The organism is Collinsella aerofaciens (assembly GCF_039752775.1).
Classification (GTDB): Bacteria; Actinomycetota; Coriobacteriia; order Coriobacteriales; family Coriobacteriaceae; genus Collinsella; species Collinsella aerofaciens_R.
Map to the genome: position 1 here is coordinate 1 of NZ_JBDMGT010000001.1, position 57,188 is coordinate 57,188.

A 57,188-nucleotide genomic window follows, 5' to 3' on the forward strand; every position below is an offset into this window, starting at 1 on the left:
AAGGCCTGGCGTTAGCATGTCGCGATTCAATCTCGAAAACAGCATTGCCCAGTTGACAAAACTATAGGAACACCCCCATTAGCTGCAATTCCAAGCTAGTTAGCACTTTTGGACTCAGATCGTCATACTGAACAAGAATTTGAGTTGAGTTTTCAGGGACAGATGCGCCATCGGCACACCAAAAACAGTCACCAATATCGATAAAAGGGATGCTCGAGCGCGTGAGGGCCCGTGCAAAAGTGCTTCCGCCCGTTCCACGCTCCGCAACCACGATACAGTAAAGGCCCGCGTCTGCATGCTCGATCGAGACTTCCCCTGCCGGAAACGCCTTCCGCACAAGCGCCGCCAGGCCATCGCGCGCCTCGCGAGCGCGCACGCGCACGCGGTTCACATGTCGCTCGTAATCACCCGATTCCAGCAAACGAGCCAAAGCGACCTGGTCAACAGAGCTAACCGACGAGGCGTAAAAACCAAGGTTGCGCCTAAACCGCTCCATTAGCTCATCGGGCAACACCATGTACGCTAGACGCAACGCCGATGACAGGCTCTTCGAAAACGTGTTGGTGTAAATAACCGACTGGGCGGCATCGATCGATGCGAGCGCAGGAATCGGCTTGCCAGCAAGGCGAAACTCACAATCAAAGTCATCTTCGATGAGATACCGACCTGGTCGCTCGGCGGCCCAGCTCAGAAGCGCATAGCGACGCGCAATGCTCGTCACAAGGCCGGTCGGATACTGATGGGACGGCATCAGGTGAAGGACATCGGTCCCGCTTTTCTGCAGAGTGCTCAAGTCCACGCCCTCATCATCCAACGGGATATGTCGAACTTGGCAGCCCATAGCCTGATAGATACGCGTCAGACGCAAATAGCCCGGATCCTCAACCGCATACACCTTGTCCGCGCCAAGCAACTGAACCAACATGGTATCGAGCAGCTGGGCGCCCGCACCGATAACGATGTTGTTGGGGTCGACATTCATACCCCTTGTCCCGTGCAGATGGTGAGCAATTGCGCGTCGCAGCCGAGCAGTGCCCTGCGCCGGTGCGGGCGAAAAGATTTCGCGCTCGTCTTCGGATGCCAGCGTCGCCCGTAGCGCGCTTTGCCAAAGCCGCGCCGCCTCCAAAGCAGAAGGAGAAAGCGCATCGAATCGCTCGACCTGTCCGTTGACATCATGCACGCTGGGGCCCACAGAGACGGCATCTCGGTCGATGCCCTCCGCAGCCGAAGCCAAAACCGGTGCATCCGGAAGCTCGCAAGCGTAGTAGCCACGACGTGGTATTGAGCAAATATAGCCCTCAGCGAGTAACTGGCTATATGCATTCTCGATGGTAATAACACTGATTCCCAGATGACTGGCAAAGGCGCGCTTAGACGGCAAATGCTCCCCCGCCACAATGCGTCCAGCTACGATATCATCTCGAATTTGCTGGTAAACATACTCATAGAGCGATGCTTCGCCGCGTTTTTCCAAATTGTAGTCAAGCATGAGCCTATCACCTGACCTTATTAAGTCATTCAATCTGGTATTAGTCTGACCTTGTAATTATCTCGAAAACTGAGTATTTTGTCATACCCAGCTCCCCGATAGGATGTTCCGTCAAGCAATGCACATGCCAACCAAGGGAGCAACCATGGCAGAACAGAACAGCAAGGCCGACCGCGTCAAACTCAATCGCGAGCTCGCGCAGATGCTCAAGGGCGGCGTCATCATGGACGTTACCACGCCCGAGCAGGCACGCATCGCCGAGGAGGCAGGCGCCTGCGCCGTCATGGCCCTCGAGCGCATCCCGGCCGACATCCGTGCCGCAGGCGGCGTCTCGCGCATGAGCGACCCCAGGATGATCAAGGGCATCCAGGAGGCCGTCTCCATCCCCGTCATGGCCAAGTGCCGCATCGGTCACATCGTCGAGGCGCAGGTCCTGCAGGCCATCGAGATCGACTACATCGATGAGTCCGAGGTTCTCTCCCCTGCCGATGACGTCTATCACATCGACAAGACCCAGTTTGACGTGCCGTTTGTCTGCGGCGCCCGTGATCTGGGCGAGGCGCTGCGCCGTGTTGCCGAAGGCGCCACGATGATTCGCACCAAGGGTGAGCCGGGTACGGGCGACGTCGTTCAGGCCGTGCGTCACATGCGCAAGATCCAAAAGCAGATCCGTGACGTTGTTGCCCTGCGCAACGACGAGCTCTTTGAGGCAGCCAAGCAACTGCAGGTTCCGGTCGAGCTGGTGCGCGAGGTCCATGCCACGGGTAAGCTTCCCGTCGTGAACTTTGCCGCCGGCGGCGTAGCGACCCCCGCCGACGCCGCGCTGATGATGCAGCTGGGCGCCGAAGGCGTGTTTGTCGGCTCGGGCATCTTTAAGAGCGGCGACCCCGCCAAGCGCGCAGCCGCCATCGTCAAGGCCGTGGCAAACTTCACCGATGCCAAGCTCATTGCCGAGCTTTCAGAGGACCTGGGCGAGGCCATGGTGGGCATCAACGCCGACGAGATCGAGATTATCATGGAAGAGCGCGGGCGCTAGTCCAGCAGAAAGGATCGCACATGAGCGATTATGCAGACCAAACGGTCGCCGTGCTGGCGGTCCAAGGCGCATTTGCCGAGCACGAGGCAAGACTATCCGAGCTGGGCGCGCGCTGTATTGAGCTGAGGCAGGCGGCTGATTTAAAGCAGGACTTTGACCGTCTGGTACTTCCCGGCGGCGAGTCTACCGTTCAAGGGAAGCTGCTAGATGAGTTGGGCATGCTCGAGGAGCTTCGCACCCGCATTGTTGAAGGCATGCCCGTCCTGGGCACCTGCGCCGGCCTGATTCTGCTGGCTCACGACCTTGCCGCCCATGACGATAAGGGCACGCCGCGCCTGGCAACCATGGATGTGCTCGTTGAGCGCAATGCCTACGGCAGGCAGCTCGGCAGTTTTCGAACCAAGGGGCAGGTAGCTGGCATCGACGGTGAAGTGCCGCTGACGTTTATCCGCGCGCCCCGCATCGTCGAGGTCCACGGCGACGCAAAGGCCTTAGCGAAAGTCGACGGCCGTATCGTCGCCGCGCGCCAGGGCAACCAGCTCGGCGTAACCTTCCACCCCGAACTCGACGAAGACACCCGCCTCCACGAAATGTTTCTACAAATGTAGGCATCGACTGTAATGGACGTTCTTAAACGACTAGTCAAACAAGAACGTCCCCAACGACTATCTTTTAGCAGGTCTGGATCATGGCAATGCCGATGTTTTGGCACCGACAGCGAGCGCCTACCAGAGCGAACAAATTGGCATGAAAAGAGGACGGCATAGACCTTCTGGTCATGCCGTCCTCTTTGAATGACAAGTTGTCGCTCTGGTGGGCGCGCAGCGTCAACTAGTTACGCGGTTTGGTAAAACCGCGTAACCCAACTAGAAGCGGTTACCGCGGAAGCCGCCACCGTTGCGGCCGCCACGGTCGCCACCGCGACCGCCGCGGTCGTTACCACGGTTGCCGCCGAAGCCGCCACGGTTGCCGCCGCGGTCGCCATAGCCACCACGGTTGCCACCAAAGCCGCCGCGACCGCCACGGTCGCCGCCACGGTCACCAAAGCCGCCACGGCCGCCACGGTCGCCACCGCGACCGCCGCGGTCGCCACCACGGCCACCACGATCGCCAAAGCCGCCGCGGCCGCCACGGTCGCCGCCACGGCCACCACGGTCGTCACGGCCGCCGCGAGGACCGCGATCCTCGTCCAGGCCCATGGCGACGAGCGGAGCGATAACCTTATCGAGAGCGGCCATCAGCTCGGTGGCCTCCTCGTAAGAAAGCTCGGGCAGGAGCTTCTCCTTCTTGTTGGCAAGCTCGACCAGGCCCTCAGCGGCATCCTCGGCGGCGAAGACAACAATCTTGCGCATATCGCCCTCGGCGTCGTCGATGCGGCCGACCAGATCGGCAGCCTCGGCCTCGGCCATCAGGCCATCGAGCTCACGAAGGCGCATGCCCAGCAGGTCGGACATTTCCTTCTGCTCCATCTTGGGCTTGAGGTCAAGAAGCTTGATGGCGCGCTCGATGTTCGCCATGCGCTCGGCCTTGGCCTCCTCCTCCTTAGAAATAGCAAAGCGACGGCTACGCAGCAGGCGGGCGGCCTTCTGCATCTTGTCCATCAGCTCTTCGTCATCGTAATCAACGGCGGCCTCGACAACCTCGGCCTCCTCCTCGGCGGAAACCTCGTCAGCAGCCTCAACCTCGGCAGCTTCGGTCTCCACGGTCTCGACTGCCTCGACCTCGGCAGTCATGGTCTCGTTCTCGGTCTCGTTCATGATCTCTTCGTTCTCGGACATGAGACTCCTTCTTGGCCCTCTCGGGCATCATCGCCCCATTCGCGGGGCCCGTCGCGCACTCTTTGCGCTTTAAACATTCATGCCTCTCGGCAAAACGTCCATTAGTTTATGGTGTCGCCATCTAATCTAGCTGCAGAATCTATGTGCACACATTAATGCGACATGTGTGACTCGCGACGAGCGTACACCAGCGACGCCACAAACCCGACCACGGCAATCACGGCCGCCACGCGCACGGCAGTTGCAAATCCAATCGCCTGGGCAACGTCGGTCGCAGCGCCAGCCGTGCCGGCAGTCGCTGCAGAACTCGAGAGCAGGCCGATAAACAGGGACGGGCCAAACGATGCGGCAATCATGTTCCACGTGTTGAGCAATGCCGTTCCGTGGGGATGCTCAGCGGCAGGCAGCGTCTCCAAGCCGGCCGTCTGCGAGGGGCTCAGCACCAAACCGACTCCGGCATACACTACAACGGTCAGCGCCACGACGACGCCGATGTTCATGCTTGCCGCCGTCATCGAGATGGCAGTCTGCCCCACGGCAATCAGGGCAAAACCGACCGGCAGCAGCGGCCATGCGCCACGGGCGTCCATCACGCGTCCGCCCACAATCGAGGTCACGGCGTTGCAGGCAATCGCCGGCAAAATGAGCAAGCCCGCAATAAGTGCGGTCATGCCGTATGCGCCCTCAAAATAGAGCGGCAACAAAACGCTCATCGAGAACGTCGTCATCATCGACACCACCACAAGCAAACACGCAGGCCAAAAGCGAAAGCTCGCCATGGGACGCACGTTAAGCACCGGATGCTCGAGCTTGAGCTGACGGGCCGCAAACAGGCCGAGCAGCACAATGGCGGCGAAAAGCGCCACGATGCCGGCAATCAGATTGGTCGAGAACTCGCCTACGGAATACACAAATGCCGTAATGCCGGCGGCGAGCAAAACAACCGACAGAATATCAAGCGTGGTGTTCGAGCGCTCTCCGACATTCTGAACAAGCTTAACGCCCGCTGCAGCGACCACAATGCCGCCCACCAGCGGCACTACGAACACCGCCCTCCAGCCAAATAACGTGCACATAAGACCGCTAATCACGGGTCCAAACGCCGGTCCTAGCGTAATGCAGGCGCCGCCCAGGCTCAGATACAAACCGAGCTTCTCGCGCGGGGCGCAAGACAGCACCACGTTCATCATGAGCGGGAACAAGATGCCCGATCCCGCAGCCTGCAAAATACGACTTGGCAGCAAAACGCTAAACGACGGAGCGACCAGGCACAGGACTTCGCCGGCGACCATGCATCCGCATGCGAAAAACAGCAGCTTGCGCGTCGAGAAACGGCCGGACAGGAAGGCCATGATGGCCGTAAAAATCGACGTCACGATCATGTAGCCCGAGACGAGCCACTGTGCCGTGGTGGCACTCACCGAAAAGGCTGCCATAATGTCGTGCAACGCCACGTTAATGATGTTCTCGTTAAACGCGGCAACAAAGGCTGCAATATACATTACGACGAGAATCGCCGCAGAGGCCGATGGCGTTACTTGAACTTGTTGCTGAGATTTGCTCCCCATGCATTTCCTTCCTCTTGGAACGACAGTCGCATCGCCCCAGAGGAACGGTCCAGGGCGAAAAATGAGCCCTAGACTTACGCCAGACGCCGTACACGACGAATCTGGCAACATGGTCCAACATCGAAAGATTGTAACGCGGACGCACAGCTTTCCTTCCGCGCTATTATTAAAAGTCCACGAAAGCATAAGACATGAGGAGCCCGCCATGATTAAGCCCATCATGAAATCCGAGTTCTTTTTGCGTCTGCCTTCCGAAGACGCGGGACCCGACGATGCCGCAACCGGGCAGGATCTCCTGGATACACTCCACGAGCATGAGCGCGAGTGCGTGGGCCTCGCCGCCAACATGATCGGCGTGCGCAAACGCATCATCTGCGTAAAGGACGGCAACAGGACACTCCTGATGTACAACCCTCAAATTCTTGAGCAGGTCAATGCCTATCAGACGAGCGAAGGATGCCTCTCGCTGACCGGCGAGCGTCCCTGTACCCGCTATCGCCGCATTAAGGTTGAGTATTTGGACGAGAACTTCGTTTACCGCATCAAAAACTTCTCGGGCTACACCGCCGAGATCATCCAGCACGAAATCGACCACTGCAATGGCGTCGTGGTTTAGGCCACCTGCCAAAATGAGGGTACCGGAGGCCTCCCTATGGATATCAGCCGCTTTGGCGAATTCGCCATCTTAGCGCAGTCACGCACGTTTCTTGATGCGGCGGAACTGCTTTTCATGTCGCAATCAACCCTCTCCAAGCACATCATGGCAATGGAGCACGAACTCGGCTGCAAGCTCATCGATCGAAGCCAGCGCCACGTAACACTCACCGCGCAAGGTGAAGCGCTCCTCCCCTATGCGCAAAAAATTGCGACGCTTCAGCACCGCTATCTTGCCGCCATTCAAATAGGCGCAGGTGAGCCGCTCGAGCACCTCACCGTAGGTTCTATCCCCATTATGGCCCCTTATGGGATCACGGACGCCGTCATCGATTTTCAGCAGGCGAACCCCTCATATTCTGTTGAGCTCATCGAGGGCGAGGGCGACACACTCAAGCGTATGCTCCTGCACGAGGACATTGACCTGGCCTTCATCCGTGACAGTGGCGCCATCGAGCCGGAGTTCAAAAAGATTCCCTTTACGACTGACCGGCTCGTGGCCGTCCTTCCGCTCGACCATCCGCTCGCCGAACGTGACACCGTCGAGATAGACGACCTTATCGACGAGAATTTCCTCATGCTTCCCCAAGGCTCGTTCGTAAGCGAGCTCGTCCTTTCCCTTTGTCGCGAAGCTGGATTTGGCCCACGCGTTACGTTCACCGGCAAACGAGCCGAGAACATCATCTCTCTTGTCGCACGCGGCGCCGGCGTCTCATTCCTCATGCGCAAGCCGGCGGAATCGCTTGCCAGCGGAAAGGTAGCCCTGGTGCCGCTTGAGCCCGCGACGACCTCCGAGGTCAGGCTCTACCTCAAGCGGAACGCCGCGCACTCGCAGGCGGTCGTCTCGTTCATCGGCTTCCTCCCCTACCGTCAGCTCCTGCAGGGCGACCGTGCGTCTTCCACCGCGGCACGACCGTCATAATCCCCGCTGCTCCACAACCGCAGACTTGTGTCCGCAAACACGCTGACAACGGCACAAAACACAAATATGCCTCGGGCGGCACGTCGCCGTCCGAGGCATATTTAGTTAAAGTGCGCAGACAGACTAGTCCACCGAGATGTTGAGCGCCTTACCGCCCTCGTCCTTCCTGGTACCGATCGCCATAGCGGCGACAAGAGCCAGAACGAAAGCGACCACACCGGAGATGACAAGGCCGATAAAGCCCGTGTCGATGCCGGCAGGGTTAATAAAGCTCGGGAAACCGAGCGGGCCGGAGGCACCGAAGGCATAGAGTTTGGCACCCATGAGGCCGGCAATGGCGCCGCCTACACCAGCGGAAATAAAGGTTGACCACATAAGACGCTTACGCGGCAGCAAGATGGCGTAAAGCGCAGGCTCGTTGACACCGAAAATCGAAGAGACAAGGGCGGGAATGTTGACGGCAGCATTTTCCTCGGAGTCCTTGGTTCGGATGACCATGCCAAGCACAGCACCGGCGATGGCACAACCGCCTGCATACACGAGCGGGTTAATGAGGTCATAGCCGTAGGTTGCGACATCGAGAAACCACAGCGGGATGATACCCCAGTGCAGGCCGAACATGACGAGCAGGCTCCAGAACGTGCCGATGACAAAGCCGGCGATGGCGGGCTGGAAGTTGATGAGCATCAAGATGATCTGGGCAACGATGTTGGAGAGGACCGTCATGACCGGACCGACCACAAGCAGGCCAAGGATGCCGCAAATGAGGAGCGTCAGGATGTTGGAGAAGAACGAGCTCACAAGCGCGGGCAGCGCGTTAGAAAGGGCCTTGTGCACCTTGGAGGCAATCCAGACGATAAAGATCGCAGGCAGAATCGTCGATGAGTAATTCTGCATGATCAGCGGGATGCCAAAAATATCACCGTAGACATTGGACTCGAAGACCGTGCCGGCGCCGAGCGTGTAGAGCGGATCTCCGCCCATAAGGGCAACGAGCGTCGGGTAGACAAGGATACCACCGAGCGCCATTCCCATAACGGGCTTAAGTCCGAACTTCTTGGCCGACGTCCAGCCAATGATTAGCGGAAAGTAATAGAAGACCGAATCTCCGATTGCCGAGAGCGTCACATACGTATTGCTGTCCTTGGCAAGCCAACCGGCAACCGTGCAGAGCGCGAGCATCGACTTGATAAAGCCACCGGCCATAAGCACGCCAAGAACCGGTTGCAGAATCTCGGAGATGATGGCCAGCAGACGCGAGAATGGATCGCCCTTTTTGACGTCGTCGCCTTCATCGATATCGAGTGCGGGTTTGGAGTCGAACCCGCCAATCTGAACAAGGTCGTTGTAGACGGCCTCGACAGTGGCACCAATCACGACCTGATACTGTCCGCCGGCCTGGATGACGTCAACGACGCCCTTCGTCGCCTTAAGCTCATTGGTCTGGGCGAGCGATTCATCCTTGAGGTGGAAGCGGAGACGCGTAATGCAGTGGCTCACGTCTAACACATTGTCTCGACCACCGACCTTTGTGATGATTTCATCGCAAAGCTTCTGGTATTTCATGGAATTCTCCTTTTTCTGAGCGGGGTATAGCATCGATTTCATGCCTCCGTAGTCGACGTGGGAGGGCAAGGAACCCGCTTCCCCCTTTGAAATCCGCGGACGCACGTACGCCCGGGATGGGAAACGGCAGAGAAGATGGAAGATGCCGATCACATGGCAGCGAGCCTCATTGGCCCATGTCACGCAATCAGGTCTACAGACGCGAATCTGCTGCGCCGAGAAGTCTCGTCGTCTGGCAGAACTTGTCACACAGACGTTCCGGTTCGCCCTGGGGAATCTGAGTACGCTCGGTCTCAAAGGAGAGGCCGTACTCGCGTGCCGGAAGGAAATACTCGAAATAGCCGTTGGTGTAACCGCAAACTATTCCCTCGACCGGGCATTCGCGCTTCATGCGAATGCCCAAGTCGCTGCCGAGCTCACTCGGGAACACAAAGAGATGCAGGCCGCCCAAACTGATGACGACACACTTAAGCGTGAGCGAAAAGTCGTCATGGGCAACGGTGTGATAGAACGTCTGAGGCTCGATGCGGTCGAGAACGACCTCGCGATCGAGCTTGATCTGGGAAATCGCCTCGGCAAGACCGGTCGAAACGCGCTCGACCTCGGGAATGCCGCGTCCCTGACGAAAATTGCGGTCGCTACAGTCGCCAGCAGCACCGACGACCATGGCCGGATAGTAACCAAGACTCTGAGCGAGCTTTTTGCCGGTAAGACCGGCGAGTTCGCTCGTGAGCTCCGTGCAGTCGGGTCCGACACAGGCAGAATGCACCGCCCAGTTCACAAAGCCCGCAAATGGCTTGCCTTCGGTATCGAAGAACGATACGACAATGACCTCATTGTCGGCGAGTTCACCTGGGATGATGCGGTTGTCGTAGAAACCGGTGATGACCTGCTTGCCCAAGCGACAAATCGCGGGCTGTGCGTTGGCGCGGCACTCCTCAAAGCATTGGCAAATGGTATCGAGGAACCAGCGGTAGTAGTTCTCGTCGAATTTTCCCGTCCACCAGCTGCGGTGGTAAGCGACGATTGAAGTATGGTCGTGCGTCGCCGAGAGCAGGACGCAATCACGGTCAATGCCGTAGCGCTCGGCGAGCATTGTCTTGACTTCCTCGGCCATGCTTTCCTCGAATTCGAGGACATCGGCATTAAAGAGAAACACTTCACGTTCGCCTTGCTGGAAGAGGATGGCGTTGGCGAAGACGTCGTCATGGACGCCTGTCGCAGGCTCAAGACGGTTGGGAAGATTGCGGTAGCCAATCAGGTAGATGTCGCCCTGTGGGGTGATTTTGCGGCGCGCGTGTCCAATGTTCATGCACGTTCTCCTTCTGTGTCACGCCGCATTCAAGGCGGCAATGATGATTTCGACGAGGCGCTCATGGGATCCGGCGGCAAAACCGGAGTTCATGGCCTCATAGGTGATCTTTTCGTACGCGTCGGGAGCCGGTAGGTACTTCTGTCCGCCGTTGACGAGCGTGGCAAAGAACACAGAGCCGGACCGAGCGGCGCGCACAGTGGCGCCGAATGCACTCGAGACCTCAGGTTGTACGCCGACAAGCTCGACGTTTCCCAGCCGGAGCAGATAGACCCTCGTGCGCTGCTCGCCAGCGGCATGAAATTCATACGTTCGGTGCGGAGCCAAAGAGTGAAAATCGGCGCGTGTCTGAGCGGGCAGAAAAACGTCGACCGTGCGGGCATCGATGCCGGTGGCGTCATCCTCACGCGCCATGCGAGCGGCCTCAATCAAAGCATCGCCCAAGGCCTGCCCCTGCTGGTGCAGCATGCGGTATCCGTCTTCATGGGCATCGACCGTCTGCTTAACGCCGGCCGCATCGAACATGACGTTCATGGAGCGCTCCGCCGGACCTTGGTCGCCCGCGGCGCCTGGCAGCAACAGGGCAACGCCGCCCAGCTCGCGCTCGAGTGACATGGCGGCAAAACCAAAGAGGTCTCCGCTCGCCATGTGCCTCCCCTCGGAGTCGCGCGACCCATCGAGCACGGAGGACTGAACGTCCGCCGTCGCGAGCACGGCAACATACTCGCCCCCGGCATCCCTTATGGCGAGTACGGGCATCGTGTGGTCGGCAAACCCCCTGGGATTCGAGCCCAACCACCAGCCGGCAGGCGTCTCAATGTCGCGATTAACGTTCACGGGGCATTCGCCCTCCACAGTGGCGAGCGTGGCAGAGCGAATGCCCGCAACAGCGCGCTCGACAGCCGTGCGGGCGGCAGCGACGAGCGCTGCGCGATAGCGCTCGTTGCGGTTGCGGGCAGCATCGTCGACAAGATGCCCGGGAGTGCGGACGTGAGGCATGGAAAACGTGTGGGTAGGAACCACCCAAGAATAAGCACCGCTGCAATTGGCGGCATCCTCAACAACCTCACGCAGATCGGCGAGTAGAGCCGGAGCGATCGAGGTGACCTCAAGCGAAAGGACGCAGGCGCGTCGCCCCGTCCCCTCGATGATAAGGGCACGGGCGAAGACCTCATGACGGAGTTCGTCGAAACCGTCGAACGGCAACACGTCCCCAAGATCGATGGCCACACGAGCGGCCCCAGCCCTCATCTCTCCTTCGTCCATGGCAGATACTCCCCTCTGATTGCCGCTCACTCGACACCGTACAGTTGCTGCGCCGTACCGCCAAGCACAAGGTCGCTGTCTGTATCGCTCAGATTTGCAGCGCGAACGCAGGCGACACCCTCGGTGAGCCACTCGCGTTTAACGGGATAGCTCGTGCCAAAAACAATATGGTCTGCACCCAGCACGTCAACCGCGCAGGCAAGGAGTGTCTTGCCCCAAGGCTGAGCATGGGACATGTCGAAATAGATGTTGTTCTCGAGGCGCCTGGAAACGGTCTCGGTATCGACCTGAAAACGGCCAGAAGCATCAGGGCGCTTGGGACCATGAGGCAGCAGCATCTCCTTGAACGCAAAGTATGCGCCGCCGAGCATGGAGTGGACCATCTTGATATTGGGGTAGCGCTCAAAGAAATCGCCAAAGATCTCTCGGCCGATCGCCGTAGTTTGGTCGACGCAGCGGCCATAAGAGCGGCGAAGGTTGTCGTACGCGAGAAGCGATTCGTTCTCGACCGGCACGGGAACATGGTGCACGTAAACGGTGACATGGCGTTCGTTCAGGTGCTCGAAAAAGCTCGAGAAGACCTGGTCGTCGAGATAGCGCTTGCCGTAGTGAGCGCAGAGCTGCACACCCGCAAAACCATCGTCGAGCCTGCGATCGAGCTCCTCCAAATTCGCTTTGGTGCCAAAGGGCGGCACAGCGACAAGCGGAATCAAACGGCCACTTGACGCCTTCGCGTCAGCAGCCATACCGTCGTTGAAACGCCGGCACATCTCGAGCGACATCCACTCGTGACAACCGGGGAGCTTGAGGATCGCCTTGTCGACCCCCGCCTCATCCATATCGGCCAAGCGCTTCTCGAGGGTGTAGTCGCCCTCAATGTAGTTAAGACCCGGAGAACCGGCGGGCATCTCGATCACGATCTGTCGTTTGCCGGCGGAATTCATGGTCAGATAGCCTTCGGTGTCATAGGCGCGGGGTACCTCGGCCAAAAACTGTTCGCAGAGCGTCTCGTCATGAAAGATGTGCTCGTCGAACCAGTAGGAATTTGCATCGATAATCATTGGTTGGAACCGCCTTTCATCTTGTTGAAAACATTCTAGAAAAGCAGGTACCCGGACATCAATTCCAGCTTAAGCCCACTGTATTCCATTTTGGAATAGAACTTACCGCTCACACGCGAACCTCGCCCGCTCAACGAGACAAGCGCTAACAGCACGGGCTTAGACAGAAAACGGTCGGCCCGCATCCGTTGCGGGCCGACCGTTTCATTACAGGCTACCTTTGCCGTTACGCCTGGCGGTAGTGATCGAAGAAATCGGCGAGGTCTTCGAGGGACTCTTTGAGCACTTCCATGCGCGGCAGGTACACGATGCGGAAGTGATCGGGCTCGGCCCAGTTAAAGCCGCCGCCGCGCGTGATCAGAATCTTCTTCTCGTGCAGCAGGTCGAGGGCAAACTGCTCGTCATCGGTGATGTTGAACTTCTTAACATCCATCTTGGGGAAGATGTAGAACGCCGCGCGCGGCTTGACCACCGAGATGCCGTCGATCTTGTTGAGCGCCTCATACACAAAGTTGCGCTGCTCGTAGACACGGCCGCCGGGACGGATGTAGTCGTTAACCGACTGATGGCCGCCGAGCGCCGTCTGGACGATCGACTGAGCCGGCACGTTGGAGCACAGGCGCATGTTGGAGAGCATGTTGATGCCCATGATGAAATCGCTCATACAGCGCTGGTTGCCCGAAAGCACCATCCAGCCAATACGATAGCCCGCGATCATGTGCGACTTGGAAAGGCCGCTAAAGGTGACACAGGGCAGATCGGGAGCGAGCGAGGCAATGGAGACGTGCTCGTAGCCGTCCATGCACAGACGGTCGTAGATCTCATCGGCAAAGATCATGAGCTGGTGCCTGCGCGCAACCTCAACGATGCCCTCGAGCACCTCGCGCGGGTAAACGGAGCCCGTGGGGTTGTTGGGGTTGATGATGACGAGGGCCTTGGTCGCGCTTGTGATCTTGGACTCCATATCCTCCAGGTCGGGATACCAATCGGCCTGCTCGTCGCACAGATAGTGCACGGGATGGCCGCCGGCAAGGGTCGCGCACGCCGTCCACAGCGGGTAGTCGGGGCTGGGGATCAGAATCTCGTCGCCATTGTCGAGCAGCGCGTTCATCGAAAGCTGAATGAGCTCGGACACGCCGTTGCCCGTGTAGACGTGCTCCATCTGAACGTTGGGCAGGCCCTTGATCTGCGAGTACTGCATAATCGCCTTGCGTGCAGAGAACAGGCCGCGCGAGTTGGAATAGCCTTCGCAGTCGGGCAGCTGCTGGCGCATGTCCTTGATGACCTCGTCGGGCGTGCGGAAACCGAAGGGCGCCGGGTTGCCGATATTGAGCTTGAGAATACGCTCGCCCTCGTCCTCCATGCGGGCAGCCTCGTCGACGACGGGACCGCGCACGTCATACAGGACGTTATCAAGCTTAGTGGATTTAGAAAAAGTACGCATGGTGGTGCTCCTTGGAATTTGAGCTGAGGGATGGGGTTCGGGCTTGGAAACGTTACGGGGCGATGATGCCTCGCCTTGATCGGCGTCACTGGCAAGCAGCCAGGTAACATCGACCTCCAAAATGCGGGCGAGTAGCTCTGCCACATCGCGCCGCGGGATCGTCTTGCCGCTCACATATTGGCTCATCTGACTCTTGCCGAGTTTTTTGCCGAGCATCTCCGATGCGCGGATTACGTCCGACTGGCGAACGTCGCGATCGGACATAGTCTGTCGCAGGCGATCGCCAAACGTCTCTTGGGCCACTAGAACCTCCTTGCTGGCAAAGTTCAATTTATAGAACACGAATTGAACCAAGGTTCAATTTAGGCAGCAGTATAACGCGGCACCTCATTCGAAAGTTCAATTTCATAAGAAAATGCACCGGACTCTGAGATTTGCCCAAAGCGGACAATGACGCGCACACGTTTAGAGGTATTCGAGGAAACGGGCGGTAGCAAGCGAAACATCGGCCGTGCGATATATCGCGTTGATCTGCCGATGAGGACGTCCCTCGAGCGGGCGCACGGCGACATCGAACTGACAGCGCCGCAAGATGAGCGCCGGAAGAATGCTCACGCCCAGGCCGTCCTCGACCATAGCCATAATCGCATAGTCATCCCAGGTCGACAGCTTAGAACGCACCGCCAGGCCCGCGCGGCGAAACAGCGGCGTAATCTCGTCGTCGCTACCGCGTTCCAGCAGAATAAACTGCTCGTTTGCCAAATCGGCAAGGGAAACGACCTCCGCGGTGGCAAGCGAGGAGTCCGCTGGCACCACGGCCATCAGCTCGTCTTGCACCAACGGCCGCGACGCCATGCCGGTGCCGCGTGGCTCGCGCGGGATAAAGCCCAGGTCGCAGCGGCCTTCCGCCACCCATTGCTCAATCTCTGAGTAATCACCCATCAGCAGCTCGTAATCGACATCCGGGTGATCGGCGCGAAACCGCGCGATCACCGGCGGCAACACATGGGTCGCCACACTCGAAAACGTACCGATACAGATCTTGCCACGCATGAGCCCTCGCATCTCGTCCACGCGTCGCTGCAGACGGCCAAACTCTTCGCATAACGCCTCGACCGCCGGCATGACCTGCCGCCCGTCGGCAGAAAGCACTACGCCCTCGCGGCTTCTATCGAGCACTTTAAAGCCCCAATCGGCCTCAAGATCGGCCACCATACGGCTCACGCCCGACTGCGAATAGCTTAGCCGCTCGGCGGCGCGCGTAAAACTGCCGGCGCGTACGGTCTCGAGCAGCACCTGCATCTTTTGGATATTGGTCTCCACGGCACGTCCCCACCTTTGCATGAGTTTTTCTCATGCTATCCATGCATTATATTCGCTTTTCTTCTAAAGCCAGTTCACCCATAGTGAACATGCTCGGATATAGAGGGGATGTCAGCGCATGAACAACGGACTGTTTGCGTACTTAGCAGCATTGCTATTGTTTGGCTCCAACGGCATCATCGCCGCCGCCATCGCGCTGCCGAGCTCCGATATCGTGCTACTACGCACGTTTTTGGGCGCACTCTCGCTTGTCACCGTCCTCGCCATCACCCAACGCCATAAGTTGCAGGCGCCATCTCGCCCCCGCGAAGCCGCAGCCCTCCTCCTCTCGGGAGCCGCGCTGGGCGCCAGCTGGATTTTTCTGTTCCGCGCCTACCAGACGATCGGCGTCGGCGTATCCTCGCTGCTGTACTACTGCGGCCCCATCATTGTCATGGCGCTCTCCCCGCTCATCTTTGGCGAAAAGCTGACCGGAGGCAAAATCGCCAGCTTTATCGCCGTTGCTTGCGGTGCTTTTCTCATTGCAGCGCAAGGTCTAGGCGGCAATATGCCCATTGCGGGTATCGCCTGCGGCATCGCCTCGGCATTTTGCTATGCGCTGATGGTCATCGCTAGCAAGGGTGCGCCACACATCGAAGGCCTCGAGAACTCCACGCTCCAGGTGAGCGCCGCCTTTGTGACCGCACTGGTCCTCACGCTCATCACGCAGGGCGCTCCCTCGTTCCTGTCCGCCGGCGTCGCCGCCAGTATTGATTGGCACGCCGTCGCTATGCTCGGCGTCGTCAACACCGGCATTGGTTGCCTGCTCTACTTTAGCGCCGTCGCCAAGCTGCCCGTCCAGACCGTCGCCGTCGTCGGCTACCTCGAGCCGCTTTCGGCGGTCGTGTTCTCGGCCGCCCTTTTGGGTGAAGCCATAACACCGGTCCGCCTGCTGGGCGCCGCGCTTATCATCGGCGGCGCGATTTTTTGCGAACTCGCCGGCAAACGCGCAAACGCCAAGGCTGGCATCGCCCAGACAGTACGTGCTTAAAAAGCCCCTGCTTTGAAATGCTACCTGCGTAGATAAATAATCCCCAGCTGAGGATTATTGTCTAAAATAACCCGATGTGCCAAACTGCTCTTGTATGTATAAAGACGGCATAAAGATTATCTGTCCTAGACAGATAACCGGATGTCAAAGGGAGTCCACGTGGCACACAACAAACTGGAGGCAAGCCCCCAAGACCAGCGTGGTCAAGGCGGGCACGGAGCCATCCCCCTCTCCGCTGGCATGCTGCTCGTAACGCTCGGCGTCGTCTATGGCGACATCGGCACGAGCCCCATGTACACCATGAAATCAATCGTCGCCAACAACGGCGGCATCGGTACCGTCAGCGAAGACATGATCTTGGGAGCGCTTTCGCTTGTCATCTGGACCATGACGCTCGTGACCACGGTCAAGTACGTGGTTATCGCCATGAAGGCCGATAACCACAACGAGGGCGGCATCTTCGCCCTGTTTAGCTTGGTGCGCAAAGTGGCGCCGTGGCTGATCCTTCCCGCCATGATCGGCGGCGCGGCGCTGCTCGCCGACGGCATCCTCACCCCCGCCGTCACGGTTACCACGGCCATCGAGGGCTTGCGCACTATCGAGTGGGGCCACGCGCTTTTGGGTGACGGCCAGACCAACGTAATCATCATCACCATCATCATTATCTGCGGCCTGTTTGCCATGCAGCGCGCCGGTACCTCGTCGATCGGCAAGCTGTTCGGCCCGCTCATGACGCTGTGGTTCCTGTTCCTGGCAGGCGCCGGCCTGTTCAACATGCTCGGCAACCTGTCCATCTTGCGTGCGCTCAACCCCATCCGCGGCATCATGTTCCTGTTCTCGCCCATCAACCACTCGGGCATTATGGTGCTCGGCTTTGTCTTTCTGTCGACGACCGGCGCCGAGGCCCTCTACTCGGACATGGGCCACGTTGGCAAGGCAAACATCTATGCATCCTGGCCGTTTGTTAAGGCGGCCCTTATCCTCAACTACCTGGGTCAGGGCGCTTGGCTGCTCGCCAATAACTCCAACCCCCAGATGCTCGCGATGGATATCGTCAACCCGTTCTACATGATGCTTCCCGAGCCCCTGCGCCCCTTTGCCATCGTGCTTTCGGCCGTAGCGGCCATCATCGCCTCGCAGGCGCTCATCACCGGCTCGTTCTCGCTGGTATCCGAGGCAACGCGCCTCAACCTTATGCCGCACCTGCGCATCCACTACCCCAGCGACACCAAGGGCCAGCTCTATATTCCGCTCGTCAACAACATCATGTGGGTCGGCTGCATCTTCATCGTGCTGCTGTTCCAGAACTCCGAGCGCATGGAGAGCGCCTACGGCCTCGCCATCACCGTGACCATGCTCATGACCACGACGCTTTTGACGAGCTATATCGCCGGCATCCTCAAGCACAAACTGGGTGCCTGCGTCTTCGCACTGCTCTTTGGCGCCATTGAGCTGTGCTTCTTTGCCTCGTGCCTCACCATGTTCTTTGACGGCGGCTATGTCATGATCTTCTTGGCCGCGCTGCTGTTTGGCCTTATGTACGTGTGGCGCCGCGGCACCGCCATCGAGCGCACGCAGACCATCCTGCTGCCCGTCTCCAAGTACATTGACCAGCTCGACCGCCTGCGCAACGACGAGACCTATCCCGTGCTTGCCGACAACCTGGTGTTCCTCACCAACAGCCCCGACCCGCTCACGCTCGACCGCGATGTGCTCTATTCCATCTTGGATAAGCATCCCAAGCGCGCCAAGGCATACTGGTTCATCAACGTGTACGTTACCGATGAGCCCTATACGCACGAGTATTCCGTCGAGACCTTTGGCACGGACTTCCTGTTCCGCGTGCGCCTGGACCTGGGCTTTAAGGTCAACCAGCGCATCAATGCCTACCTGCGCCAGATCGTTGGCGACCTGATGGCATCGGGTGAGCTGCCGCCGCAGCATCACACCTACTCCATCTACGAGACACGCGGCAACGTGGGCGACTTCCGTTTTTGCATGCTGCGCAAGATGCTCGCCCCCGAAACGGACATCAACCGCAACGACCACCGCGTGATGGCCATCAAGTACGCCGTCCGCCGCGCCTGCGGAAGCCCGGCACGCTGGTACGGTCTAGAGAACTCGGCCATCATCATCGAGTACGTGCCCCTCTTTGCCCGCATGCGCCCGGCAGTCAAACTCGTGCGCACCCAGGTGCCGCTCGAAGTTCAGATCGAGGAAGCCGAGGAAATGGAAGTCGACATCTTCTCGGACGACTTGGTCAACGGCAACGAGGCCGGTAGAAACATGAACGTCGATCCCACCGAGCTGCTCGAGAGCGTCGCCGATACGCCCGAACAGCAACAGCTCGACGGCCTCGAGAGCGAACAACTCAACGACGTCAACTTCTAGTGACGTCACAAATCAACGACAGCGGCCCTGCACCTCACGAGAGACGCAGGGCCGCTTTGCATTGCAGTAAAGCTAGCGGCTACGAACGGCGTGGCTCGGGAACCACGAGCCTATCGGAGCTCGCGCCCTCGGCATCCATCAGGCTCACGTAGCGAATCGACGGATCCCCATACATCGCGTAGTAATAATTGCCCGTGCGCGCGCTAAAGCATCCGGTGTAGATAGTCTTCTCGAACTTGCCATCGCCCATCCTGGACGCTCCCTCGATCATCACCACGCCCTCGAGCGAGCGGAACATGCGAACGACGTTTTCGGTCTCGCTCTCCTTTTGTGGGTAATTGGCATTGAGGTACGCCGCCTTTACAAAACGGCTCGGCGAATAGCAATCGCCCGGAATGCCGCGCATGCCGGCACCGGCTCCATAGGGCTTAAGCTCGGCGCCACGCCATGTCGCCGTCTGCGGAAAATCGCTTGTGGCGGTGATATAGGTGCGGAGGTTTTCCATGTGCCACGGGAAGGTGGGCTGATTGGCGAGGGTGTCGACCGGATCGCCGTATACATGCAGGCCGTCAGCCATCATCTCGACCACGATGCTACGCTGGCTGTCGCCGATAATCCAATGGAGCAGCGACACGCCCAGCCCCTCTCCGGCAGATTTGGCGACAATCACCGTATCGCGCAGCGCAGCCTCGACCTCATCGACCGTCGAGAACGTCGCTGCCACCCACAGGGGAAACTCATAGGCCGCGATATTGGTCTTGCCGTCGACAGGGTCCTCGGCATACTCGGCATAACCCGGGAAATTGAGACCCGCCACGGCAAGGCCTGCATCGTTGCCGCAATCGAAGAACATAGGGTAGTTCTTGTAATCGATGCACATACCGATCACCGCGTGTGCCGCTGTCGCGTCGTCGATAAACGAATACGGAATGTGAAACCCGCGCGGCATCACGCGAACCTGTTGGCCGTAGTCAAAGCTCCAGTCGAGATTGCGGCCCAGATACATGTGGCCAGAATTATCGGTAAATCGAATACTCGTACACATAGCGCCTCCTAGCTTTACGTTCTTGCTAATTTCATTGTCTCCAAACAAAAAGGCGCTAAACACAAAAGCCCGGACATGACAACAATGTCATGCCCGGGCCAAAAGAGACGAAGTGCGGTGCTTTGGTCCCCTTAGACCAACTTTCCAAGACAGTGGTCAATCATGTGTTGAATCATCTGCGCCTCGAAGCCCACAAAGTCCTGCTTGCGCTCGCGCATCTTGCCGTCGACGATCACGTCATAAGCGACCTTGCACTTGATATAGCGCGTGGACTTGGTGACCTCCTCGTGCGTCAGGCAGCTCTCCTCCATCTTGCTGGCACCCAGGCCAAACACCAGACGGGGGTTGTAGAGCACGTGGGGCTCGCCGGCGTCGTCCAGGTAGACGCAGACCTTCTTGGTAACGCCAATCTGGTTAGCGGCAAGGCAGCCGGCATCGTCGAGCGACTTGATGGTATCGATCAGGTCCTGTGCCACCGACTCGTCCTCGACGGTCGCAACCTCGCAACGCTGGGACAGAATAGCCTCGTCGTGGCAGAGCTCTTTAATCATACGTTCCTCCATAGGGGTCGTTGTAACTGCTTAAGTATACGGTACCCACACATTTTCATGCGAAAAATACCGTCTGTCTGCTACAAAGCGCCGAACATCAACATGCGAGGAACATCAGCCTTTCAAAGGCGATATAGTAGTTGAGTTCGTGTCAATCGGCCTAAACTCGGGGCCGAGCAAGGAAAGGGTATGCATGGACGAACTATTTCACGTCAGCGAGCGCAAGTCCACAATCGGGACCGAACTCCGCGCTGGACTGACAACATTCCTGGCGATGGCCTACATCATCGCCGTCAACCCCGCGGTGCTCTCGGGCGCTGGCATCGATGCGGGAGCGCTCGCCTGCGCCACCTGCCTGGGCGCCGGCATCATGACCATCTGCATGGGCATCTTCGCCAACCGCCCGCTCGCCTGCGCGTCGGGCTTAGGCGTCAACGCGATGATCGCTGGAATCACCACCACCGTCTGCGGCGGTGACTGGCACGTGGCCATGAGCGTCATCTTCCTCGAGGGTATCGTCATCTTGCTGCTCGTGCTTTGTGGCCTGCGCGAGGCCATCATGGACGCCATCCCGGTTGTCCTGCGTCACGCCATCTCGGTGGGTCTGGGCCTGTTCATCGCCATGATTGGCCTGTGCGATGCCGGCATTATCACCGCTGGCGCCGGTACACTCGTCGGTCTGGGCGACATCACCTCCCCCACCTTCATCGTCGGCATCATCTCCATCCTGGTGACAGTCGCCCTCGCCTGCCGCAACGTCCCCGGCTCGCTGCTCATCGGCATCGTCGTCGCCGTCATCGCCGGTATCCCCCTAGGTGTGACCCATGCTCCGACCGGTATCATCGCCCCGCTCGACTTCTCGAGCATCGGTGGCCCCATCGCCGACGCCGGCGGCGTGCCCGCCATCGTCAAGGTCCTTACCGACCCCGCGCTCCTCGTCATCTCGTTCTCGCTGCTCATGAGTGACTTCTTCGACACCATGGGCACCGCGATGGCCGTGGCCAAGCAGGGCGAGTTCCTCACCGACGACGGCAACGTCGAGAATATCAAGGAGATCCTGATCGTCGACTCCGCCGCCGCTGCTGTGGGCGGTTTCATGGGTGTCTCCTCCATCACCACCTTCGTCGAGTCCACTTCCGGCGCCGCCGACGGTGGCCGCACGGGCCTCACCTCCGTCACCACCGGCGTGCTGTTCATTCTCGCCGCGTTCTTCTCCCCCATCGTCACCATCGTTTCCAGCGCCGCCACCTGCGGTGCTCTGGTCTACGTCGGCTACCTCATGATGAGCGAGGCCTCCGAGATCGACTGGTCCGACGTGTCGCAGGGTTTCCCGGCGTTCATGATTGTCGCCGGCGTGCCCTTCACCTACTCCATCTCTGCCGGCATTGGCCTAGGCTTTATCGCCTACGTGATCGTCGCGCTCTTTAAGGGCGAGGCCTCCAAGATCAAGCCGCTCATGTGGATCGCAGCTCTCGCCTTCCTCGTCTACTTCTTCGTAGCGTAACGGCATAGTCTGCTAAAACAGAACACCAAAGCGCGGAGTCGCATCGAGCGGCTCCGCGCTTTTCTTTTAAAGCCAGGCAACGCACAGACGCGCGATGTTTTGCTTCCCAAGTTTTGGACATTTTGCCCTCCAAACGGCACTACCGCCGGCTACATCCTGCAGATATGCTGGGCTTAATCGCATAGGCCCTATGAGGATGGGAGTAACCATGGCCGCCTTGTTCACGACCCCCAATCGCAATGACAAAACCTCTGGAGCCCATTTTGTCGAGCCCGACGTGTGCCGTCGCACGCTGCTCGCACACGGCAGCTGGCGCCGCGTGACGCGCCGCATCGTCTGCGGCCTGGCCTGCGCGCTCACGGTGAGCTCGCTGCTCATGCCGAGCGTCTCGCTCGCGGCCGAGTGGGTGGACGTCGGCGGCGTCCGCCACGAAGCGGCCGCGGGGCCCGCGGGAGACGCCGCCGGCACCTGGAGCTGGGACGGCGCCGATGACATGAAGCTCAACGGCTATAACGGCGGCGCGATCGAGGCAGCGGGCAAGCTCAACGTGAGCTACGAGGGCGACAACATCGTCACTAACGGCGACGGCCGCGGCATCAAGGTTAAGGATGGCGCGAACGAGAACGCCGAGCTTAATATTCAGGGCGACGCGTCCAGCACGCTCAACGTGACATCTTCTCGTGACGCCATCACTTCCGTCGGCAGCATCAACATCGACGGCGCTGGCACTGTCAACGCCACGAGCACCGAGCACGATGCCATCGATGCCGGGGGCGATGTCACCATCAAGGGCTCGGGAAACGTTAACGCCACGGGCGATTCGGATGGCATCAGGGCCGACGGCAACATCACGATCGACAACAGCGGAACCGTCACCGCCAAGGCCACCGAGGATCAGGGTATCGATGCTAACGAGAACCTCATCATAAAGGGCGGCGGCAAGGTAGAGGCAAGCTCTATCAAAGACAATGCGATTTGGGCCGACGGCAACATCGAGATCTCGGGTGGCAGCCAGGTCAAGGCAAGCTCCGAGGAAGACGCCACCATCGACGGTAAAAACAGCCTCACGGTCACGAACGCTTCCCTCAACGCAAGTGGCGTTGGGTATGGCATCTATGTCTACAAGGGCATCACGTTCGATGGCGCAACCGTAACGGTCCGTGCAAGTGCAGGGAACGATGAAGCCAGCGCCCTCTTCACCGACGAGGACGACATCGTCATCAAGAACGGCTCGATCGTGGATGCGTTCGCAGAAGGCCAGTTCTCGACCGCAATCTTCACCAGAAACTACTACCCCAACGAAGCGGGTGGTCACATCTACATTAGTGACTCCGTTGTCAAGGCTATAGCCCGCTATGTCGAGTCCGGTAGCGACGGCCCCGATCACTACAGCAACGACCAAAGTGGCGCGGTCATTCCCGAGCATAGGGGCATGAACATCGGCATCTTTGCCCGGACCAAGGAGGGCATCACGCCCGCGACCATCTCGATTGTCCGCAGTAAGGTCACAGCTGAGGGAGACACGGCGGCAATCTTCGCCCTTGCCGTGAGCGCGGACGGCGAGACAATCGGCACCATCGAGATCGAAGGCGCTCCCATACAGACGCCCACAGGCGGCAAGATCATTGGCTATCGCAACAAGGAAGAACTCGATGACGGCATCTTCTACGTGGTGGGTCAAACCATCGGCACGGGCGACGCTGTGATCGACTCCCCCTATAACGAAGCTGTCGCCAAGAGCACGGTCATCGCGCCTCCCGAGGAGATCAAACCCGAGGAGAAGCCAGGCGAGACCAAGCCCGAGGGTTCCAAGTCCGAGGGCACGAAGACGACCAAGACCGTTGCAGTTGCAGCCACGGGAGCAAAGATCGCCGGCAAACTCGCAGCAACCGGCGACGCCTCGAGCGCAGCCATCGTGGCAGCCGCCCTTGCGGGAACAGCCGCCATCGCCGCGGGCGCCGTGGTGAGCCGCAAGCGCTCGTAAACACTTTTTCGCACGGGACGGGTGGATCGCGGCCCTTGCCTTCCTCGTCTACTTCTTCGTAGCGTAAGGGCAAGGCTGCAAAAGCTGAACAATAAAGCGCGGAGTCGCCATGCGGCCCCGCGCTTTTCTTTTAGCGCCGGTCCCTGCGCCGGCGTGCGGCCTATTTCTCCCCATTTTGGCCATTTTGCCCTCCAAACGGCACTACCGCCGGCAACATCCAGCAGATACGCTGAATCTAGTCGTATAGGCCCTATGAGAACGGGAGCAACCATGGCAGCCTTGTTCACGACCCCCAAACGCAATGACACTACCGCCGGAACCCATGTTGCCGAACCCGACGTTCGCCGTCGCATAGGACTCGCGCACGGCAGCTGGCGCCGCGTGACGCGCCGCATCGTCTGCGGCCTGGCCTGCGCGCTCACGGTGAGCTCGCTGCTCATGCCGAGCGTCTCGCTCGCAGCGGAATGGGTCAAGGTCGGCGGCAACAAGTACAACACCGCGGCGAGCGACGAGGCCGGTACCTGGTCGTGGGACGGCGCCGACGACTTGAAGCTCAACAACTATAACGGCGGCGAGATCCAGGCCGCAGGCAAGCTCAACGTGAATTACTCGGGAACCAACATCGTCACTGCCGAATGGATCGAAAGCATCAACGTTTCTCATGGCACTAACGAGAATGCCGAGCTCAATATCCAAGGCGACGAGGGCGGCACGCTCAGCGTGACATCTACTGAGGACGCTATCCTCACCACGGGTAATATCAACATCGACGGAGCCGGATCCGTCAACGCCACGAGCACTGGGTTTGATGCCATCAATGCCGGAGGTGATCTCGCTATCAAAGGTTCGGGCAACGTCAACGCCACGGGTGCATCGGATGGCATCAGGGCAAACGGCAATATCACGATTGACGACAGCGGAGCCGTCACCGCCAGGGCTACCAAGGACAAGGGTATTGGAGCCGACAAGAACCTCACCATCAAGGGTGGCGGGACGGTCGAGGCAAGCTCAGCCGATGGTGAGGCCCTTTGGAGCGGCGACAATATCAACATCTCGGACGGCAGCCAGGTCAAGGCAAGCTCCGAGGAAGACGCTGCCGTCGAGGCCAAGGGCAGCCTCGCAGCCACAAACGCCTCCCTCAACGTAAACGGTGTTGAATATGGCGTCTATGCCCACAAGGGCATCACCCTCGATCATGCAAACGTGACGGTCCGTGCAAGTAAAGGCAGATACGGTGGCGCCAACGCCCTCTTCACCTACCAGGACGACATCGTCGTCAAGAACGGCTCCACCGTGGACGCGTTTGCGGAAGGCGAGGTTTCGGCTGCATTCTCCACCAGAAACGATCGACCCAACGAGAAGGGCGGCCACATCTACATCAGCGACTCCGTTGTCAAGGCCATAGCCCGCTATGTCGAGAACGGCGACGGCCCCATCCCCTACAGCGAAAACCAAGATGGCGAGACGAGGCGCGAACCCCAAGGCGAGAACATCGGCATCATCGCCCAGACCAGCGAGGGCGTCACACCCGCAGTCATCTCGATCATCCGCAGCAAGGTAACGGCCGAAGGAGATACAGCGGCAATCTTTGCCCGTGCCATGAGCGCTGACGGCAAGACAATCGGCACCATCAAGATTGAGAACGCCGCCATCCAGACGCCCGAAGGCGGCAAGGTCATTGACTATCGCAAGCTCCGTGACGGCATCTACGAGGCAGGCCAAGCCATCGGCACGGGCGACGCCACGGTCGACTCCCTCTATATCAAAGCGGTCGCCAAAAGTACGACCATCGCACCTCCCGAGGTAGCCAAGCCGGAAGACCCCAAGCCCGACGAGACCAAGCCCGCAGAAAGCAAGCCCGCGGAGTCCAAGCAGAACCCCAAGCCTGAGGGCTCAAAGCCGACCAAGGCCGTTGCGGCTTCAACCACGAAAGCCAAGACTACCGGCGTGCTCGCGGCAACCGGCGACACCTCGGGTGCGGCCATCGTGGCAACCGTCCTTGCGGGAACAGCCGCTATCGCCGCAGGCACCATGGCGAGCCGTAAGCGTTCTTAGACGCCTCTGCGCACATGGCAGCTCCCGCGAAGGCCCCGAGCCCCAGCACCGTTTAACAACGCCACCGCCGAGCTCCCCTCCGGCGGTGGCGTTTTCCATATGCGTCCGCAGGGGATGCACGAGATTGTCTTTGGTCTAGCCCAACCGGCATACGCTGGCGTGCGACAATTGGGGCTGCCGATATCACAACACTGAGAGAAGCCCGTCATGGAAGCGCATCAAAAGCAGATAACCGTTTATTCGAATCATACGGAAAGCGCGCCTGTCATCTACCTTCCTGTGGTCGTGGGCGACGGCAGCGAGGTTTATAAGTGTTGCCGAGAGCTCGACTGTCCGCCTTTCGCCCTCGTCACCATTGGCGGGCTCGATTGGAATCGCGAGCTGAGCCCCTGGGCATGCGACGGGACCGTACGCGATGCCGAGCCTTTCGGCGGCCAAGCTGCCGATTTTCTTGATGAGCTGCTGAATCAGATAATCCCCCAGGTCGAGTCGTCGCTTCCTCAGCCGCCCACCTGGCGCGGCATTGCCGGCTACTCGCTCGCGGGCCTCTTCGCACTCTGGTCCCTCTGGCAAACCGACGCCTTTGACCGCGCCGCGAGCGCATCGGGGTCGCTATGGTTTCCCGACTTTGTCGACCGTGCCAGCACGGCCCCTTTTGCCGGCAGCCCGCAAGCCGTCTACCTGTCACTCGGCAAAAAGGAAACCAAGACGCCCAACCGCATGATGCGGCATGTACTCGACGACACACGCGCGATGGAAGCGTTGCTCGTCGAGCGCGGCATTCCAACAACGCTGGAGCTCAACCCCGGCAATCACTTTGCCCAAACCGACTTACGCATGGCCCGCGGCATCCACTGGATACTGACGCATTAAAAATGGTGCCCACACGCATATACGCATGGGCACCATATCTTGTTTTAGCTGAACGCAGCTGCTACTCAGCAGCCTCCTCAAGCTCGGAGACATCAAACTCAAAGTCGTTACCCGGCAGGATGGCGTTGAGCACGATGCCCACCAGTGAGCCCACGGCAATGCCGGACAGCGAAATGGTCACGCCGCCCAGCTCCAACACGATGGCGCCGGCGGTGCTGTACGCGATGCCGAGCGAAAGCACGAGCACCAGCGCGGCAACCAGCACGTTGCGGTTGTTCTGGAAATCGACCTGGTTCTCGATGAGGTTGCGGACGCCCACAGCGCTGATCATGCCGTAGAGCACGAGCGACACACCGCCGATAACGCATGCCGGCATGGCGGCGATGACCGCGGCGAACTTGGGGCAGAACGAAAGCACGATGGCGCAACACGCGGCAATTCGAATTACGCGCGGGTCGAACACGCGCGTCAGGGCGAGCACGCCGGTGTTCTCGCCATACGTAGTGTTGGCCGGAGCGCCAAAGAGCGAAGCCAGAATCGTGGCAAGGCCGTCGCCGAGCAGCGTGCGATGCAGACCGGGATCGGCAATGTAGTTGCGCTCGCAAGTCGAACCGATAGCAGAGATATCGCCGATATGCTCGATCATGGTCGCGAAGGCCAGCGGCATGATGGTGATGATGGCCGTCGTGGCAAGACCGTTATCGAACTGCGGCCCAAAGAGTGCAAACACGGTGTTGTCCCACACGATGGGCAGACCGACCCACGGAGCGGCGGCAACGCCCGAGAAATCAACCTCGCCGAGCGCAGCCGCAACGGCATAGCTCACCACAACGCCCAGCAAAATCGGCACGATCTTGACCATGCCACGGCCCCAGATGTTGCAGATGACGATAACGGCAACGCCAATGACAGCCACAAGCCAGTTGGTCTGGCAGTTAGCAATAGCGGAGCTCGCCAGGATCAGACCGATCGAAATGACGATGGGGCCAGTCACCACCGGCGGGAAGAAACGCATGACACGCTTGGCGCCAAAGGCGCGGAAGAGCGCCGCAAGCACCGGATAAAGCAGGCCGGCGCAAGCAACGCCCAGACAAGCGTAGGGCAAAAGCTCGGTCTCGCCGTTGGGCGCGATTGCGGCATAACCGGCAATAAAGGCAAACGATGAGCCCAAAAATGCCGGCACCTTACCGCGCGACAGGAAGTGGAACAGCAGCGTGCCCAAACCGGCAAACAAAAGCGTTGCCGAAACCGAGAGACCGGTGAGCACGGGCACCAGCACGGTGGCGCCAAACATGGCAAACAGGTGCTGCAGACCGAGCAAAAACATGCGCGGGCGGCCGAGCGACGATGCGTCGTAGATGGCATCGCTGGCGGCGGGCGTCGAGGACTGGGACATGAGAGTCCTTTCAAAATGGAAGGGCGCTCGAGCATAGCGGATTACCTGCCCGAACGATACGATCCGAACCATTGTACGCGATGCGCCATGTCTCGCACGCGCCGTCACCTGCGAACGTTACCGCTATTTCCAAACGCGCTCGGCAATACGCTTGACCAGCGCGATCTTTGCCCATTGCTCGTCCTCGGTCAGCTTGTTGCCAATCTCGCAGCTGGCAAAGCCGCACTGCGGAGACAGATACAGGTTCTCGAGCGGAACATACTTTGCAGCCTCGTGAATACGCTCGACGATGGCATCCTCGTCCTCAAGCTCAGCGGCCTTGGTGGTCACCAGGCCCAACACGACCTTCTTGCCAGGGGCAACGTACCTCAACGGCTCAAAACCGCCGGCGCGCGGCGTATCGAACTCCAGGTAAAATGCGTCAACATCCTCGTTTGCGAACAGGTATGGCGCGATGGGGTCATAGCCACCCTCGAAGGCATAGGTAGAGTGGTAGTTACCGCGGCACACATGCGTGTTAATGACCAGGTCGTCGGGCTTGCCCTCGATAGCGGCGTTGTTGAGCGCCACGCCCAGCTCACTCACCTTTTGCAGATCAACCGGGCTCATGCCGGTCTTGGACACAAAGTCGGTATCGCAATAGATGCCCCAGGTGCAGTCATCAAACTGGATGTTGCGGCAGCCTGCAGCGTACAGGTCGGCGATCACCGTACGATAAGCGGCTGCGATGGCGTCGGCAAGTTCCTCATCGGTCTTATAGACAGCGCGCAGGCTCTCCTGCTGGCCATCGCAGCGGTCGAGCGTGACCTCAGAGAACGTCTGGATAGGCGCCGGGATGGTCTGGCGTGCAACGTGGTCCTCGCCCTCAAGTGCCTTGACAAACTTAAAGTGCTCGACGAAGGGGTGGTTCTCGCCGCTGATGGAGCCAGTCACCACGGCGGTATCGGCCGTGGTCTCCTCGTCGTGGAACATATATCCCGTACGCGAGGTGCGACGCTCGACGCCGTTCAGCCCCCACATAAAATCGAGGTGCCAGTAGCTGCGGCGAAACTCGCCATCGGTGATGACCTGCAGGCCGGCGGCCTTCTGCTTTGCCACCAAATCGCGAATAGCATCGTCCTCGACGGCCTTAAGGCCGGAAGCGTCAAGTTTACCCGCGACATAGGCGGCACGGGCATCCTTTACAGCCTGCGGACGAAGAAAACTGCCGACGATATCGGCGCGAAACGGCGCGTTCGGTTGAATCGAAGTGCTCATAGATATCTCCCTTTGCATTGGTTGCTTTACTGGGACAGAGTATGAGCGCTCATATGGCCATCGTAAAATATACGTTTATAACAGTTTGATATAGATGCTTCCTATATCAGTCTGGACTGTCATAAAGAGACTTGAACCGTGCGGAGCACAGCAGCCTAGATATGCTGACGAATCGCGTCGATATAGGCCCGACCGTAGCGCGTGAGCGTCGTGTTCTTGCGCGTAATAATGCCGATCTCCATGTACTCGTCCACGTCGAGCGGAATCGAGATAATGCCGGGGCCGTTGAGCTCGTGGCTGATCACGCCCGAGCATACCGTGTAGCCGTTGAGGCCCATGGCCAAATTGAACAGCGTCGCACGGTCACGCACGCGGATATTCTTGCGACGCTCAAAGGTCGAGGTCAGCTCCTCGGAATAATAAAACGAGTTATAGCTGCCCTGCTCGTAGGACAGGAACGGGTAGTCTTCCAGATCCTCGAGCGTCACGCTGGAGCGGCCCGCCAGCGGATGGTCGGCGCAGACGAAGACATGCGGCGTGGCGCAGAAGAGCCCTTCGAACACGAGCTCGTTGGCCACCAGCATGCGCTCGATGACCTCGCGATTGTGCTCCGACAGATACAGGATGCCCAGCTCGCTTTTCATATGCGCGACATCCTCGATAATCTCGTGGGTCTGCTCCTCGCGCAGGGTAAAGTCGTAGCGCGCGGCATCGAACTCGCGGATCACATCGACAAACGCATTAACGGCAAAGGAATAATGCTGGCAGCTCACACTAAAGTGCGGCACCTGCTCGGACGTACCTTTGTACTTGCCCTCGAGCAGGTCGGCCTGGTCGAGCACCTGGCGCGCGTACCCCAAGAAGGTCTCGCCCTCCTCGGACACAATGACACCCTTGTTGGTGCGCTCAAAGATATGCACACCCATCTCGTTTTCGAGATCGCGGATCGACGCGGTAATCGAAGGCTGCGACACAAAGAGCCGGCGCGAGGCCTCGGTGATGCTGCCGCATTCGGCAACTTTGACGACATATCTGAGTTGCTGGAGCTTCATGGCTTTCTCCCTAGACGTTCGTGACGTCAAAACCCGCCGTGTCCATTTGGCTCATAAACGACGGCATCTCCCCCGTCGCGGCGCAGGCGGCAATCTGATGCAGAGCCCCGGCAACCGCATCATCTGCCGCAGCGCCAATATGCCAGCGTGCGGCAGCCGTGACGGCCTCGTTGGCATTGGCGACTGCAACGGAGTTAGGAACGGCATCGATCATGGGCAAATCGTTATCGGAATCGCCAAATACGGCCACCTCGTCGGGCGTCAGGCCCAAAGCGCGCGCCAGCTCCAGCGCAGCGCAGCCCTTGTCCCAGCCGGTCGGAAGAACGTCGAACAGGCGCACGCGGTTGTTGGGAAACACGAGTGAGAGCTCCGGCACCTCAGCGGCAACACGCTCGCGCAGCTCGGCGAGCTCCTCGCGCGAACGGGCACTCCAGATATTCGCCTTGTATACCGGGGCATCGTCAACGACAGGACGACAGGGAGCCTCTTCGCCCTTGAGCCACGCGTTGCCGCCTGACTTCATGGCGCGACGCACACGCTCGGGATCGCTTGTCACGCAATAGGCATCGTTATTCCAAAAGTCATCACCCAGACGGTAGACCTTCAAATACGTATCGTCGGTCTCCTGTTCAAAATAATCGGCTAAGCGCATAAGGACATCGTTATCGATTGCGCGCGAAGCGACTACTTCGCCATCGACAAACATCACCTGGCCGTTGCAAAACGCACCGGTCGAGAAGCACTCGGAGCGATTGCGGAACATCCAGCCCATCGCGGACGGCTGACGACCCGAAACCGGCCCAAAGTGCAAACCCGCCGCCTGCATGGCATGAATACCCTCAATGGCGTAGTCGCTGGCGCCGTCATGCCCGGCTGGAATCAGTGTATCGTCCATATCGGTCAGCACAAGTTTGATCATAAGGTCCCCTCGGTCATTCTTAATCCCATCTATTGTACCGACCTGCCAAAAAGGGACAGGTTTATTTTGGCAGGTTTCATCTGGGAAAACGCAAAGTCCCAGTTGTTACCTGCCAAAATAAACCTGTCCCTTTTTGGCAGGTGCGCTAGTATAGGGAACAACAGATTCGATGCGGGAGTGCCGGCGGTGCAAACCACAAGGCTGAGAGGGCAATGGGCCCAATCCTTTGAACCTGTCAGTTAATGCTGGCGTAGGGAGCATGCCGCCTTTACAGGGGCGCTGTCTATGCACAGCGCCCCTTTTCTATGCCAAGGAGGCATGTGCAGTGATTGATTCGGAACAGCTTAAGCAACATATGGTCAAGGCCGTGGAGGAGATTCGCGCTACCAATCCGATGGCCGGTTCCATCACCAACACGGTGACGATCGACTTTGTCGCCAACGCGCAGCTCGCCGTGGGCGGATCGGCCGCCATGGTCTATCTGCCCGACGAGGGCGAGGCACTCGTTGCCGGCGGCGGCGCCATCTATCTCAACATGGGCACGCTCTTCCCCATTTACGAGCAAACGATTCCCCGCGCGGCCAAGGCGGCACACGACGCCGGTAAGCCCTGGGTGCTCGATCCGGTGGGCCTGGGTATCGGTAGCCTGCGCACCCAGCTGGTCAACGAGCTCAAGCAGTACAAGCCCGCCATCGTGCGCGGCAACGCCTCCGAGATTATCGCGCTCGCCGGCCTGTGGGGTCTTGAGGGCGAGGCGGCCGATCTGAGCCGCGTGCGCGGTGTCGATACCACCGACACGGTCGACGCCGCCCGTGGTGCCGCCGTGGCGCTCGCTCGCCACACCGGTGGCGCCGTTGTGGTCTCGGGCGAAGTCGACCTGATCACCGACGGCACGACGGTGGCCAAGTCTCACGGCGGCAGCCCGCTCATGTCCAAGATCACCGGCTGCGGCTGCTCGCAGGGCGGCGTGCTGGCCGTGTACGCCTGCGCCGCCGACCCGTTTACGGCAGCCGTCTGCGGCACCGCCGTCTACAACGTGGCCGGCACGCGTGCCGCCGCTGTCGCCGACGCCCCGGCAAGCTTTAAGGTCGCCTTTATCGACGAGCTCTACCGCGCAACCGCCCAAGACATCGCCGATAACCGACTCGAGCTCGAGGAGGCATAGGCCATGTCCGAGCCCGCAACCAATGCCGGCATGAACACGCTCGTCGCCGTGGCCATCGCCCCGTGCGGCACCGGCGATGAGCTATCCGCCGAGGTCGCCGAGGTCGTGCGTGTCATTCGCGAGAGCGGCCTGCCCAACCGCACCACCTCCATGTTCACCGAGATCGAGGGCGACTGGGACGAGGTCATGCAGGTCGTGCGCGACGCAACCTTTGTGTTGGCGAGCAAGGGCATCCGCACCGAAGTCGTGCTCAAAGCCGATATTCGACCCGGATTTACCGACACCATGACCGGCAAGCTCGAACGCATGGAAGCGCAGATCAAAAAGCAGGAGGAAGCACGATGAGCATCCGCGACAACCTTGATATCTCGGCCTATCTGGTACTCGGCCCCGAAAACACGCTCGGGCGTCCCGTGGGCGATGTGGTGGCCCAGGCGCTCGACGCCGGCTTTACCTGCATCCAGGTGCGCTCCAAGGTGGCAAGCGCCCGCGAGATCATTGCGCTGACGGGCGACGCCGCGCAGGCAATCGCACAGGCCGGCAAAACCGGTCAGGTTGCCCTGCTGATCGACGACCGCCTGGACTGCGTACTCGCCGCGCGCGAGCAGGGTATTGCTGTCGACGGCGTGCACGTGGGCCAGAGCGACATTCCCGTCGAGGTCTGTCGCAAGCTGCTGGGGCCCAACGCCATCGTGGGCCTTTCCGCCCGTTGCGAGGAGATGCTCGAGTACGTCAAGACCGCCGACATGAGCCTAGTCGACTACCTGGGCATCGGCCCACTCCACGAGACCGAGACCAAGCGCGACTGCGGACGCGCGGCCGACGGCTCTATCATCACCAAGAGCTTTGAGGACCTGGCCGCCCTCCACGCGGCAAGCCCCGTGCCCATCGTGGTGGGCGGCGGCGTCAAGACGGCCGACCTGCCACAGCTCAAGGCCACCGGCGTCGACGGCTTCTTTGTGGTGAGTGCCGTCTGCAGCGCCGATGACCCCTACGCCGCGGCCAAGGAGCTCGTCGACACCTGGCAGCAGGCGTAAGTCTAGGCCGAGCAGCTGATTCGCAGCCTCATATCTTCAGCAATGGAAAGCGCATCCCAGTTTGAGCCTCCATTCCGGGATGCGCTTTCCGCATGCGACCCTTACCCCGCCAGATACGCTTTCAACGCCGGCAAAGTCGCCTCCGCATCTCGACGACCGATCTGATAGATGCGCTCGAGCTCATCCGGTTCGCGGCACAGCGACGGCACCTTCACCGATTCGCTCGGCCGCACCATAAAGACCTCGCCGGCAGCCTCGCGACGCGCCAGGTCATCGAGCGTGGCATTGTAGACCTCATGCCGATGCTCAAGCGCCGCGACAAACTCCGGGTAGTGACGGAACACGCGCCGCAGCATGGGCATAACGCTGTTGGGCTGCTTTACAAAGCCCGCCGGTTGCGTCAGCACCACCACGTTGCGGTCGTAGCCCTGCGCAAACAGCCATGCACTGGGAATAGAATCAGCCACGCCACCATCCAGATATTTGTGTCCCTCAATGACAACAGGACGCGTCGCCACGGGAATAGCCGACGACGCCCGGATCCACTCGATATCGCGCTCATCGCCATAGGGCAGGTCGTGGTAGACAGCCTTGCCCGTCTCGATATCGGTACACACGCACGTAAACCGCATGGGACAGGCGCGATATGTCTCCAGGTCGATGGGATCGCGCTCGATAGGCACCTCGTGATAGGCAAAATCGGCATTGAACATATCGCCGGTCCGCAGCCAGCTTGCTACACCCGCATAGCGCTTATCGGCACAATAGGCCTTGTTATAGCGAATGGCGCGGCCGATCTGGCGCGATTTAAAGTTGTAGCCAAACGCCGCACCCGCCGAGACACCCACCATATGGTCGCAGGTCAAACCGTGCTCCATCCAAACGTCGAGCACGCCCGCCGTATACATACCGCGGTAGCCGCCTCCCTCGAGCGCAAGCCCCACCGTGTGTGATGTCTCCGGCTGTGTCATGCAACCATCTCCGTTCCCATGCTTTTGAACTCAACAAGTATATCTGTCAACGTATGCCGTCAAAAACGTGTTTATAAGCATTTATCGAACGTTTCCCAATGCATTCCCCATGCCGTACCGCAATGCCCCTAGATGGCCTTAGGCATGAACGCCCTTAAGAACGTTGCGGGATAAACATCGCCCGCACCATGCCGACGTCATCGCACGCAACGTGAGATAATTCTCAGCAGAAGTCACCAAAAGCAGAGGGAGTTTATGATGAAGGTTCTTTTGGTCAATGGCAGCCCCAAGGCAAACGGCAACACCGCCCGCGCACTCGCCGAGATCGCCGAGCAACTCAATGCGGAAGGCATTGATACCGAGGTGTTTCAGCTGGGCGCCAAGCCCATTCGCGACTGCATCGGCTGCGGTCAGTGCGGCAAGCTTGGCGGTCGCTGCACCTTTGACGATGACGTGGTGAACGAGCTCATCGCTGCCGCCGAGCAGGCAGACGGCTTTGTCTTTGGCTCGCCCGTCTACTATGCGCATCCCAGCGGACGCATCCTCTCGGCTCTCGACCGCGCATTCTATGCCGGCGGGCATGCCTTTGAGCACAAACCCGGCGCCGCGGTCGCCGTCGCCCGTCGCGGCGGCACGTCGACCACCTTCGATGTGCTCAACAAGTACTTCACCATTAAGCAGATGCCCGTAGTTGCTTCCACCTACTGGAACAACGTGTTTGGCCGCGTGCCCGGCGACGCCGATGGGGATGCCGAGGGCCTTGCCACCATGCGAAACATCGGTAAGAACATGGCTTGGCTTCTACGTTGCATCGAGGCCGGACAGGCCGCCGGTATCAACGCACCCGAGGCAGATCGAGCAACGACCAACTTCATCAGGTAGAACGGCGGAACATACTATGAACGTGCAAATCTTCGGCACCAAGAAGTCCTTCGATACCAAGAAGGCACAGCGTTATTTTAAAGAGCGCCGCATTAAGGTGCAGTTTATCGACCTTAAGGAAAAGGAGATGAGCAAGGGCGAGCTCACGAGCGTGATGCAGGCGGTCGGCGGTATCGACAAGCTGCTCAACCCCAAAGCCAAGGACGAGGAGACGCTCGCGCTCATTCAGCATCTCACCCCCAGTCAGCGCTTCGACAAGCTGCTCGAGAACCAGCAGGTTCTAGCCGAGCCCATCGTGCGCAACGGCAAAAAGGCCACCGTCGGTTATTGCCCCGATGTATGGGGAGCCTGGGAGTAGCTTGTGTTATTTGCCGGCGCGTGGGTATAAGAGCAGGCGTTTGGCATAAGATTCAACTGTAAGCCATGTCTAACAAAGGAGGGCACATGCCCAACAAACCCGTGAAGATCATCATGCTTACCGGATACCTCGGTGCCGGCAAGACCACGCTGCTCAACCACATCCTCGCTAACGACGGCGGCATCCGCGCCGCCGTGATCGTCAACGATATCGGCGAGATCAACGTCGACGCCAGCCTTATCGCCGACGGCGGCCTTTCCGAGACCGATGACCTCATCCCGCTCACCAACGGCTGCATCTGCTGCACGCTTTCGGACGACCTGGCCAACCAGCTGCAGGGCATCGCCGATTCGGGCAACTTCGATTACATCATCATCGAGGCCTCGGGCATTTGCGAGCCCATCCCCATCGCCTACACCATCTCGAGCTTCTGCGACGAGGCCAAGGTGGGAGGCGAGCCCAAGCTCGCGCTCGACAACATCGTGGCCGTGGTCGACTGCGCCCGCATGTACGACGAGTTCAACGGCGGTCGCGACCTGCTGGCAGAGGATATCGACGAGGACGACATCGAGAGTCTGCTCATCCAGCAGATCGAGTTCTGCTCCACGCTGATCCTCAACAAGACCGATACCGTGAGCCCTGAGCAGATCGCCGAGCTTAAGGCCATCGTGCGCAGCCTGCAGAAAGACGCCGTGATCGTCGAGGCCCAAAACGGCGAGGTCCCCATGGAGGAGCTGCTCGACACCGACCGCTTCGACTTTATGCGCGCCTACAACTCCGCCGCCTGGATCGAGGCCATGGAGCATCCCGAGGAGCACGACGACCCCGAGGTGCTCGAGTACGACATCGAGACCTTTGTGTACTCGCGCCGCAAGCCGGTTGACCTGCAAAAGTTCACCGATTTTGTTGAGCAGGAGTGGCCCGACGAGGTCATTCGCGTCAAGGGCCCGCTGTGGCAGACCGGCGATCCGGACATGTGCTACATGTTTGAGCAGGCCGGCCACCAGATGCGCCTGATGGAGAACGGCCTGTTTGTCGACTCGGCGCCCGAGGGCGAGAAGCAGAAGATCATCGACGAGAACCCCGAGATCATGCAGATTTGGGACGACGAGACGGGCGACCGCATGACGAGCCTGTGCATCATCGGCCGTCACATGGACAAGGATGCGCTCATCGCCTCCCTCGATGCCTGCCTGACCGACTGGCACCGCGCCTAGGTTTATCCAAGCGGACATTTTTCCGCTACGTAACCGCCAAACCACCACGAAGGTGCCTGTCCCCTTCGTGGTGGTTTTTCGTTCTGAGCCAAGGAGATTCATGTTCAACATTGTGCTGTATGCGCCCGAGATTCCGGCCAATACGGGCAATATCGGCCGCACCTGCGTGGTTACCGGCGCCCGCCTGCATCTGGTGGAGCCGCTGGGCTTCTCGCTCGACGACAAAACGGCACGTCGCGCCGGCCTGGGCTACTGGCAAAACTTGGACGTGACCACCTATGCCAGCTGGGAGGATTTCCTTGCGCGCAATGGCCTCTCCCCTGCCGACGAACGCCTGCATCTGCTGACCAAAAAGGCACGCCGCACCTATGCGCAGAGCACCTACCGCGACGGCGACTACTTGGTCTTTGGCAGCGAGAGCTCGGGCATTCCCGAGCCGCTGCTCGCCGCGGCGCCCGAGCGCTGCGAGCGCATCCCTATGCTGCGCGATTGCGACTCGCTCGATAACGCCGAGGCCTGGGAAGCCCACGAGGAATCGCTCGGGCATACCGAGGACGGCCACGAAGCCATCCTTCGGCAGGACATCTGCGGCAACTTCGTCAATCCGGACGACTACCGCATCAGCGCACTCAACCTCTCCAACAGCGCCGCCATCGTCCTCTACGAAGCCCTGCGCCAAACAGGCTTTCCGGGAATGTGACAAAGGAACTGTCCCTTTGTCACATTCAAGCGCCGCGCCGATGGCGCACACGCCTAATTGATGCTCTAGATAAAGAGCCTCACTTTTAATCAGAATTAACTAAAGTAAAATGAAGTTAAACGGCGGTGTGAAAGGAGAGCCTTGTGGAATATCTCGAGAACCCGTTTACCCCCAGTTTTGGTGAGGTTCCCGCCCATCTCGCTGGCAGACAACAGATTATTCGGGATTTGGACCGTGCCTTCTTGAGCCAGCGCAGGCGCCCAGAATTGACCTCGATCTTCTCAGGCGCGCGTGGAACCGGTAAAACCGCTCTCATGTCGTCGCTCGCGACAAGGGCGGAATCCCACGGCTGGATAGCCGTAAAGACGACCGCGCTCCCGGGAATGCTTGAGGAACTCGAGTTCGGGGCGAAACGCGCCGCAGCCCATCTCATCGACCCGTCCAACCACTTCGAAGTCACCGGCCTCGGAATTGCACCGCTCGGCAGCATCGAGGTCAATCGTGTCCACGATGCCTCAACCTGGCGTTATCGCATGAGCGACATCATCGACCAGCTCAACGAGGCGGGCACCGGTCTGCTCGTCACGGTTGACGAGGTGGACCCGACACTCGACGAGATGATTCAGCTCGCAGCGACGTATCAGCACTTTGTGACCGATGGGAAACGCGTCGCCCTGCTCATGGCGGGACTTCCCAACAACGTCTCGACGTTGCTGAACCACAAGACGGTCTCGTTCCTTCGCCGCGCCCAACAATATCATCTGGGTCGCATTGCCGACTATGACGTACGCGAGGCCTTGATTCGCACGATCCAGGAAAACGATCGCTTGGCAGATGCTGAGGGAATCGATAGAGCCGTTCGCTCGATCTCTGGTTTTCCCTTCCTATTGCAACTCGTAGGCTACCGTGCCTGGGATCTCACAAGCGATTCGAAGGAGATCTCGTCACGCGACTTTGACCTGGGAATCAAAATCGCGCGCGACGAGATGGACAACCGAATCCTCGCGGCAACCTATCGGGAACTCACTGCAGAGGACAAGCGATTCCTCATCGCCATGCTCGATGACGAGGAAGAGTCCACCACCGCTGACCTTGTCGAGCGCCTTAGGCGTTCGCCGCAGCAGGTCTCCCGCTACCGACGCCGCATGATAGACGCCGGCATCATCGGGGAGCGAGGACGAGGGCTCGTCGCATTTGAATTGCCATTCTTCCGCGACTATCTCTCCGCTCAGTGCGTGAAATAGGCATCAATGAGGCAAAGGGACTGTCCCTTTGCCTCATTGTCTATAGGTAGCGGCCAGTAACGCTCTTGGGACAGGCAGCGATATCCGCCGGCGTGCCGGCGCAGACGATTTGCCCGCCGGCGTCGCCACCGCCCGGGCCCATGTCGATCACATAATCGGCGTTACGGATAAGGTCGAGATCGTGTTCGATCACGATAACCGTGGCGCCCTTGGAAACAAGGCCGTCGAACACACTCAGCAACACCTGAACATCGAGCGGATGTAGTCCGATCGTGGGCTCGTCGAATACGAACACGGCATCGTCCTGCACGCGGCCCATCTCGCTCGCGAGCTTAAGGCGTTGTGCCTCGCCGCCCGAGAGCGCAGGCGTGGGCTCACCGAGCGTGAGATAGCCCAAGCCTAGGTCATGCAAGGTCTGCAAGCGCGCCTGGACTTTCTTGAGTCCCACCGTGGCGTCGAGGGCCTCGTCCACACTCATGTCCATGAGCTGCGGCAACGTAAGCAAGCTCCCGTCCTTGCCCTCGCGATGGATATGCGAGGCGGCCTCGGCGTAGCGCGAACCACGGCATGCCGGGCAGATGATCTCGACGTCGGGCAAAAACTGCACGTCGAGCGATATCGAGCCCGTGCCGTCACACGTAGGGCAGCGCAAGGCGCCGGTGTTGTAGCTAAAGGCGCCCGCCTTGTAGCCGGCTGCCTTAGCCTCGGGCGTACGGGCGAAGGCGCGGCGCAGCTCGTCATGAATGTCGGCATAGGTCGCTACCGTCGAGCGTACGTTGGCGCCGATGGGCGTAGCGTCAATCAGATTTGCGCGGCCAATGCCCTCGGCATCGACCCAACGCACGTGCCCCGGCAAGCGCTCGCCAGCTGCCTGCGCCTTAAGTGCAGGAATGAGCGTCTCGAGCACGAGCGTCGTCTTACCCGAACCCGAAACGCCCGTTACCGCGACAAGGCGGCCGCGCGGGATATCAACCTCGAGCGGCTTGACGGTATGGATGGCATCGGTTGCCATGCGGATATGTCCCTGGTCGAACATTTCGTCGTCAGTCACCTGCGGACGCAAGCGCTTGAGCTCGGCGCGCAAAAACGGCGCGATACGGCTGCCCTGCGATTGCTCGACCTCGTCTACCGTACCAGCGGCGATTACACTGCCGCCGCCTGCTCCGGCAACGGGGCCCATCTCGACCAGATAGTCGGCTTCCGCCAGTACGCGCGTATCGTGGTCGACAACAACCACGGTGTTGCCGTCATCCACCAGATCGCGCATCACGCCCACCAAGCCGTCGACATTGGCGGGATGTAAGCCGATCGAAGGCTCGTCCAGCACATAGAGCACGCCCGTCGATCGGTTGCGCACCACGCGGGCGAGCTGAACGCGCTGGCGCTCACCCGTGGAGAGCGTGGCACCAGCGCGGTCGAGTGAAAGGTAATCGAGACCCAGGTCGACCAGACGACGGGCCACGCTCAAAAACGAATCGCAGATATCCGTCGCCATGGGCCGCATCTCGGGCGGCAAGGATGCGGGCACCCCGCGCACCCACTCAACCGCATCGCCAAGCGTCATGGCCGCGGCCTGCGCCAGATTGATACCGCACACCTGGGGCTGGCGCGCAGCCTCGGAGAGACGCGTGCCGCCGCAATCGCGGCATGCTCCCTCGCGCAAAAAGCGCGCAACGCGTTTGAGGCCCTTGTCGTCCTTAACCTTGGCGAGCGCATTCTCGACGGTATAGACGGCGTTGTAATAGGTGAAGTCGAGCGGCGTGGCACCCTCGCCGTTTTTGGGAACGTAGAGAATGTGCTTCTTAACCGCCGGGCCGTGGAACACGATGTCGCGTTCTTCAGGCGTGAGCTGGTTAAACGGCACATCGGTGCGCACGCCCATCTCGCCAGCCACTTGCTTCATCAGATCCCACATGAGCGTACCCCAGGGAAGCACCGCGCCCTCGTTGATAGTCTTTGACTCATCGGGCACCAGGCTCGCTTCGTCCACCTCGCGCATGACACCGGTGCCGCCGCAGGTGGGACAGGCACCGCCGCTGTTAAAGGCAAGGTCCTCGGCGCTCGGCGCGTAGAACTCGCGACCGCATGCAGGGCACGTGAGCGACAGGCCCGCAGCCACGTTAAGGCTCGGCTCCACGCGCGCCCCGCAGTGCGGACACACGTGATGGGCGCAACGGCTAAAGAGCAGGCGCAGGCTGTTGTTGAGCTCGGTCATGGTACCAAAGGTCGAGCGCACGCCCGGCACGCTGGGGCGCTGATGCAATGCGAGCGCCGCCGGTACGTGCAATACCTCATCCACCTGGGCGTGTTCGGCCTGCGTCAGGCGACGTCGAGTATAGGTGCTGAGCGCTTCCAAGTAGCGGCGCGAACCCTCGGCATAAAGAACCCCCAGTGCCAGCGAACTCTTGCCCGAACCCGATACGCCGGCAATACCCACCAGCTTTCCCAGCGGAATATCGATATCGATGTCTTTGAGGTTATGGACGCGCGCGCCGCGTACCTCGATAGCCTGCGGGCTCATCTTCTGTTCCGTCACCTTTATCACCCTACTCATGCCATAAAACTCGATCGCGAACGTACGCGCCCAGCATGGGCACGGTAAATCGGACGAGGCCGTATCCGGCAGCCTCGATGACACGCTCGCGAATCAGGCTTGCGCGATATTTGCTCGCCCAGCTCTGGGTGCGATCGCAGCGCTCAATGATATCCGCCATGCGAGTCGGTTTGCCCTCGTCAACCGCCATGGCCTCGATAAAAAGGCGCTGTGGACTGCGCAGCCCGTAATATAGAGGCGCGTCAACCGCTTCGTAGAACTCGGAGACGGCATCCGCATGGCCATCCTCGACATCGTGCCTTTCGATGACTTGCGAGCCACGCCGGACAGCAGAGCGCCACATGTAATAGCCCACCAGCTGAACCATATAGGGATGCCCCATGCTCTTGTGTGCCGCAAGATCCGCCGTCCCCGCGTCAACGTAAAGACCAGCGTTTTTGACCGTCTGGATATATGAATCGCGCACCTTGGGCAAAGAAATCGCCCCCAGCGTACGCTGCTGGGCACGCCGCAAAAACGTCACGCTCGGCTCTTCGAGCAGATCGTCAACCATACTGGGTAAGCCGGCAAACACCAGCGCAAGACCGCGCTGGTCGCTATCGGACAAGCCCGTGGCATCCTGGTCTCCGAGCACCTGCTGATAGAGAACGGCAAGGGCCGCCAGCTCCTCGATAGACGCCGATTGTGCCTCGTCAATCGCAAACAGCATGCCTTTGCCTGGATCGAGCTTCTTAAGGCGCTCGTTGACCAGCCCGCGCAGCGTTTCACCCTTTGCACGCGCCGCCTCGACCGACATGCGCCCGAATGATGGACTGAGTTCCATTGACGTCACAACGGGTTTATTCGAGCGAAGTGCATCGGCCAAGCGGTCGCATAAGCCAAGCGAAGCGGAATCGGAGACAACCGCCCATCCGCGCTCATTGGCTAGACGTTGCAGCTCCCGCAGGAGAACCGTCTTGCCGCAACCGCGGTTTCCCGTAATGAGTATGAGCCTGCCCGGCGCTCCGGCGCCGTTATCGAGCCCTTCCTCGAAATCTTCGATGACCGACTCGCGACCGATGAGTATCGGAGGCCGCTTGCCAGCCGTGGGCTTAAAGGGATTTGGATTCATGTCGGCCTCCTCGGATTGGCAAACCTTGGCAATAGTTATACCAACTTGTACCGAGTTATACCAATAGCATGTGACAAAGGAACTGTCCCTTTGTCACATGTGGCCGAAAAACTCGGCGTCTGCTGCTCGCCAGGGGCGAAAGGTGGCGGGATCGACCTTTACGTGCGCCGTGGCGGGGACGTCGTGCCACTTGACGGTGTAGCCGGCGCCATGAGAGCAGAAGACCGAGTCGGGCGTATTGGGCAGATCGGCCTCGGGCTTATAGGCGGCCGCCTCAATTACGCGCTCAGCATCATGACAGGGCGCGTGGCCGGCAAACTCCAGGTACAGATGCCCGCGGCCACTCGTATAGGCAGCCACCTCCAGCGCGTAATCCTGCACTTCGGATGCCGGCACGCGGCCCATGAGCTTGGCGCGGTCTCCCGCCATCGTCGGCGGCTCGTACTCGGCACCCATACGCGTAGCATCCGAAAGCGCCCGGCCCACACACTCCCCCGGCACCTCGAGCTCAAAGTGGTACCACGGCTCCAACAGCACCGCCGCGCCCGCCTCACGCGCCTGCATGAACCCCTGGCGAATCGCGCGGTACGTGGCCTGGCGAAAATCGCCGCCCTCGGTGTGTTTGGCATGCGCACGGCCGCCCGTGAGCGTAATGCGCACATCGGTGACGGGCGAGCCAGTCAGCACGCCCAGGTGATCGCGCTCCATGGCGTTGGTGAGCGCCAGACGCTGCCAGTTCAAGTCGAGCTCGTCAGTCGAGGTCACGGTGCCAAATTGCACGCCCGAGCCCGCCGGTAACGGCTCCAAACGCAGATGTACCTCGGCATAGTGGCGCAGCGGCTCAAAGTGGCCCACGCCCTCGACCGGCTGCGAAATAGTCTCCTTATAGAGAATGCCGCCGGGCTCAAACGCAATCGAAAGGCCAAAACGATCTGCCAACACCCGCTGCACGACCTCGAGTTGCACGGCGCCCATCAGCTGCAGGTGAATCTGCTCCAGATGAGTATTCCAGCTTACGCCGAGCATAGGATCTTCGTCCGCTAACTCTGTCAGTGCTTTGAACACCGCGTGGACATCGTGTTCGCCCGGAAGCACCGTATAGGTGAGAACCGGCGCAATGACAGGCGCATCGCCCGCGGGCTCCGCACCCAGGGCGTCCCCTGGGCGAACGTGCGCAAGACCCGTCACGGCACAAATACCGCCAGCGGCAACTTCTTGGGCAAGCTCATACTTCTCGCCGTTATAGATGCGCACCTGATCGACCTTCTGCTCCCATGCCTCGGCACCGGAACGTCCGCTAATCATCTGCTTGGCATGCAGCATGCCGCCCGTCACCTTGACCCAGGCAAGACGCTCGCCACGCTCTCCACGACTCACGCGGTAGACACGCGCGGCGAACTCCTGGGGCCATGTTCGCTCGCGCATCAGAGCACATATGCCGTCGAGCAGCTCTGCCACACCCTGGTCCTTGAGCGCCGATCCCGCAAAGCAGGGAAACAATTTGCGCTCGGCAACCATGCGTGACAGCATTGCGACAGAAAGCTCACCCGCCTCAAGAAACTCCTCGAGCGCCGCCTCGTCCAACGCAGCAGCGTCCTCCTGAACGGAGCCGCCCGCCAGCAGTTCGCTGGCATCCAGGCAGCCCTCGGAAAGACGTTGCCCAAGTTGTGCCAGCAAAACATCGCGGCCGGGATTCTCCAAATCGATTTTGTTGATATAGATGAACGTCGGGATGTCATAGCGTGCAAGCAGGCGCCACAGGGTTTCGGTGTGCCCCTGCACGCCGTCGTTGGCGCCCACAACCAAAATCGCGTAGTCCAGCGCGCGCAATGTGCGCTCCGCCTCGGCCGAAAAATCGACATGCCCCGGTGCATCCACGAGCATGACGTGGGTATCGCCATGGTCGAGTACGGCCTGCGACGAGAAAATCGTGATGCCACGCTCGCGCTCGATCGCGTCAGTGTCCAGATGCGAATCACCATCGTCCACGCGGCCGCGCTTGCGAATGCGACCCGCGTTGAACAGCATGGCCTCGGCCAGCGTGGTCTTGCCGGCATCGACATGCGCCACAATTCCAACGACCGCTTGCTTCGACATGGCTCTCCTCTTATTGCAAGCCCATCGCACGCGGCAACGGGCATCCTCGTTCCACACTGGATGATACAATTTACGGGCCGGCGGGCGAAGCGGGCCCTATCCCCCGACCGAGCTCATCGCCCCGCGTTGCCGCGCGGCGATTTTCGTAGGTTCGCGCCTTGCGAAAGCCGGCTCGCAAAACAGCGCAGCGAACGAAAATGACCCCACCCGGGGCCATTTTCGTTCGTGCAAATTGTTGATACGCGTCCCCGCTCTTATGTCTCGCGCAGCCAGTCAAACGCAACACGCGGCGTGCCGTCTGACACATACACGACGCCGGCGCGCTCAAACCCCGCCTTGATGCTCGCTCCCTGCATGGGCAGGTTGTCCTGATGCGTGTCGATGCGCAGGTGATCGGCGCGCTCCTTGGCAAAGGCAAACATCGCGGCCGCGATACCGTGCACGGTGCCGTCGGATGCTACACGATGCAGCACGGCGTACGGAGTGTCGCTACGCCATTGACCGTCCTCAATTACGTCATAGCACTCGTCCGGGCCCGGTAAAAAGGCGAACGTCGCCACCACGCGGCCGTCCACTTCGCACACATAGCTGCCACCGGCGGCGATGTCGGCAGCCAGCTGCTCGGCCGAAGGCGTGCCCTCGGGCCACTGCGTGGCGTTGCCATGCGCGCGCATAAAGGCGCGGGCCGCGTCATAGACAGCCATGACGGCGGGAATGTCGGTATCGAGGGTTTTTCTGATCATCACGCGGCGACCTCACGTTTATTGGTATCACTTTGATTGAGCAATGATACCAACGTTTGGAGAGGGGCGCGAAGCAGATGGGGAGCAAAAAGCGAGCCGCCTGGTCAAAAGCCAAAAGCGAGTTTTTGGGCGCTGCCACGGGCGGCGATATGAGCGACCTGTTTGCACGCGAAGACGAGCGCCGCGACGCACTAGACGCCGAGCGCGATGAAGCCTGGCGCTACAAGTCGTGCGAGCGCAAAAACCGTTACGACACGCGCGCCGAGGCCGAGGCAGTCATGGCCGACTGCGAAAACCGCGGACGGCGCGGTTTGGCCTGCTACAAATGCGAATACTGCGGCGGATGGCATCTAACGTCGCACCCCTGGAAATAGGCCACGCATCGGCACGGCGCTGGCGGAGTGCCAGCCATCGCACGCAAGCTACGGGCGCGGCGGCACCAAAACATCGTAGCGGACGGCCTTGCCCGCAAGCTGATAGCTCGGCTTAACGCCGGCAAGCAGTGGTCCCTTCGCCGGCCGTTTGATAACGACCTTGCGCGGGAGCACCGCAAGCGCGGCTTCGACCAGCGTCTTCTCATCGGCACACGGCTGTTCCAGATGGTGCAAGAGTTGGAACTTCTTTTTAACCGCCGCGCTCTTGGTGCGCCCGGGAAACATGGGATCCAGATACACCACGTCGGGAGCAGCAAGCTCGCCCTGACCGATCAGCTCAGCTACATGGCGAAGGCCGGCAATACTGTCCTCGCTCGCATGTAAACGCATGCGTGACACGGCAGCCGCAAGCGCCGGATCATCTGCCGCACGATCCAAGGCATCCTTGAGGAGCGCCGCGATCACGCAATCCTGCTCATACAGATCGACGGTAAAGCCCGCGGCCGCCAGCAGCAGTGAGTCCTCGCCAAAGCCTGCCGTGGCGTCAATCGCCCATGGGCGCTCGATGCCTTTTGTGCGCGCAGCCTTTACCAACAGCTCTTGCTGCAGACGGCCCTGCTTGAGCCGCGGAAGCATGCGGGTAAAATCGGCACGCAGCTCCATCGTGCCGTCGGTGAGCGTGAGGCCCTCGGGTGTCCTGGTTAACTCGAGTCCTGCCGCCCGAGCAACAGAAAAGGGATCAACGACGCCCATGAGCACTCCTTAACAAGCAAAACGAATGCGCGAGCGCCGTTCATGACGATGCCCAACCATCCGCTATTGTCCCACATGCGACATGGTCCACAGCATCCCAACGCAAAGCACCGCCATCAATCCCGTGCACACGGCAGCGATCACGGAATCACTCATGCGCCTCCCCAACGACCGCGGCTCACGCACTTGACCTGTTCCGTACATCATGGCTCCTCCTTGAGACCAGCTCTTACCATGGCCCCATCATCGCAGCGCCGCACATGAACTGCCATCGATTTGCCTTACAGCTGGCTTTCCTTTTTGAAAGATTGCCCTGCACAGACGAGAAGCGCTTTCTGACACACACGCCGTCACGTTGAACTACAATGTGCTTCACGTTATGTGCAGCATATGGGACGCGCCAGACTGGCAGCGCCCGCATCGAAAGGACTACCTATGAGCGCCGCGCGCAAGACACTCAAAATCCTTGCCCTCATCTATTTTGTTCTGGGCATCGCCAGCCTCGTCATCGGAATCGCCGGCATCGCGACCGGCAAATTTGAATCCGTCTACGGATCGAACGCCATGCTCGCTGCTGTCGTTGTGATTATTAAAGGCCTTGTCGACTTTGCGGCAGGCGTCGCCGGTATCAAGGGCGCCAACAAGCCCTCGCAGGTAGACGGCGCATTTAAGCTCGGTATCGTTGCCGCGGCAGCTACGCTCCTCCAAGCCGTGCTCACGCTTCCCGCGCTCGGCGGCAGCTCCGTCAATATCGTCGCCTTTGTCATCGTGGTGTACGACCTGTTCTTTGTTCAGCAGGCGCACGCCGTTAAGACCGAGAACAAGGACCGCCTGTAAGCACTCGCTTCTCATAACCTCTGCAGCCAAGCAACTAAAAAGGGCCGATCGCGCATCTCCGCGGTCGGCCCTTTACGTTTGGCCAGATAAAACCTGCCAAAATAAACCTGTCCCTTTTTGGCAAGTTGTTAGCTGTGACGGTACTCGGCGATGATGAAGTCGATGTCGGTCTGGAGCGTGTCCAGGTTTGCCAGACGCTCTTTGTCGGCAGGGCGCGTGCGGTAGTAGTACGGCGTCATCTGGAACACCGCCTCGATGTCGGCCTGGGTCTTAAGCGTAATATTCGCAGACACCCGCTGCGTTCCGACCAACTCGAGCTCGGTGGTCTTCGGCAGCTTCTCATCGTTAAGGTACGGCGTGTCGTAGAGCACCTCCTTGAGCCCAAAGAGATGACGGGCACCTGGCACCACGGTGTAGAGCGAGCCCTCGGGCGCCAGCACGCGGGCAAACTCGCGCTCGTTAAAGGGAGCAAAGAGTTCAGTCACCATATCGAAGGCGCCATCGGCCACGGGGATATCCTTCATGTTGGCCACAAAATAGGTCGCATCGCCGCGTTTGGCGGCCAGGCGCACCATCTCTTTGCCCAAGTCGAACCCGTAAGCGTCCACGCCCGGCACCGCGCCCATGGCGCTGGTGTAGTAGCCCTCGCCGCAGCAAATATCGAGCAGCGTCATGGGGCCGTTCGTAGACGCGGCACGCCCAGACACCCGCTCGCGCACCAACTCAACCATCGCATCGCGCAACGGCGCATAGTAACCACGGTTCAGAAAGTCACGACGGCTGCGCGCCTGAGACTTGGGATCGCCCATGGAGTCGCCGCTCTTGGACGAACGCAGCAGATACAGATAGCCCTCGCGAGCACGGTCAAACCGGTGTCCGCCCGCACATGCAGCACCGCGCTCGTCATCCACCAACGGCTCATGGCAAACGGGACACAACAACATGGCAACTCCTTAGCGCGGACAACACAACGCCCACCATTGTCGCACGCCTTCCCCACCTAGTCATTGGGGACGTTCTTGAAGGACTAGTCGTTTAAGAACGTCCCCAATGACTAGTCGATTAGGAGTATCATCATCTGCGCAAATAAGCGCGAAAGAGCATATTAGAGATTGAGAACGTATGGCTGACACCGTATCTAAGCACATCGATATGACCACCGGCTCGCTGTGGCGCAATATTCCCCTGTTCGCCTTCCCCGTGGCCGCCACGAGCATCTTGGAGCAGCTGTCGAACCTCATCGCCACGGTCATCATCGGTAACTTCTCGGGCGACCAGGGAACCCTCGCCATGGCGGCAGTCGGCTCCAATGTTCCGCTTACCAGTCTTATGCTCAACCTGTTTATTGGCATGTCGCTTGGCTCCAACGTGGTCATCGCCAACGCCATCGGCCGCAACGATCAGAACATGGTCAAACGCGCCGTCCATACCTCGATTTTAATGGCGCTCGTGGGCTTTGTCGTCATCGCCCTGGGCGAGATCTTTGCCGAGCCCATGCTCACCGCGCTCAACGTTCCCGCCGAAACCATGCCGCTCGCTTCGCTCTATCTACGCGTCTTTTTGCTCAGCATGCCCTCGATCTTGCTTTACAACTTTGAGGCCGCGATCTTCCGCTCCGTCGGCATCACCCGCATGCCGCTGCAGGCGCTTGCCGTGTCCACCGTCCTCAACATTGGTCTGGACCTCATCTTTGTCCCCGTGCTCCACTGGGGCGTCGTGGGCGTCGCCATCGCCACCGCCATCGCCTACACCGCCAGCGCCACCACGCTCTTTATCCGCCTGCTCAAGACTGAATCCGTCGTCCGCGTCACCCCGCGCGACCTGGCTATCGACCCCGTCGCCCTCAAGCGCATCGTCAAGATCGGACTGCCCGCCGGCATCCAAAGCGCCGTCTTTGCCGTCGCCAATATCATCATCCAGTCCGCCATCAACAGCCTGGGCACCGAGGTCATGGCGGCATCGAGCGCCGCCATGAGCTTGGAGTACGTGTGCTACAACCTGCTCAACAGCTTTAGCCAGGCTTGCACCACCTTTGTGGGACAAAACCACGGTGCCCGCCAGATCGACCGCTGTACCAAAACGCTCAAGGTCTGCCTGGTCGAAGGCGGCATCGTTGCACTCACCACGATCATCGTTATTGTCGGCCTGGGGCGCGAGATTTTGTCGCTGTTCAACAGCGATCCCAATATCGTCTCGATCGGCTATATCCGCGTGTGTTCGATCTTCCCGGCGTACGCCTTTAGCATGTTCTACGAAAACATGTCCGGCTACCTGCGCGGCTTTGGTATCTCGCTCACGCCCGCCCTCATCACCATGATCTGCGTCTGCGGCATCCGCTTCTATTGGGTGTTCTGCGTGTTCCCGCACTTCCGCACCTTTGCGAACATCATGATGGTCTACCCCATCAGCCTGGGCACCACGGCGTTCTTTATGGTCGTGGCGGTGCTACTCTGCCACCCGGCACGCACCTATCGTGTCACCCAAGCCAAAGCGACAGCCCGCTAAACACCACACTCAACGTCACGCCAGTCATTAATTGACAATATGCGAGCTCATATAGTCGATAAAACGCCTCGTGGCGATGGGCATGGTATCCCAGCTGCGCCAGGCCGCCACCACGTCACGCGAGGAAGCGTGCACGATGGGCCGCACACGAATTTCGGCTCGCATGCCCTCCACAGTACGACGGTAGAGCATACTCACGCCTAAGCCCTCCTCCACCATCGCCATGATGGTGTAGTCGTCGGTCACCTCACTCGTCACGTGCGGTGACAGGCCATGCGCCGCGAATGCATCGAGCACCAGGCTCTGCTCGCCCTCATCCAGCAGCACAAACGGCTCGGACGCCAAATCGGCGAGCGTCACCTTTTCCTTTGCCGCCAGCGGATGCCCGACAGGCAACAGCGCCACCAACTCGTCGTGATAGACCACGCGCTTCTCGAGCCCTGCGGTAAAACCGCGTGCCGTAAAGCAAAAGTCAACCACGCCATCGTGCACCCACTGGGCGTTGCGCGTGTAATCGCCCTGCTTGAGGGTAAAGTGCACGCCCGGATGCAGGGCCCCAAAGTCGCGGATCACGCGCGGCAACACGGTGCGACTCACGTTGGTAAACGTCGCGATACGAATATCAGTCGAGGAGAGTCCCAGCAACTCCTGACGCTTGTCCTCAAGCTCGGCCTCGGCAGTTACGATTTGGCGCAGATATGGCAGGTACTGCTTGCCGTCGCGCGTAAGCGAGACACCTTGCTTGCCGCGCTCGATAAGCGTGGTACCCAGCTCGCGCTCAAGCGCCTTGACGGCCTGGCTCACAGCGCTTTGTGTGTAGCCCAGCTCGTCAGCCGCGCGTTTCAGGCTGCCGCAATCGACCACCATACACACAATCTGATACCGCGATGCCATCGTGCCTCCACATCAATGCAGCCGTAAAACGTTTTACCAGCGCTTTTCACACTCACTTTAGTATTTCTTAATTATACTGAAGATACATTCGCTTTACTACATTCACATCTGGGAGCAGAATCCTTTGTACGAAACCGTTCTGTAACAAAAGGAGTCCCATGGATCGCAAAAAAGCAATCGCGCTCTCATTTTCCGTTCCCGTCGCATGGGGCTTTTCGTACCCCCTCATGAAGATCGGCATGGACAGCATGAACGCCACGAGCATCGTCGCACTACGCTGCATCATCGCCTTTGTGGCCTGCCTGCTGCTCTTCCACAAGCACGCGTTGCGCATCAACCGCGACCTTATGGTTCGCGCCGCCATCATCGGCGCCATCATGGCAACCGAACTCACCTGCATGTGCCTGGGCTCCAGCCTCACTTCTGCCTCCACCGCCGGCTTTTTGCAGAGCCTGACGGTCGTGATCGTGCCGTTTGCCAACGCCGCCCTGCTGCGTCGTGCCCCCGAGCGCAAAGTGCTCACCGGCACCGCCATCGTCACCTGCGGTATGTTGCTGCTCTCGGGCGCCGACTTCACCAGCCTGAATCCGGGCGCGATTATCATGCTACTCTCGGCCTTTATCTATGCCGGCCACATCATTGTGGCGAAGCGCTTTGTCGAAGATGTCGACCCGCTGGCTCTGGGCGTTTGGCAGCTGGGCTTTGGCGGCTTGTTCTCGGGCATCGCCGCATTCGCCTTTGGCGGCTTTACACTTCCCAGCACGCCTAACGAGATCGTCGTTATCGTTGCGCTCGCACTCATTTGCTCTGCCTATGGCTTTATCACCCAAACGCTCGTGCAGCCCCACGTGCCTGCCGAGACCACCGGCTTCGCCTTCTCGCTCGAGCCAGTCTGCTCTGCCGTCTTCTCGTTCTTCCTGGTCGGCGAGGTCCTGAGTCCCATCGCCTTCTTTGGCGCTGCCCTCATCCTCACCGGCGTCATGGCGGCAACCGTGCAGCTCCCGCGACTTCATGCGCATGCTCACGACCATACCCGCATGGCAGGAACGCCCGAGCGAGCCTCGTAAGCGCCTCGCCTTTTGTACCCCGACGCAAAGGTCTACGGACGCCTTTACAATAGATGCCAACAGAGCATCTGACGTAAAGGAGCCCCATGGACACCGCGACCCGCGACCGCAACATAGCGACTTGGTTAGGCGATGCGCCGCAGCCGGTACGTGACACTACGAACCAGCTGCTCGAGCGCATCGCCCTTTTGCGTACCGAGCAAATCATCTACCCGGCACAAGACGACATCCTCAATGCCCTCGCCTACACGCCGGCCGACCAGGTCAAGGTTGTCATCTTGGGTCAAGACCCCTATCACGGACCCAACCAGGCAATGGGACTGTCGTTCTCGGTCCCCGCGACGCAAACCAAGCTGCCGCCGAGCCTACGCAACATTTACAAGGAACTCAAAGCCGATCTGGGTTGTCCCATTCCCGCCACGGGAGACCTAACCCCATGGGCACAACAGGGCGTCCTGCTCCTCAACACTACGCTCACCGTGCGCGAACATGCCGCCAACTCGCACGCCAAACTGGGCTGGAGCACCCTGACCGACTACGTTATCGAACGCTGCTGCCAGCTGCCCCAGCCGGTCGTCTTTTTGACATGGGGCCGCTTTGCCCAGCAGATGGTCGAAGGCAAGCTCGTCGCAACTGGTGCGGGCAAGGCAACCGGCAAGTTCTGCCTGGCATCTACGCACCCCTCGCCGCTTTCGGCCAACCGTGCCACGGCAGAACTCCCCGCCTTTATGGGGTCGCGTCCCTTCTCCGCTGCCAATCGGCTACTCGAACAGCACGGCTCGACCCCCGTCAACTGGACTTGCCTCGGCTAAAAATCGATATACCAAAAACGCGCCCGACGGCAATCTTGCCATCGGGCGCGTTTTGCTACTCGGGCCAGATAAACTGGGTGCGGCCGGCCTCGCCACCGTCAATGAGCAGGCTCTGTCCGGTCATAAACCGGTTGGTCACGCCCACAAAGTAGATCCACTCGGCGATCTCTTGGGCGGTGGCCCAACGTTTAAGCGGCGTGAGCTCCATAATCTGATTCCACAGGTGCTCGTCTTCCATCACGCAACGGTTGAGCGGCGTGATAACGCCGCCCGGGTCCACACTGTTGGCGATGGCCTGCGATGCCAGGCGGTTTGCAAGGTTCTTGGTGTAGGCGATAACGCCGCCCTTGCTGGCGGCATAGGCGGGAAACTCCGACCCCGTATGCCCACTCGCCGACCCCACATTGACCACGGATTTGATAGCGGGCGCCGGCTTGGCGACAAGCCCCTCCCCCACAAAAGCGTAGCGCTCGGTCACGTTGATGGTGCCACACAGGTTGGCGGCGATATCGTCGGCCGAATCCTGCGTACCGGCAACGTTCACGATCACTTGGGGTTCAAGGTCGCCTGGAAACGAGGCCGGCTCGCGGACATCAACAATCAGATGGCGGTAGCGCTCGTGTTCGATCGACGCCGGCAGCAGATCAAAGCCCACGACCTCGTGGCCCTCGTCCAAAAAGCGCTGCACGCATGCGGCTCCGATACCGCCCGAAGCACCCGTGATCAAAACCCGCATACTTGCTCCTTAGGCGGTTGCGTGGCGCTCGAGGTACTCGGAGCCCACATTCTCGCGCTCCCAGCCGCGCACGACCTTGTAGCCCACGGGGCTCAGGAAGACCTCGCACAGCAGCTCGGCAACAGCGCCCGTCAGCGAGCACATGAGGACCTGCACCCAGGTCCAGCCGAAGAACGTGTGGCTCACCACAATGGCAAAGACCAGATTGTCGATAAACTGGCCAACACCCGTGGACACATAGGAGCGGAAGGCAAAGCTCGCAAAGTTATTCTTTTTGAGCATGCGGCCGAGCGACTGGTTGAGCGTGGAGTTAACCACGGCAGAAACGAGCATTGCCAGCGAAGAGCCCAGCACCACGTACCAGGTGCCACCGATGGTGGCGTTAAGGGCAGTGTTGACCTCGATCATACCCGTGTCGTAGTAAGCGCCCCACATGCCGGGCGTGAGCGAGCATGCCCAAAAGCACAGGCTCACGGCCAGGTTGACCAGCAGCGCGAGGATAGAGATTTTGATGGATGCCTTGGCGCCAAAGCGCTTGCAAATCATGTCCTGGCACAAAAACGAAACCCAGCTCACCACAAAGCCACAGTCGAGCGCCAGATACGGTAGGCTGATGAGTTCTTTGTTGGCCAGCAGGTTCATCATGATGACGCTCACGAAAAACAGCGAAACCGTTGCCGCGGGAATGCTCCGCAACAGGACCTTGTAGTCCTCCATGACCTTCTTGATCATTATGTACTCCTTTGGTTTTAGGTTTAACGAGCAGGATATCGGACCCGAACTGCTCGGACGCCCCGGTCTTGAGACGACGGTGGGTATGATAGCCGCTCACACGGCATCAGGCAAGCGAACGACGCGGCAGCCCCGCAGGGCCACCGCGCCGATGCGTTAAAAGGCCACGTTGCCAAACTCCGACAGGATAAGGTCGGGGTTGTGGTCAGTTGCCCAATCCATGTTCCACGGGCTCGTGAACAGCAGCAGCTTGCCGCCGCGCATGTCCTCGACGCGCAGGGTGTCGCGCGTGAGCGAAAGAGCCGGGATATCGATGGTGTCGGGGTCGTTCTGGATCCAGCGGATGTCCGTATAGGGCAGCGGCTGGCGACGAACCTCGACACGGTACTCGGCCTTGAGGCGGCGCTCGAGCACCTCAAACTGCAGCACGCCGACCACGCCCACGATGACGCTCTCCATGCCGGCGCCAAGCTCGCGGAAGATCTGGATGGCACCCTCCTGGGCAAGCTCCTCCATACCCTTGACGAACTGCTTGCGCTTGAGCGTGTCGACCTGCGTAATGCGGGCGAACATCTCGGGGGCAAACGTCGGGATCTGCGGATACTGCACGTGGCGCTTGCCGGAGCACACGGTGTCGCCGATGCTAAAGATACCCGGATCGAACAGGCCCACGATATCGCCCGCGTACGCCTCGTCCACGATGGCGCGGTCATCGGCCATCATCGACGTGCCCGTGGCAAGCTTGAGTTTGCGGTTGCCCTGCACGTGGAAGGCATCCATGCCGCGCTCGAACTTGCCCGAGCAAATGCGCACAAAGGCGATGCGGTCGCGGTGGTTCTTGTCCATGTTGGCCTGGATCTTAAACACAAAGCCACTAAAGTCGTCGCGGCAGGGATCGACCGGTTCGCTGGTGAGCGTATCGGTATAGGCGCGCGGCGTCGGGGCCAGGCGCAGGAACTCCTTGAGGAAGGGCTCCACGCCAAAGTTGGTGAGCGCCGAGCCAAAGAACGCCGGGCTCAGCTTGCCGCAGGCCACGGCATCCAAGTCGAGCTCGTCGCCGGCGCCATCGAGCAGCTCGATATCGTCCACCAGGTTCTTATGGTTCTCTTCGCCGATGAGCTCATCCATGGAAGGATCGCCCAACTCGGCCTCAACCTCGGCGACCTTCTTGGTGGCGTTGGCGTGACCGTCGCCCTCAAAGGCAATGACGTGACGGGTCTGACGATCGAACACGCCGCGGAAGTTGCGGCCGCTGCCGATTGGCCAGTTCATGGGATAGGTGTTGATGCCCAGAACATTCTCGATCTCTTCCATGAGCTCAAACGGATCGCGAGCCTCGTGGTCGAGCTTGTTCACAAAGGTGAAGATGGGAATGTGGCGCAGCGTACAGACCTTAAAGAGCTTTTTGGTCTGGGCCTCGACGCCCTTGGCGCCGTCGATGACCATGACCGCGGCGTCGGCGGCCATAAGGGTACGGTAGGTATCCTCCGAGAAGTCCTGGTGGCCGGGGGTATCGAGGATGTTGACGCAGGCGCCGTTGTAGGTAAACTGCAGCACCGAGGAGGTAACGGAAATACCGCGCTCCTTCTCGATGTCCATCCAGTCCGAGACGGCATGCTTGGCCGAGCTCTTGCCCTTGACCGAGCCGGCGGTCTGGATACTGCCGGTATAGAGCAGCAGCTTCTCGGTAAGCGTGGTCTTACCGGCGTCCGGGTGGCTGATGATCGCGAATGTGCGGCGCGACGAGATTTCATCCGACAGGCTTGCCATGCGGATCCTTTCTTGCATTGAGTGCATTACGTCGATGTAACCGTACTATTGTAGCCGCGAAATCTCGCTCTAGGGCGCCTATCAGGACAAATTCATCAGTTGGGGCCTGGGTAGCCGGCCCAATCAGCATTTGCCTCTTGCATAACTGTGCATAGTGTATATATACTGTGCTTACCGGTTATATACACGTGTAGCCCAACAGCTAAGGAGCCGCTGTGGACATTATCCTATCCAATTCGAGCGACAAGCCCATCTACGAGCAGATATCCTCGCAGGTCAAAGCTCAAATCCTTTCGGGCACGCTCGCCGCGGGAGCCAAACTCCCCAGCATCCGCGCACTCGCGAGCGACCTAGGCGTGAGCGTCATCACCACCAAGCGCGCCTACGCCGATCTGGAGCAGCTCGGGTTTATCTGTACCGTGCAGGGCAAGGGCTGCTTTGTTGCCGACGGCAACCAAGAACTCTTGCGTGAAAACCAGCTCTGCCATATCGAAGAGCTGCTTACGCAGGCGGCAGAACAAGCCGAAGCCCTGGGCGTCACGCGCGACAAACTGCACGAGATGCTCGACCTGGTAGCCCCCGAAACCATGCAGTAGCCATCTGCAAGAAAGGCTATACCATGCAAAACTTGCTTGAACTCAAAGGCATCTCACGCACTGTAAGCGACCGCTTTTCACTGCGCGACGTCACGCTTGCCGTGGAGCCTGGCCAGATCGTCGGCTTTGTTGGTGCCAACGGTGCTGGCAAAACAACGACGATTCGAGCCGCGCTCGGGCTTATAAAGCTCGATGCCGGCGAGGTGCGCCTGTTTGGGCAGCGCTGTGGCGCCGACGCGCCCGATGAGACACAGCGTTGTCTACGTGCCCGTGTCGGCCTCGTGCTGGACACGTGCCCCTTCCCTTCAACGCTCAAGGTGGGCCAGATCGAGGCACTCGTAGGCCCGGCGTACCCCACGTGGGACCGCAAAACGTTCGCCGGATTCATCGACCGATTTGGCCTCGATCCCAAGACAAAGGTCAAGGACCTCTCCCGCGGCATGGGCATGAAACTGCAGCTTGCCTGTGCACTCAGCCATAATGCCAAGCTACTCCTTTTGGACGAAGCCACCGCGGGCCTCGATCCCATGGCGCGCGAGGAACTGCTCGATGAGCTG

At 59.9% G+C, this 57,188-nt stretch carries 51 protein-coding genes and 1 riboswitch (1 of these 52 running past the window's edge); of the genes, 25 read left to right on the top strand and 26 right to left on the bottom strand.

What is annotated here, in order from left to right:
- Positions 1-61: 61 nt before the first annotated feature.
- Positions 62-1,489, bottom strand: a complete 1,428-nt coding sequence (gene pdxR / locus ABHR63_RS00005; RefSeq protein ID WP_346964563.1) for a MocR-like pyridoxine biosynthesis transcription factor PdxR — start codon at positions 1,487-1,489, stop codon at positions 62-64.
- Positions 1,490-1,634: 145 nt separating this feature from the next.
- Here pdxR and pdxS point away from each other — a divergent pair, with 145 nt between their 5' ends.
- Together pdxS and pdxT are read left to right on the top strand one after the other, a co-directional pair.
- Positions 1,635-2,525, top strand: a complete 891-nt coding sequence (gene pdxS, locus ABHR63_RS00010) for a pyridoxal 5'-phosphate synthase lyase subunit PdxS (RefSeq protein ID WP_138111889.1) — start codon at positions 1,635-1,637, stop codon at positions 2,523-2,525.
- Positions 2,526-2,545: 20 nt separating this feature from the next.
- On the top strand, positions 2,546-3,133 hold the full coding sequence (pdxT, locus tag ABHR63_RS00015; protein ID WP_195569138.1) for a pyridoxal 5'-phosphate synthase glutaminase subunit PdxT: 588 nt from the start codon (positions 2,546-2,548) through the stop codon (positions 3,131-3,133).
- Between the two features lie 258 nt (positions 3,134-3,391).
- Here the strand turns inward: pdxT and ABHR63_RS00020 are convergent, their stop codons facing one another.
- The gene (locus tag ABHR63_RS00020) at positions 3,392-4,303 is read right to left on the bottom strand and encodes a hypothetical protein (protein WP_148331268.1); all 912 of its coding nucleotides are present in this window, start codon (positions 4,301-4,303) and stop codon (positions 3,392-3,394) included.
- A gap of 152 nt (positions 4,304-4,455) precedes the next feature.
- Positions 4,456-5,871, bottom strand: a complete 1,416-nt coding sequence (locus ABHR63_RS00025; RefSeq protein WP_346964564.1) for an MFS transporter — start codon at positions 5,869-5,871, stop codon at positions 4,456-4,458.
- 205 nt (positions 5,872-6,076) lie between these two features.
- Between ABHR63_RS00025 and ABHR63_RS00030 the strand changes: the two genes are divergently transcribed.
- Both ABHR63_RS00030 and ABHR63_RS00035 read left to right on the top strand, forming a co-directional pair.
- Positions 6,077-6,487 (top strand): peptide deformylase, encoded by a 411-nt coding sequence (locus tag ABHR63_RS00030; protein WP_346964565.1) that lies wholly within the window; start codon positions 6,077-6,079, stop codon positions 6,485-6,487.
- Positions 6,488-6,523: 36 nt separating this feature from the next.
- A complete protein-coding gene (locus ABHR63_RS00035) occupies positions 6,524-7,447 on the top strand; it encodes a LysR family transcriptional regulator (RefSeq protein WP_138341146.1) in 924 nt (307 codons plus the stop codon).
- A 123-nt stretch (positions 7,448-7,570) separates the two neighbouring features.
- Here ABHR63_RS00035 and ABHR63_RS00040 read toward each other — a convergent pair whose 3' ends face one another.
- From ABHR63_RS00040 to ABHR63_RS00065, 6 genes are all read right to left on the bottom strand, one after another.
- Positions 7,571-9,013: a PTS transporter subunit EIIC gene (locus tag ABHR63_RS00040; RefSeq protein WP_161115319.1), complete on the bottom strand. Its 1,443-nt coding sequence runs from the start codon at positions 9,011-9,013 to the stop codon at positions 7,571-7,573.
- A 193-nt stretch (positions 9,014-9,206) separates the two neighbouring features.
- Positions 9,207-10,325, bottom strand: a complete 1,119-nt coding sequence (locus ABHR63_RS00045) for a neutral/alkaline non-lysosomal ceramidase N-terminal domain-containing protein (protein ID WP_161115318.1) — start codon at positions 10,323-10,325, stop codon at positions 9,207-9,209.
- Between the two features lie 18 nt (positions 10,326-10,343).
- Positions 10,344-11,591: a hypothetical protein gene (locus tag ABHR63_RS00050; RefSeq protein WP_161115317.1), complete on the bottom strand. Its 1,248-nt coding sequence runs from the start codon at positions 11,589-11,591 to the stop codon at positions 10,344-10,346.
- 26 nt (positions 11,592-11,617) lie between these two features.
- Positions 11,618-12,652 carry an amidohydrolase family protein gene (locus ABHR63_RS00055; RefSeq protein WP_035137023.1) on the bottom strand — a complete coding sequence of 345 codons (1,035 nt, stop codon included), beginning with the start codon at positions 12,650-12,652 and terminating at the stop codon, positions 11,618-11,620.
- Positions 12,653-12,878: 226 nt separating this feature from the next.
- Positions 12,879-14,360: an aminotransferase class I/II-fold pyridoxal phosphate-dependent enzyme gene (locus ABHR63_RS00060; RefSeq protein WP_346964656.1), complete on the bottom strand. Its 1,482-nt coding sequence runs from the start codon at positions 14,358-14,360 to the stop codon at positions 12,879-12,881.
- A gap of 201 nt (positions 14,361-14,561) precedes the next feature.
- The gene (locus tag ABHR63_RS00065; protein ID WP_346964566.1) at positions 14,562-15,440 is read right to left on the bottom strand and encodes a LysR family transcriptional regulator; all 879 of its coding nucleotides are present in this window, start codon (positions 15,438-15,440) and stop codon (positions 14,562-14,564) included.
- 97 nt (positions 15,441-15,537) lie between these two features.
- Here ABHR63_RS00065 and ABHR63_RS00070 point away from each other — a divergent pair, with 97 nt between their 5' ends.
- Together ABHR63_RS00070 and ABHR63_RS00075 are read left to right on the top strand one after the other, a co-directional pair.
- Positions 15,538-16,449 carry a DMT family transporter gene (locus ABHR63_RS00070; RefSeq protein WP_346964567.1) on the top strand — a complete coding sequence of 304 codons (912 nt, stop codon included), beginning with the start codon at positions 15,538-15,540 and terminating at the stop codon, positions 16,447-16,449.
- 141 nt (positions 16,450-16,590) lie between these two features.
- Positions 16,591-18,840 (top strand): KUP/HAK/KT family potassium transporter, encoded by a 2,250-nt coding sequence (locus tag ABHR63_RS00075; RefSeq protein WP_138111865.1) that lies wholly within the window; start codon positions 16,591-16,593, stop codon positions 18,838-18,840.
- A gap of 79 nt (positions 18,841-18,919) precedes the next feature.
- On the opposite strand, the gene bsh is transcribed toward ABHR63_RS00075, so the two are convergent.
- Positions 18,920-19,885: a choloylglycine hydrolase gene (gene bsh / locus ABHR63_RS00080; protein WP_138111862.1), complete on the bottom strand. Its 966-nt coding sequence runs from the start codon at positions 19,883-19,885 to the stop codon at positions 18,920-18,922.
- Between the two features lie 131 nt (positions 19,886-20,016).
- The gene (locus tag ABHR63_RS00085) at positions 20,017-20,436 is read right to left on the bottom strand and encodes a peptide deformylase (protein ID WP_117746174.1); all 420 of its coding nucleotides are present in this window, start codon (positions 20,434-20,436) and stop codon (positions 20,017-20,019) included.
- A gap of 193 nt (positions 20,437-20,629) precedes the next feature.
- Here ABHR63_RS00085 and ABHR63_RS00090 point away from each other — a divergent pair, with 193 nt between their 5' ends.
- The 4 genes from ABHR63_RS00090 to ABHR63_RS00105 all read left to right on the top strand — a co-directional run bounded on the left by ABHR63_RS00090 (position 20,630) and on the right by ABHR63_RS00105 (position 26,852).
- A complete protein-coding gene (locus tag ABHR63_RS00090) occupies positions 20,630-21,940 on the top strand; it encodes an NCS2 family permease (RefSeq protein ID WP_138111859.1) in 1,311 nt (436 codons plus the stop codon).
- 208 nt (positions 21,941-22,148) lie between these two features.
- Positions 22,149-23,924, top strand: a complete 1,776-nt coding sequence (locus ABHR63_RS00095; protein WP_161145036.1) for a carbohydrate-binding domain-containing protein — start codon at positions 22,149-22,151, stop codon at positions 23,922-23,924.
- Between the two features lie 270 nt (positions 23,925-24,194).
- Complete coding sequence (locus tag ABHR63_RS00100; RefSeq protein WP_161115311.1) at positions 24,195-25,979, top strand: carbohydrate-binding domain-containing protein; 1,785 nt, start codon at positions 24,195-24,197, stop codon at positions 25,977-25,979.
- 207 nt (positions 25,980-26,186) lie between these two features.
- Entirely contained in the window at positions 26,187-26,852 is a 666-nt protein-coding gene (locus tag ABHR63_RS00105; RefSeq protein WP_117716506.1) for an alpha/beta hydrolase, read from the top strand.
- A gap of 61 nt (positions 26,853-26,913) precedes the next feature.
- Here the strand turns inward: ABHR63_RS00105 and ABHR63_RS00110 are convergent, their stop codons facing one another.
- From ABHR63_RS00110 to ABHR63_RS00125, 4 genes are all read right to left on the bottom strand, one after another.
- Entirely contained in the window at positions 26,914-28,248 is a 1,335-nt protein-coding gene (locus tag ABHR63_RS00110) for a uracil-xanthine permease family protein (RefSeq protein ID WP_138111850.1), read from the bottom strand.
- A 123-nt stretch (positions 28,249-28,371) separates the two neighbouring features.
- Positions 28,372-29,505 carry a 5-methyltetrahydropteroyltriglutamate--homocysteine S-methyltransferase gene (locus tag ABHR63_RS00115; protein ID WP_229025959.1) on the bottom strand — a complete coding sequence of 378 codons (1,134 nt, stop codon included), beginning with the start codon at positions 29,503-29,505 and terminating at the stop codon, positions 28,372-28,374.
- A gap of 155 nt (positions 29,506-29,660) precedes the next feature.
- A complete protein-coding gene (locus ABHR63_RS00120; RefSeq protein ID WP_138111844.1) occupies positions 29,661-30,557 on the bottom strand; it encodes a LysR family transcriptional regulator in 897 nt (298 codons plus the stop codon).
- 10 nt (positions 30,558-30,567) lie between these two features.
- Positions 30,568-31,476 (bottom strand): HAD-IIB family hydrolase, encoded by a 909-nt coding sequence (locus ABHR63_RS00125; protein WP_138375182.1) that lies wholly within the window; start codon positions 31,474-31,476, stop codon positions 30,568-30,570.
- A gap of 163 nt (positions 31,477-31,639) precedes the next feature.
- Positions 31,640-31,750: riboswitch (TPP riboswitch) on the top strand.
- 51 nt (positions 31,751-31,801) lie between these two features.
- Here ABHR63_RS00125 and thiM point away from each other — a divergent pair.
- Genes thiM through ABHR63_RS00140 form a run of 3 tightly spaced genes read left to right on the top strand, consistent with a single transcriptional unit; the run spans position 31,802 to position 33,678 of the window.
- Entirely contained in the window at positions 31,802-32,641 is an 840-nt protein-coding gene (gene thiM, locus ABHR63_RS00130; protein ID WP_238022525.1) for a hydroxyethylthiazole kinase, read from the top strand.
- 3 nt (positions 32,642-32,644) lie between these two features.
- Positions 32,645-32,986 carry a thiamine-binding protein gene (locus tag ABHR63_RS00135; protein WP_225093307.1) on the top strand — a complete coding sequence of 114 codons (342 nt, stop codon included), beginning with the start codon at positions 32,645-32,647 and terminating at the stop codon, positions 32,984-32,986.
- Complete coding sequence (locus ABHR63_RS00140) at positions 32,983-33,678, top strand: thiamine phosphate synthase (RefSeq protein WP_117769839.1); 696 nt, start codon at positions 32,983-32,985, stop codon at positions 33,676-33,678. Before ABHR63_RS00135 ends, ABHR63_RS00140 begins: the two co-directional genes overlap by 4 nt.
- Before the next feature lie 101 nt (positions 33,679-33,779).
- Here ABHR63_RS00140 and ABHR63_RS00145 read toward each other — a convergent pair whose 3' ends face one another.
- Positions 33,780-34,649, bottom strand: a complete 870-nt coding sequence (locus ABHR63_RS00145) for a patatin-like phospholipase family protein (protein WP_138111838.1) — start codon at positions 34,647-34,649, stop codon at positions 33,780-33,782.
- Between the two features lie 258 nt (positions 34,650-34,907).
- On the opposite strand from ABHR63_RS00145, the gene ABHR63_RS00150 reads away from it, so the two are divergent.
- From ABHR63_RS00150 to ABHR63_RS00170, 5 genes are all read left to right on the top strand, one after another.
- Positions 34,908-35,531, top strand: coding sequence for a flavodoxin family protein (locus ABHR63_RS00150; protein ID WP_138111835.1), 624 nt, complete (start codon positions 34,908-34,910; stop codon positions 35,529-35,531).
- 16 nt (positions 35,532-35,547) lie between these two features.
- The gene (locus ABHR63_RS00155; protein ID WP_055252194.1) at positions 35,548-35,889 is read left to right on the top strand and encodes an arsenate reductase family protein; all 342 of its coding nucleotides are present in this window, start codon (positions 35,548-35,550) and stop codon (positions 35,887-35,889) included.
- Between the two features lie 86 nt (positions 35,890-35,975).
- Complete coding sequence (locus ABHR63_RS00160; protein ID WP_138111832.1) at positions 35,976-37,106, top strand: CobW family GTP-binding protein; 1,131 nt, start codon at positions 35,976-35,978, stop codon at positions 37,104-37,106.
- Positions 37,107-37,206: 100 nt separating this feature from the next.
- The gene (locus ABHR63_RS00165; RefSeq protein ID WP_138111829.1) at positions 37,207-37,806 is read left to right on the top strand and encodes a tRNA (cytidine(34)-2'-O)-methyltransferase; all 600 of its coding nucleotides are present in this window, start codon (positions 37,207-37,209) and stop codon (positions 37,804-37,806) included.
- A 143-nt stretch (positions 37,807-37,949) separates the two neighbouring features.
- The gene (locus tag ABHR63_RS00170; protein ID WP_138111826.1) at positions 37,950-39,050 is read left to right on the top strand and encodes an AAA family ATPase; all 1,101 of its coding nucleotides are present in this window, start codon (positions 37,950-37,952) and stop codon (positions 39,048-39,050) included.
- A 40-nt stretch (positions 39,051-39,090) separates the two neighbouring features.
- On the opposite strand, the gene ABHR63_RS00175 is transcribed toward ABHR63_RS00170, so the two are convergent.
- From ABHR63_RS00175 to ABHR63_RS00190, 4 genes are all read right to left on the bottom strand, one after another.
- Entirely contained in the window at positions 39,091-41,604 is a 2,514-nt protein-coding gene (locus ABHR63_RS00175; RefSeq protein WP_171021558.1) for an excinuclease ABC subunit UvrA, read from the bottom strand.
- Positions 41,597-42,715 carry an AAA family ATPase gene (locus ABHR63_RS00180; protein WP_138111823.1) on the bottom strand — a complete coding sequence of 373 codons (1,119 nt, stop codon included), beginning with the start codon at positions 42,713-42,715 and terminating at the stop codon, positions 41,597-41,599. The genes ABHR63_RS00175 and ABHR63_RS00180 overlap by 8 nt, the downstream gene beginning before the upstream one ends.
- A 93-nt stretch (positions 42,716-42,808) precedes the next feature.
- On the bottom strand, positions 42,809-44,812 hold the full coding sequence (locus tag ABHR63_RS00185; RefSeq protein ID WP_138375183.1) for an elongation factor G: 2,004 nt from the start codon (positions 44,810-44,812) through the stop codon (positions 42,809-42,811).
- 254 nt (positions 44,813-45,066) lie between these two features.
- Positions 45,067-45,555: an N-acetyltransferase gene (locus ABHR63_RS00190; protein ID WP_346964568.1), complete on the bottom strand. Its 489-nt coding sequence runs from the start codon at positions 45,553-45,555 to the stop codon at positions 45,067-45,069.
- 77 nt (positions 45,556-45,632) lie between these two features.
- Between ABHR63_RS00190 and ABHR63_RS00195 the strand changes: the two genes are divergently transcribed.
- Positions 45,633-45,929 (top strand): hypothetical protein, encoded by a 297-nt coding sequence (locus ABHR63_RS00195; RefSeq protein WP_055310006.1) that lies wholly within the window; start codon positions 45,633-45,635, stop codon positions 45,927-45,929.
- 48 nt (positions 45,930-45,977) lie between these two features.
- On the opposite strand, the gene ABHR63_RS00200 is transcribed toward ABHR63_RS00195, so the two are convergent.
- Positions 45,978-46,682, bottom strand: coding sequence for a class I SAM-dependent methyltransferase (locus tag ABHR63_RS00200; protein WP_346964569.1), 705 nt, complete (start codon positions 46,680-46,682; stop codon positions 45,978-45,980).
- Between the two features lie 435 nt (positions 46,683-47,117).
- On the opposite strand from ABHR63_RS00200, the gene ABHR63_RS00205 reads away from it, so the two are divergent.
- Complete coding sequence (locus ABHR63_RS00205) at positions 47,118-47,519, top strand: hypothetical protein (protein WP_346964570.1); 402 nt, start codon at positions 47,118-47,120, stop codon at positions 47,517-47,519.
- A gap of 128 nt (positions 47,520-47,647) precedes the next feature.
- On the opposite strand, the gene ABHR63_RS00210 is transcribed toward ABHR63_RS00205, so the two are convergent.
- On the bottom strand, positions 47,648-48,463 hold the full coding sequence (locus tag ABHR63_RS00210; RefSeq protein WP_346964571.1) for a putative RNA methyltransferase: 816 nt from the start codon (positions 48,461-48,463) through the stop codon (positions 47,648-47,650).
- Positions 48,464-48,641: 178 nt separating this feature from the next.
- Between ABHR63_RS00210 and ABHR63_RS00215 the strand changes: the two genes are divergently transcribed.
- The gene (locus ABHR63_RS00215) at positions 48,642-50,024 is read left to right on the top strand and encodes an MATE family efflux transporter (RefSeq protein ID WP_346964572.1); all 1,383 of its coding nucleotides are present in this window, start codon (positions 48,642-48,644) and stop codon (positions 50,022-50,024) included.
- Between the two features lie 27 nt (positions 50,025-50,051).
- Here ABHR63_RS00215 and ABHR63_RS00220 read toward each other — a convergent pair whose 3' ends face one another.
- Complete coding sequence (locus ABHR63_RS00220) at positions 50,052-50,918, bottom strand: LysR family transcriptional regulator (RefSeq protein ID WP_346964573.1); 867 nt, start codon at positions 50,916-50,918, stop codon at positions 50,052-50,054.
- 158 nt (positions 50,919-51,076) lie between these two features.
- On the opposite strand from ABHR63_RS00220, the gene ABHR63_RS00225 reads away from it, so the two are divergent.
- Together ABHR63_RS00225 and ABHR63_RS00230 are read left to right on the top strand one after the other, a co-directional pair.
- Complete coding sequence (locus tag ABHR63_RS00225) at positions 51,077-51,985, top strand: DMT family transporter (protein WP_346964574.1); 909 nt, start codon at positions 51,077-51,079, stop codon at positions 51,983-51,985.
- An 86-nt stretch (positions 51,986-52,071) separates the two neighbouring features.
- Positions 52,072-52,797 (top strand): uracil-DNA glycosylase, encoded by a 726-nt coding sequence (locus ABHR63_RS00230; protein ID WP_346964575.1) that lies wholly within the window; start codon positions 52,072-52,074, stop codon positions 52,795-52,797.
- 55 nt (positions 52,798-52,852) lie between these two features.
- On the opposite strand, the gene ABHR63_RS00235 is transcribed toward ABHR63_RS00230, so the two are convergent.
- The 3 genes from ABHR63_RS00235 to ABHR63_RS00245 all read right to left on the bottom strand — a co-directional run bounded on the left by ABHR63_RS00235 (position 52,853) and on the right by ABHR63_RS00245 (position 56,035).
- A complete protein-coding gene (locus tag ABHR63_RS00235; protein ID WP_346964576.1) occupies positions 52,853-53,533 on the bottom strand; it encodes an SDR family NAD(P)-dependent oxidoreductase in 681 nt (226 codons plus the stop codon).
- A 9-nt stretch (positions 53,534-53,542) separates the two neighbouring features.
- The gene (locus ABHR63_RS00240; protein WP_022093974.1) at positions 53,543-54,265 is read right to left on the bottom strand and encodes a VUT family protein; all 723 of its coding nucleotides are present in this window, start codon (positions 54,263-54,265) and stop codon (positions 53,543-53,545) included.
- Between the two features lie 156 nt (positions 54,266-54,421).
- On the bottom strand, positions 54,422-56,035 hold the full coding sequence (locus ABHR63_RS00245) for a peptide chain release factor 3 (protein WP_346964577.1): 1,614 nt from the start codon (positions 56,033-56,035) through the stop codon (positions 54,422-54,424).
- 215 nt (positions 56,036-56,250) lie between these two features.
- Here ABHR63_RS00245 and ABHR63_RS00250 point away from each other — a divergent pair, with 215 nt between their 5' ends.
- Together ABHR63_RS00250 and ABHR63_RS00255 are read left to right on the top strand one after the other, a co-directional pair.
- Positions 56,251-56,631, top strand: coding sequence for a GntR family transcriptional regulator (locus tag ABHR63_RS00250; protein WP_225093287.1), 381 nt, complete (start codon positions 56,251-56,253; stop codon positions 56,629-56,631).
- Between the two features lie 23 nt (positions 56,632-56,654).
- On the top strand, positions 56,655-57,188 hold the 5' portion of the coding sequence (locus ABHR63_RS00255) for an ABC transporter ATP-binding protein (RefSeq protein WP_346964578.1). The gene runs 348 nt beyond the window's last position; only the first 534 of its 882 coding nucleotides appear in the window; it begins with the start codon at positions 56,655-56,657; the stop codon falls past the right edge of the window.

What these genes read in the sequence shown, in the direction of transcription:
- pdxR (WP_346964563.1), bottom strand. Translation starts at nt 1,489, where the DNA reads ATGCTTGACTACAATTTGGAAAAACGCGGCGAAGCATCGCTCTATGAG.
- pdxS (WP_138111889.1), top strand. Translation starts at nt 1,635, where the DNA reads ATGGCAGAACAGAACAGCAAGGCCGACCGCGTCAAACTCAATCGCGAG.
- pdxT (WP_195569138.1), top strand. Translation starts at nt 2,546, where the DNA reads ATGAGCGATTATGCAGACCAAACGGTCGCCGTGCTGGCGGTCCAAGGC.
- ABHR63_RS00020 (WP_148331268.1), bottom strand. Translation starts at nt 4,303, where the DNA reads ATGTCCGAGAACGAAGAGATCATGAACGAGACCGAGAACGAGACCATG.
- ABHR63_RS00025 (WP_346964564.1), bottom strand. Translation starts at nt 5,871, where the DNA reads ATGGGGAGCAAATCTCAGCAACAAGTTCAAGTAACGCCATCGGCCTCT.
- ABHR63_RS00030 (WP_346964565.1), top strand. Translation starts at nt 6,077, where the DNA reads ATGATTAAGCCCATCATGAAATCCGAGTTCTTTTTGCGTCTGCCTTCC.
- ABHR63_RS00035 (WP_138341146.1), top strand. Translation starts at nt 6,524, where the DNA reads ATGGATATCAGCCGCTTTGGCGAATTCGCCATCTTAGCGCAGTCACGC.
- ABHR63_RS00040 (WP_161115319.1), bottom strand. Translation starts at nt 9,013, where the DNA reads ATGAAATACCAGAAGCTTTGCGATGAAATCATCACAAAGGTCGGTGGT.
- ABHR63_RS00045 (WP_161115318.1), bottom strand. Translation starts at nt 10,325, where the DNA reads ATGAACATTGGACACGCGCGCCGCAAAATCACCCCACAGGGCGACATC.
- ABHR63_RS00050 (WP_161115317.1), bottom strand. Translation starts at nt 11,591, where the DNA reads ATGGACGAAGGAGAGATGAGGGCTGGGGCCGCTCGTGTGGCCATCGAT.
- ABHR63_RS00055 (WP_035137023.1), bottom strand. Translation starts at nt 12,652, where the DNA reads ATGATTATCGATGCAAATTCCTACTGGTTCGACGAGCACATCTTTCAT.
- ABHR63_RS00060 (WP_346964656.1), bottom strand. Translation starts at nt 14,360, where the DNA reads ATGTCCGATCGCGACGTTCGCCAGTCGGACGTAATCCGCGCATCGGAG.
- ABHR63_RS00065 (WP_346964566.1), bottom strand. Translation starts at nt 15,440, where the DNA reads ATGCAAAGGTGGGGACGTGCCGTGGAGACCAATATCCAAAAGATGCAG.
- ABHR63_RS00070 (WP_346964567.1), top strand. Translation starts at nt 15,538, where the DNA reads ATGAACAACGGACTGTTTGCGTACTTAGCAGCATTGCTATTGTTTGGC.
- ABHR63_RS00075 (WP_138111865.1), top strand. Translation starts at nt 16,591, where the DNA reads ATGTCAAAGGGAGTCCACGTGGCACACAACAAACTGGAGGCAAGCCCC.
- bsh (WP_138111862.1), bottom strand. Translation starts at nt 19,885, where the DNA reads ATGTGTACGAGTATTCGATTTACCGATAATTCTGGCCACATGTATCTG.
- ABHR63_RS00085 (WP_117746174.1), bottom strand. Translation starts at nt 20,436, where the DNA reads ATGATTAAAGAGCTCTGCCACGACGAGGCTATTCTGTCCCAGCGTTGC.
- ABHR63_RS00090 (WP_138111859.1), top strand. Translation starts at nt 20,630, where the DNA reads ATGGACGAACTATTTCACGTCAGCGAGCGCAAGTCCACAATCGGGACC.
- ABHR63_RS00095 (WP_161145036.1), top strand. Translation starts at nt 22,149, where the DNA reads ATGGCCGCCTTGTTCACGACCCCCAATCGCAATGACAAAACCTCTGGA.
- ABHR63_RS00100 (WP_161115311.1), top strand. Translation starts at nt 24,195, where the DNA reads ATGGCAGCCTTGTTCACGACCCCCAAACGCAATGACACTACCGCCGGA.
- ABHR63_RS00105 (WP_117716506.1), top strand. Translation starts at nt 26,187, where the DNA reads ATGGAAGCGCATCAAAAGCAGATAACCGTTTATTCGAATCATACGGAA.
- ABHR63_RS00110 (WP_138111850.1), bottom strand. Translation starts at nt 28,248, where the DNA reads ATGTCCCAGTCCTCGACGCCCGCCGCCAGCGATGCCATCTACGACGCA.
- ABHR63_RS00115 (WP_229025959.1), bottom strand. Translation starts at nt 29,505, where the DNA reads ATGAGCACTTCGATTCAACCGAACGCGCCGTTTCGCGCCGATATCGTC.
- ABHR63_RS00120 (WP_138111844.1), bottom strand. Translation starts at nt 30,557, where the DNA reads ATGAAGCTCCAGCAACTCAGATATGTCGTCAAAGTTGCCGAATGCGGC.
- ABHR63_RS00125 (WP_138375182.1), bottom strand. Translation starts at nt 31,476, where the DNA reads ATGATCAAACTTGTGCTGACCGATATGGACGATACACTGATTCCAGCC.
- ABHR63_RS00135 (WP_225093307.1), top strand. Translation starts at nt 32,645, where the DNA reads ATGTCCGAGCCCGCAACCAATGCCGGCATGAACACGCTCGTCGCCGTG.
- ABHR63_RS00140 (WP_117769839.1), top strand. Translation starts at nt 32,983, where the DNA reads ATGAGCATCCGCGACAACCTTGATATCTCGGCCTATCTGGTACTCGGC.
- ABHR63_RS00145 (WP_138111838.1), bottom strand. Translation starts at nt 34,649, where the DNA reads ATGACACAGCCGGAGACATCACACACGGTGGGGCTTGCGCTCGAGGGA.
- ABHR63_RS00150 (WP_138111835.1), top strand. Translation starts at nt 34,908, where the DNA reads ATGAAGGTTCTTTTGGTCAATGGCAGCCCCAAGGCAAACGGCAACACC.
- ABHR63_RS00155 (WP_055252194.1), top strand. Translation starts at nt 35,548, where the DNA reads ATGAACGTGCAAATCTTCGGCACCAAGAAGTCCTTCGATACCAAGAAG.
- ABHR63_RS00160 (WP_138111832.1), top strand. Translation starts at nt 35,976, where the DNA reads ATGCCCAACAAACCCGTGAAGATCATCATGCTTACCGGATACCTCGGT.
- ABHR63_RS00165 (WP_138111829.1), top strand. Translation starts at nt 37,207, where the DNA reads ATGTTCAACATTGTGCTGTATGCGCCCGAGATTCCGGCCAATACGGGC.
- ABHR63_RS00175 (WP_171021558.1), bottom strand. Translation starts at nt 41,604, where the DNA reads ATGAGTAGGGTGATAAAGGTGACGGAACAGAAGATGAGCCCGCAGGCT.
- ABHR63_RS00180 (WP_138111823.1), bottom strand. Translation starts at nt 42,715, where the DNA reads ATGAATCCAAATCCCTTTAAGCCCACGGCTGGCAAGCGGCCTCCGATA.
- ABHR63_RS00185 (WP_138375183.1), bottom strand. Translation starts at nt 44,812, where the DNA reads ATGTCGAAGCAAGCGGTCGTTGGAATTGTGGCGCATGTCGATGCCGGC.
- ABHR63_RS00190 (WP_346964568.1), bottom strand. Translation starts at nt 45,555, where the DNA reads ATGATCAGAAAAACCCTCGATACCGACATTCCCGCCGTCATGGCTGTC.
- ABHR63_RS00195 (WP_055310006.1), top strand. Translation starts at nt 45,633, where the DNA reads ATGGGGAGCAAAAAGCGAGCCGCCTGGTCAAAAGCCAAAAGCGAGTTT.
- ABHR63_RS00200 (WP_346964569.1), bottom strand. Translation starts at nt 46,682, where the DNA reads ATGGGCGTCGTTGATCCCTTTTCTGTTGCTCGGGCGGCAGGACTCGAG.
- ABHR63_RS00205 (WP_346964570.1), top strand. Translation starts at nt 47,118, where the DNA reads ATGAGCGCCGCGCGCAAGACACTCAAAATCCTTGCCCTCATCTATTTT.
- ABHR63_RS00210 (WP_346964571.1), bottom strand. Translation starts at nt 48,463, where the DNA reads ATGTTGTTGTGTCCCGTTTGCCATGAGCCGTTGGTGGATGACGAGCGC.
- ABHR63_RS00215 (WP_346964572.1), top strand. Translation starts at nt 48,642, where the DNA reads ATGGCTGACACCGTATCTAAGCACATCGATATGACCACCGGCTCGCTG.
- ABHR63_RS00220 (WP_346964573.1), bottom strand. Translation starts at nt 50,918, where the DNA reads ATGGCATCGCGGTATCAGATTGTGTGTATGGTGGTCGATTGCGGCAGC.
- ABHR63_RS00225 (WP_346964574.1), top strand. Translation starts at nt 51,077, where the DNA reads ATGGATCGCAAAAAAGCAATCGCGCTCTCATTTTCCGTTCCCGTCGCA.
- ABHR63_RS00230 (WP_346964575.1), top strand. Translation starts at nt 52,072, where the DNA reads ATGGACACCGCGACCCGCGACCGCAACATAGCGACTTGGTTAGGCGAT.
- ABHR63_RS00235 (WP_346964576.1), bottom strand. Translation starts at nt 53,533, where the DNA reads ATGCGGGTTTTGATCACGGGTGCTTCGGGCGGTATCGGAGCCGCATGC.
- ABHR63_RS00240 (WP_022093974.1), bottom strand. Translation starts at nt 54,265, where the DNA reads ATGATCAAGAAGGTCATGGAGGACTACAAGGTCCTGTTGCGGAGCATT.
- ABHR63_RS00245 (WP_346964577.1), bottom strand. Translation starts at nt 56,035, where the DNA reads ATGGCAAGCCTGTCGGATGAAATCTCGTCGCGCCGCACATTCGCGATC.